This window comes from Bradyrhizobium sp. CSA112, from assembly GCF_029051645.1.
In the GTDB taxonomy this organism is placed as follows: Bacteria; Pseudomonadota; Alphaproteobacteria; order Rhizobiales; family Xanthobacteraceae; genus Bradyrhizobium.
The window spans coordinates 680,850-737,954 of sequence record NZ_JAACFS010000001.1 but is presented as its reverse complement, the minus strand read 5'-3'; the positions used below and the strand labels follow the sequence as shown (position 1 = coordinate 737,954).

52 protein-coding genes, 1 tRNA gene and 3 pseudogenes (1 of these 56 cut by a window edge) are annotated in these 57,105 nt (G+C 61.0%); 30 read left to right on the top strand and 26 right to left on the bottom strand.

Annotation, left to right across the window (positions count from 1 at the left end):
• A protein-coding gene (locus tag GWE18_RS03645; RefSeq protein WP_275184409.1) for an ABC transporter substrate-binding protein crosses the window boundary here: on the bottom strand, positions 1–1,179 show its 5' portion. 141 nt of this gene lie to the left of the window's left edge; the window shows 1,179 of its 1,320 coding nt (coding positions 1–1,179); its start codon is at positions 1,177–1,179; its stop codon lies off the left edge, out of view.
• 59 nt (positions 1,180–1,238) lie between these two features.
• On the bottom strand, positions 1,239–2,306 hold the full coding sequence (gene ugpC, locus GWE18_RS03640) for a sn-glycerol-3-phosphate ABC transporter ATP-binding protein UgpC (protein WP_057855233.1): 1,068 nt from the start codon (positions 2,304–2,306) through the stop codon (positions 1,239–1,241).
• Positions 2,307–2,499: 193 nt separating this feature from the next.
• On the opposite strand from ugpC, the gene GWE18_RS03635 reads away from it, so the two are divergent.
• The 8 genes from GWE18_RS03635 (at position 2,500) to GWE18_RS03600 (ending at position 9,475) form a co-directional block, all read left to right on the top strand.
• Positions 2,500–3,531: a LacI family DNA-binding transcriptional regulator gene (locus tag GWE18_RS03635; protein WP_275184408.1), complete on the top strand. Its 1,032-nt coding sequence runs from the start codon at positions 2,500–2,502 to the stop codon at positions 3,529–3,531.
• Positions 3,532–3,712: 181 nt separating this feature from the next.
• Entirely contained in the window at positions 3,713–5,533 is a 1,821-nt protein-coding gene (locus tag GWE18_RS03630) for an IlvD/Edd family dehydratase (protein ID WP_275184407.1), read from the top strand.
• Positions 5,534–5,657: 124 nt separating this feature from the next.
• Positions 5,658–6,392: an SDR family oxidoreductase gene (locus tag GWE18_RS03625; RefSeq protein ID WP_275184406.1), complete on the top strand. Its 735-nt coding sequence runs from the start codon at positions 5,658–5,660 to the stop codon at positions 6,390–6,392.
• Between the two features lie 207 nt (positions 6,393–6,599).
• The gene (locus tag GWE18_RS03620) at positions 6,600–7,346 is read left to right on the top strand and encodes an SDR family NAD(P)-dependent oxidoreductase (RefSeq protein ID WP_275184405.1); all 747 of its coding nucleotides are present in this window, start codon (positions 6,600–6,602) and stop codon (positions 7,344–7,346) included.
• 34 nt (positions 7,347–7,380) lie between these two features.
• Positions 7,381–7,770, top strand: coding sequence for a RidA family protein (locus GWE18_RS03615; RefSeq protein ID WP_275184404.1), 390 nt, complete (start codon positions 7,381–7,383; stop codon positions 7,768–7,770).
• Between the two features lie 46 nt (positions 7,771–7,816).
• A complete protein-coding gene (locus GWE18_RS03610) occupies positions 7,817–8,206 on the top strand; it encodes a GFA family protein (protein ID WP_275184403.1) in 390 nt (129 codons plus the stop codon).
• Between the two features lie 112 nt (positions 8,207–8,318).
• Positions 8,319–8,999, top strand: a complete 681-nt coding sequence (locus tag GWE18_RS03605) for a site-2 protease family protein (RefSeq protein ID WP_275184402.1) — start codon at positions 8,319–8,321, stop codon at positions 8,997–8,999.
• A gap of 62 nt (positions 9,000–9,061) precedes the next feature.
• Positions 9,062–9,475, top strand: coding sequence for a hypothetical protein (locus tag GWE18_RS03600; RefSeq protein ID WP_275184668.1), 414 nt, complete (start codon positions 9,062–9,064; stop codon positions 9,473–9,475).
• A gap of 46 nt (positions 9,476–9,521) precedes the next feature.
• Here GWE18_RS03600 and GWE18_RS03595 read toward each other — a convergent pair whose 3' ends face one another.
• Positions 9,522–10,433: a helix-turn-helix domain-containing protein gene (locus tag GWE18_RS03595; RefSeq protein WP_275184401.1), complete on the bottom strand. Its 912-nt coding sequence runs from the start codon at positions 10,431–10,433 to the stop codon at positions 9,522–9,524.
• 169 nt (positions 10,434–10,602) lie between these two features.
• On the opposite strand from GWE18_RS03595, the gene GWE18_RS03590 reads away from it, so the two are divergent.
• From GWE18_RS03590 to GWE18_RS03565, 6 genes and pseudogenes are all read left to right on the top strand, one after another.
• Entirely contained in the window at positions 10,603–11,829 is a 1,227-nt protein-coding gene (locus tag GWE18_RS03590) for an amino acid ABC transporter substrate-binding protein (protein WP_275184400.1), read from the top strand.
• Positions 11,830–11,856: 27 nt separating this feature from the next.
• On the top strand, positions 11,857–12,726 hold the full coding sequence (locus GWE18_RS03585; RefSeq protein WP_275184399.1) for a branched-chain amino acid ABC transporter permease: 870 nt from the start codon (positions 11,857–11,859) through the stop codon (positions 12,724–12,726).
• The gene (locus tag GWE18_RS03580) at positions 12,723–13,667 is read left to right on the top strand and encodes a branched-chain amino acid ABC transporter permease (protein ID WP_275184398.1); all 945 of its coding nucleotides are present in this window, start codon (positions 12,723–12,725) and stop codon (positions 13,665–13,667) included. The genes GWE18_RS03585 and GWE18_RS03580 overlap by 4 nt, the downstream gene beginning before the upstream one ends.
• The gene (locus GWE18_RS03575) at positions 13,664–14,413 is read left to right on the top strand and encodes an ABC transporter ATP-binding protein (RefSeq protein WP_275184397.1); all 750 of its coding nucleotides are present in this window, start codon (positions 13,664–13,666) and stop codon (positions 14,411–14,413) included. The genes GWE18_RS03580 and GWE18_RS03575 overlap by 4 nt, the downstream gene beginning before the upstream one ends.
• Positions 14,406–15,110: pseudogene (locus GWE18_RS03570) on the top strand (ABC transporter ATP-binding protein); the annotation flags it as partial. The gene GWE18_RS03575 and the pseudogene GWE18_RS03570, both read left to right, overlap by 8 nt.
• 49 nt (positions 15,111–15,159) lie before the next feature.
• Positions 15,160–16,611, top strand: coding sequence for an aldehyde dehydrogenase (locus tag GWE18_RS03565; RefSeq protein ID WP_275184396.1), 1,452 nt, complete (start codon positions 15,160–15,162; stop codon positions 16,609–16,611).
• Between the two features lie 139 nt (positions 16,612–16,750).
• On the opposite strand, the gene GWE18_RS03560 is transcribed toward GWE18_RS03565, so the two are convergent.
• From GWE18_RS03560 to GWE18_RS03545, 4 genes and pseudogenes are all read right to left on the bottom strand, one after another.
• Complete coding sequence (locus tag GWE18_RS03560) at positions 16,751–17,542, bottom strand: energy transducer TonB (RefSeq protein WP_275184395.1); 792 nt, start codon at positions 17,540–17,542, stop codon at positions 16,751–16,753.
• Positions 17,539–18,006 carry a TonB system transport protein ExbD gene (exbD, locus tag GWE18_RS03555; protein ID WP_275184394.1) on the bottom strand — a complete coding sequence of 156 codons (468 nt, stop codon included), beginning with the start codon at positions 18,004–18,006 and terminating at the stop codon, positions 17,539–17,541. Before exbD ends, GWE18_RS03560 begins: the two co-directional genes overlap by 4 nt.
• 3 nt (positions 18,007–18,009) lie before the next feature.
• A complete protein-coding gene (gene exbB / locus GWE18_RS03550) occupies positions 18,010–18,993 on the bottom strand; it encodes a tonB-system energizer ExbB (protein WP_275184393.1) in 984 nt (327 codons plus the stop codon).
• Positions 18,990–19,199: pseudogene (locus tag GWE18_RS03545) on the bottom strand (PKHD-type hydroxylase); the annotation flags it as partial. The gene exbB and the pseudogene GWE18_RS03545, both read right to left, overlap by 4 nt.
• A 505-nt stretch (positions 19,200–19,704) precedes the next feature.
• Between GWE18_RS03545 and GWE18_RS03540 the strand changes: the two are divergent.
• The 3 genes from GWE18_RS03540 to GWE18_RS03530 all read left to right on the top strand — a co-directional run bounded on the left by GWE18_RS03540 (position 19,705) and on the right by GWE18_RS03530 (position 24,650).
• On the top strand, positions 19,705–20,877 hold the full coding sequence (locus GWE18_RS03540; protein ID WP_275184392.1) for an efflux RND transporter periplasmic adaptor subunit: 1,173 nt from the start codon (positions 19,705–19,707) through the stop codon (positions 20,875–20,877).
• Entirely contained in the window at positions 20,874–24,020 is a 3,147-nt protein-coding gene (locus GWE18_RS03535) for a multidrug efflux RND transporter permease subunit (protein ID WP_275184391.1), read from the top strand. Before GWE18_RS03540 ends, GWE18_RS03535 begins: the two co-directional genes overlap by 4 nt.
• Before the next feature lie 99 nt (positions 24,021–24,119).
• Positions 24,120–24,650 carry an invasion associated locus B family protein gene (locus GWE18_RS03530; protein ID WP_275184667.1) on the top strand — a complete coding sequence of 177 codons (531 nt, stop codon included), beginning with the start codon at positions 24,120–24,122 and terminating at the stop codon, positions 24,648–24,650.
• A gap of 60 nt (positions 24,651–24,710) precedes the next feature.
• On the opposite strand, the gene GWE18_RS03525 is transcribed toward GWE18_RS03530, so the two are convergent.
• The gene (locus GWE18_RS03525) at positions 24,711–24,914 is read right to left on the bottom strand and encodes a hypothetical protein (protein ID WP_275184390.1); all 204 of its coding nucleotides are present in this window, start codon (positions 24,912–24,914) and stop codon (positions 24,711–24,713) included.
• 172 nt (positions 24,915–25,086) lie between these two features.
• Between GWE18_RS03525 and GWE18_RS03520 the strand changes: the two genes are divergently transcribed.
• Positions 25,087–25,160: transfer RNA gene (locus GWE18_RS03520), tRNA-Gln, on the top strand.
• Between the two features lie 448 nt (positions 25,161–25,608).
• Here GWE18_RS03520 and GWE18_RS03515 read toward each other — a convergent pair.
• Positions 25,609–27,495, bottom strand: coding sequence for a hypothetical protein (locus GWE18_RS03515; RefSeq protein ID WP_275184389.1), 1,887 nt, complete (start codon positions 27,493–27,495; stop codon positions 25,609–25,611).
• A gap of 551 nt (positions 27,496–28,046) precedes the next feature.
• Entirely contained in the window at positions 28,047–28,325 is a 279-nt protein-coding gene (locus GWE18_RS03510; protein ID WP_275184388.1) for a DUF2285 domain-containing protein, read from the bottom strand.
• A gap of 321 nt (positions 28,326–28,646) precedes the next feature.
• Here GWE18_RS03510 and GWE18_RS03505 point away from each other — a divergent pair, with 321 nt between their 5' ends.
• Entirely contained in the window at positions 28,647–29,990 is a 1,344-nt protein-coding gene (locus tag GWE18_RS03505) for an NAD(P)/FAD-dependent oxidoreductase (RefSeq protein WP_275184387.1), read from the top strand.
• Here the strand turns inward: GWE18_RS03505 and GWE18_RS03500 are convergent, their stop codons facing one another.
• On the bottom strand, positions 29,991–30,422 hold the full coding sequence (locus GWE18_RS03500; protein WP_275184386.1) for a helix-turn-helix domain-containing protein: 432 nt from the start codon (positions 30,420–30,422) through the stop codon (positions 29,991–29,993). It abuts the gene before it with no gap.
• 116 nt (positions 30,423–30,538) lie between these two features.
• Here GWE18_RS03500 and GWE18_RS03495 point away from each other — a divergent pair, with 116 nt between their 5' ends.
• The 3 genes from GWE18_RS03495 to GWE18_RS03485 are packed head-to-tail and all read left to right on the top strand — an operon-like array spanning position 30,539 to position 31,387.
• Complete coding sequence (locus GWE18_RS03495) at positions 30,539–30,856, top strand: mercuric transporter MerT family protein (RefSeq protein ID WP_275184385.1); 318 nt, start codon at positions 30,539–30,541, stop codon at positions 30,854–30,856.
• Between the two features lie 14 nt (positions 30,857–30,870).
• Entirely contained in the window at positions 30,871–31,155 is a 285-nt protein-coding gene (locus GWE18_RS03490) for a cation transporter (protein WP_275184384.1), read from the top strand.
• A 4-nt stretch (positions 31,156–31,159) separates the two neighbouring features.
• On the top strand, positions 31,160–31,387 hold the full coding sequence (locus GWE18_RS03485; RefSeq protein WP_275184383.1) for a GDCCVxC domain-containing (seleno)protein: 228 nt from the start codon (positions 31,160–31,162) through the stop codon (positions 31,385–31,387).
• A 127-nt stretch (positions 31,388–31,514) separates the two neighbouring features.
• Here the strand turns inward: GWE18_RS03485 and GWE18_RS03480 are convergent, their stop codons facing one another.
• Positions 31,515–31,772 carry a hypothetical protein gene (locus tag GWE18_RS03480; protein WP_275184382.1) on the bottom strand — a complete coding sequence of 86 codons (258 nt, stop codon included), beginning with the start codon at positions 31,770–31,772 and terminating at the stop codon, positions 31,515–31,517.
• 677 nt (positions 31,773–32,449) lie between these two features.
• On the opposite strand from GWE18_RS03480, the gene GWE18_RS03475 reads away from it, so the two are divergent.
• Both GWE18_RS03475 and GWE18_RS03470 read left to right on the top strand, forming a co-directional pair.
• The gene (locus tag GWE18_RS03475) at positions 32,450–33,484 is read left to right on the top strand and encodes an SIR2 family protein (RefSeq protein ID WP_275184381.1); all 1,035 of its coding nucleotides are present in this window, start codon (positions 32,450–32,452) and stop codon (positions 33,482–33,484) included.
• A 10-nt stretch (positions 33,485–33,494) separates the two neighbouring features.
• Positions 33,495–35,246 carry an ATP-binding protein gene (locus GWE18_RS03470; RefSeq protein WP_275184380.1) on the top strand — a complete coding sequence of 584 codons (1,752 nt, stop codon included), beginning with the start codon at positions 33,495–33,497 and terminating at the stop codon, positions 35,244–35,246.
• 352 nt (positions 35,247–35,598) lie between these two features.
• On the opposite strand, the gene ligD is transcribed toward GWE18_RS03470, so the two are convergent.
• The gene (gene ligD, locus GWE18_RS03465; RefSeq protein WP_342804218.1) at positions 35,599–36,492 is read right to left on the bottom strand and encodes a non-homologous end-joining DNA ligase; all 894 of its coding nucleotides are present in this window, start codon (positions 36,490–36,492) and stop codon (positions 35,599–35,601) included.
• 1,338 nt (positions 36,493–37,830) lie between these two features.
• Here ligD and GWE18_RS03460 point away from each other — a divergent pair.
• Positions 37,831–38,322, top strand: a complete 492-nt coding sequence (locus GWE18_RS03460; protein ID WP_275184379.1) for a hypothetical protein — start codon at positions 37,831–37,833, stop codon at positions 38,320–38,322.
• 860 nt (positions 38,323–39,182) lie between these two features.
• On the opposite strand, the gene GWE18_RS03455 is transcribed toward GWE18_RS03460, so the two are convergent.
• Complete coding sequence (locus tag GWE18_RS03455; protein ID WP_275184378.1) at positions 39,183–39,887, bottom strand: recombinase family protein; 705 nt, start codon at positions 39,885–39,887, stop codon at positions 39,183–39,185.
• Positions 39,888–40,022: 135 nt separating this feature from the next.
• Here GWE18_RS03455 and GWE18_RS03450 point away from each other — a divergent pair, with 135 nt between their 5' ends.
• The 4 genes from GWE18_RS03450 to GWE18_RS03435 all read left to right on the top strand — a co-directional run bounded on the left by GWE18_RS03450 (position 40,023) and on the right by GWE18_RS03435 (position 42,101).
• A complete protein-coding gene (locus GWE18_RS03450) occupies positions 40,023–40,532 on the top strand; it encodes a hypothetical protein (RefSeq protein ID WP_275184377.1) in 510 nt (169 codons plus the stop codon).
• Positions 40,529–41,026, top strand: coding sequence for a hypothetical protein (locus GWE18_RS03445; RefSeq protein ID WP_275184376.1), 498 nt, complete (start codon positions 40,529–40,531; stop codon positions 41,024–41,026). Before GWE18_RS03450 ends, GWE18_RS03445 begins: the two co-directional genes overlap by 4 nt.
• Positions 40,974–41,507, top strand: coding sequence for a hypothetical protein (locus GWE18_RS03440; RefSeq protein ID WP_275184375.1), 534 nt, complete (start codon positions 40,974–40,976; stop codon positions 41,505–41,507). The genes GWE18_RS03445 and GWE18_RS03440 overlap by 53 nt, the downstream gene beginning before the upstream one ends.
• 93 nt (positions 41,508–41,600) lie before the next feature.
• Positions 41,601–42,101, top strand: coding sequence for a hypothetical protein (locus GWE18_RS03435; RefSeq protein ID WP_275184374.1), 501 nt, complete (start codon positions 41,601–41,603; stop codon positions 42,099–42,101).
• Here GWE18_RS03435 and GWE18_RS03430 read toward each other — a convergent pair.
• The 10 genes from GWE18_RS03430 to GWE18_RS03385 all read right to left on the bottom strand — a co-directional run bounded on the left by GWE18_RS03430 (position 42,022) and on the right by GWE18_RS03385 (position 52,688).
• Positions 42,022–43,407 carry a DUF6538 domain-containing protein gene (locus GWE18_RS03430; protein WP_275184373.1) on the bottom strand — a complete coding sequence of 462 codons (1,386 nt, stop codon included), beginning with the start codon at positions 43,405–43,407 and terminating at the stop codon, positions 42,022–42,024. The genes GWE18_RS03435 and GWE18_RS03430 overlap by 80 nt on opposite strands.
• Positions 43,408–43,735: 328 nt before the next feature.
• Positions 43,736–44,953 carry a transporter substrate-binding domain-containing protein gene (locus GWE18_RS03425; RefSeq protein WP_275184372.1) on the bottom strand — a complete coding sequence of 406 codons (1,218 nt, stop codon included), beginning with the start codon at positions 44,951–44,953 and terminating at the stop codon, positions 43,736–43,738.
• A 298-nt stretch (positions 44,954–45,251) separates the two neighbouring features.
• Complete coding sequence (locus GWE18_RS03420) at positions 45,252–46,460, bottom strand: cytochrome P450 (protein WP_275184371.1); 1,209 nt, start codon at positions 46,458–46,460, stop codon at positions 45,252–45,254.
• Positions 46,461–46,552: 92 nt separating this feature from the next.
• Positions 46,553–47,503, bottom strand: a complete 951-nt coding sequence (locus GWE18_RS03415) for a catechol 2,3-dioxygenase (protein ID WP_275184370.1) — start codon at positions 47,501–47,503, stop codon at positions 46,553–46,555.
• A gap of 204 nt (positions 47,504–47,707) precedes the next feature.
• Complete coding sequence (locus tag GWE18_RS03410) at positions 47,708–48,550, bottom strand: hypothetical protein (RefSeq protein WP_275184665.1); 843 nt, start codon at positions 48,548–48,550, stop codon at positions 47,708–47,710.
• Positions 48,551–48,557: 7 nt separating this feature from the next.
• Positions 48,558–49,250, bottom strand: a complete 693-nt coding sequence (locus tag GWE18_RS03405) for a 4-carboxy-4-hydroxy-2-oxoadipate aldolase/oxaloacetate decarboxylase (protein WP_275184369.1) — start codon at positions 49,248–49,250, stop codon at positions 48,558–48,560.
• Positions 49,247–49,972 carry a PIG-L deacetylase family protein gene (locus GWE18_RS03400; RefSeq protein ID WP_275184368.1) on the bottom strand — a complete coding sequence of 242 codons (726 nt, stop codon included), beginning with the start codon at positions 49,970–49,972 and terminating at the stop codon, positions 49,247–49,249. Before GWE18_RS03400 ends, GWE18_RS03405 begins: the two co-directional genes overlap by 4 nt.
• 55 nt (positions 49,973–50,027) lie before the next feature.
• Positions 50,028–51,032: a tripartite tricarboxylate transporter substrate binding protein gene (locus GWE18_RS03395; protein ID WP_275184367.1), complete on the bottom strand. Its 1,005-nt coding sequence runs from the start codon at positions 51,030–51,032 to the stop codon at positions 50,028–50,030.
• Positions 51,033–51,045: 13 nt separating this feature from the next.
• Positions 51,046–51,915, bottom strand: coding sequence for an amidohydrolase family protein (locus GWE18_RS03390; protein WP_275184366.1), 870 nt, complete (start codon positions 51,913–51,915; stop codon positions 51,046–51,048).
• Between the two features lie 47 nt (positions 51,916–51,962).
• Entirely contained in the window at positions 51,963–52,688 is a 726-nt protein-coding gene (locus GWE18_RS03385; protein WP_275184365.1) for a TetR/AcrR family transcriptional regulator, read from the bottom strand.
• Between the two features lie 92 nt (positions 52,689–52,780).
• On the opposite strand from GWE18_RS03385, the gene GWE18_RS03380 reads away from it, so the two are divergent.
• Positions 52,781–53,758, top strand: a complete 978-nt coding sequence (locus GWE18_RS03380; protein WP_275184364.1) for a tripartite tricarboxylate transporter substrate binding protein — start codon at positions 52,781–52,783, stop codon at positions 53,756–53,758.
• 22 nt (positions 53,759–53,780) lie between these two features.
• Here the strand turns inward: GWE18_RS03380 and GWE18_RS03375 are convergent, their stop codons facing one another.
• Positions 53,781–55,040 carry an MFS transporter gene (locus GWE18_RS03375; RefSeq protein ID WP_275184363.1) on the bottom strand — a complete coding sequence of 420 codons (1,260 nt, stop codon included), beginning with the start codon at positions 55,038–55,040 and terminating at the stop codon, positions 53,781–53,783.
• Between the two features lie 84 nt (positions 55,041–55,124).
• Positions 55,125–56,834, bottom strand: a pseudogene (locus GWE18_RS03370) (EAL domain-containing protein); the annotation flags it as partial.
• Between the last annotated feature and the right edge of the window lie 271 nt (positions 56,835–57,105).

The following is a 57,105-nucleotide window of genomic DNA, read 5'->3' as shown; positions in this document are numbered from 1 at the left end:
GATGCCGGACGCGGGAAGCGCGCGCTTGCTCGCCTGGCTGAACACCTGGTTCTTCGGATCCGCAGTCCAGACCGGCGAGTTATCGTAGGCATTGAGCGTGTGGGTGAGATAGCCGCGCGCGCCCATCAGCCACTTGTCGTAGTTTTCCTTCTCCAGCATGAAGGCGATGAAGGCCTTCGCGGCGTTCGGATATTTGGTGAACTTGAACGCCAGGATCGGCACGCAGAGCTGCAGTTCGGTCGGCTTCCCGATGGGACCGACCGGCCACAGCGCATGATACGTATCTTCGGTGAGTTCCTTCTTGGTCGGATCGTCCTTCGCCGCGACATAGATTGAGATGCCGTTGGCGGTGCAATGCAGTTCGCCCGACAGAAACGCCTTGTTGTTCGACGAATCATTCCACGACGCGACGCCGGGAATAAAGGTGTCGGACAGCGCCTTGCAGTACTCGAGCGCCTTTACGGTCTCGGGTGAGTTGATGATGACCTTGTTGTCCTTGTCGACGGTGTAGGCCCCGTGACCCCAGAGGATCCAGTGCAGCCAGGCATTGGCGTCGCCCGAGGCGTGGCCCAGCGGGAAACCAGCCGGCGTGTTGTTCTTCTTCAGCGCCTTGCACATCTCAAGGAAACCCGGGAAGTCTTTCGGGAAATCCTTGAAACCGGCCTTTTCCACCGACGATTTGCGGTAGGTCATGTAGCCGCCGATGGTCGCGACCGGGATACCGAGCCAGTTGTTGCCCTGCTTGCAGGTCACCGCCGCAGCTTCGGTCCAGCCACCGTATTTCTTGCCGAGATAGTCGGCGACGTCGTTCAGCTGCAGCACTTGCGCCGGGAACAGCTGCGGCAGCGTGTGCAGGCCCCAGGCGAGGTCGAGGCCCGAGCCGGTGTTGGCGGCAACGGATGCCTTCGGCTGCACGTCCTCGAACGACTCCGAGAACACGTTCATCTCGGTGCCGGTCGCGGTCTTGAACGCGGCGACCATGGCATTGAAGGCCTCGTCTTCCGCCGGTACGAAGCGCTTCCAGCGCATCACGGTGAGCTTGGCGCCGGGCTCGGCCTTCCAGGGCGAGGCTTGCGCCCAGGCCTTGGCGAAATCGAGCAGTGCCGGTCCGGTCAAGGCGCCGGCCGCAGCCAGCGCCGTGCCACCCTGAAGCAGAGAGCGGCGGGTAAAGTCGTGCATGGTCCATCCTCCCTTTGAATATCTTTTTTGGTTATTGCTCAGCCACTTTAGTTTATTGCTCAGCCATTCAGTCGCTTTCCTGTCGTCTCGTCGAACAGATGCACGAGCGACGGATCCGGCTTGAGCCGGACCTTGTCGCCCGGACTGAATTGATGTCGCTCGCGGAACACGGCGACCACCTGCTCTCCGCCAAGCTTGGCGAAAACCTGGGTTTCCGAACCGGTCGGCTCGACCACGACGATCTCGGCTTCGGCGCCGTCATCGGCGATGGTGAAGTGTTCGGGCCGCACGCCGTAGACTGCCGGCTGACCTTCGGAATTGGCGGGCGCAGTTTTCAGCGGCAGCTTGACGCCGTTCGGACCTTCGAACCCGGCGCTGCCGTTCGACTTCACCTTGCCTTTAAGGAAGTTCATCGCCGGCGAACCGATGAAGCCCGCGACGAACTGATTGGCCGGAGTGTCGTAGAGCTCGAGTGGCGTGCCCATCTGCTCGACGATGCCGTCGTGCATCACCACGATCTTGTCGGCCATGGTCATGGCCTCGATCTGATCGTGGGTGACGTAGACGGTCGTTGTCTTCAGCCGCTGGTGCAACTCCTTGATTTCGGTGCGCATCGCGACGCGCAGCTTGGCATCGAGGTTGGAAAGCGGCTCGTCGAACAAAAACACTTGCGGGTCGCGCACGATGGCGCGGCCCATGGCGACGCGCTGGCGCTGGCCGCCCGACAATTGCCGGGGATAGCGCTCGAGCAGCGGCGTCAGGGCCAGGATTTCCGCGGCACGCTTGACGCCGTTCGAGATTTCGTCAGGCTTGGCGCCGCGCAGCTTGAGCGAAAAGCCCATATTGTCGGCGACCGTCATGTGCGGATAGAGCGCGTAGTTCTGGAACACCATGGCAATGTCCCGCTCTTTGGGCTGGACATTGTTGACCACGCGGTCGCCGATCGAAATCGTGCCTGAGGTGATGTTTTCGAGGCCGGCGAGCATCCGCAACAAGGTCGATTTGCCGCAACCGGAAGGGCCGACGAGCACGACGAACTCGCCATCCTCGATCGGAATCGACACGCCGTGCAAAACTTCAAAATTGCCGAACGACTTTCGCACGTCGCGAATCTGTACCGACGACATCGAACTCTCTCCCCTCATCTTCTGTTTTGTGGCGCCACGGGTGGGCGGCGACGCCCTGCTGTCTTTTCGACTTTAATGCCGGAAGCCGAATTCAACCGTCATCATCATCCGCAGTTTGGCGGCTTTTAGCAATCCGATGGTAGCGCTGTCAATAATTGTTCAAACGTCTAATCTGTTGTGATATGAGCGCAAGATGGGACGAAAACAGACAAAGTCTGGCAAAATCCGCCTCACCGAGGTCGCCAAGCTCGCCGGCGTCAGCCCAATCACGGCATCGCGTTTTTTCAGGAATCCCGAAGCACTGTCGTTGAGCAAGCGGGAACGCGTCGATAGCGCGGTGAAGGAATTAGGTTACGTCCCCAATCTCGCCGCGCGCGCCCTCGCCTCGCACCGCACCGAAGTCATCGGCGTCGTGATCCCTTCCCTCACCAATAACGTATTCGCCGATGTATTGCGCGGCGTCTACGACTCTTCCGAAGGCAGCCGCTACAGCATCCAGCTTGCCAATACCCGCTACAGTATATTGCAGGAAGAGAAACTCCTGCGTCTGTTCCGGGCGCAGAAGCCGGCGGGATTGATCGTAACCGGCATCAACCAGACTGCGGAATCGCGCGCAATTCTGGAGTCCATGAATTGTCCGGTCACGCAGATCATGGAAATCGGCGACAGTCCTGTGGACATGATGGTCGGTTTCTCGCACTACGATGCAGGTTTTGCGGCCATCTCACACATTCTCGAGCAAGGATGCCAGCGTATCGGATTTCTCGGTGCACGAATGGATCCCCGCGTCCAGCGGCGGTTCGAAGGGTATCGTGATGCCATGAAAGCCGCCTCCCTGTTCGATCCGAACCTCGTTGTCACCACCTCCATACCAACCACTGTCACGCTAGGCGGGACACTGTTCGCCGATCTTCTTGCCCAGGCGCCCGACATCGACGCGGTCTTCTGCGTCAACGACGACCTTGCGCTCGGCGTGCTGTTTGAATGCCAGCGCCGCCAGATATCGGTTCCCGGTGACCTCAAGATTGTCGGCTTCAACGATCTGGAATTCATGGCTTCCGCCGTTCCGTCACTCACCAGCGTGCGCACCAATCGCTATGAAATGGGTCGGCACGCCGTCACGATGGTGATCGACGCGATCGAAGGCCGCCGCCCGAAGGAACCGGTTCTCGACCTTGGCTTTCAATTGATCGTCCGCGAGAGTTCGACGCCGCAAAGTATTTGATGGCAATTTCCGGCCAGGGATGGCATGCGGCCAGAAAATGGTAGCGCTATCTTTTGGGCCGAACTAAGATCGGATCGCTCAGACGGGAAAGGCAAGCGCGTTGCGGCGGATGAAATTTTCAGCATGGTGCATCACCGCCGTGATTTAAGCCGTCCACGAGTTTGCAGTGCGGGAGGAACCAATGAAAAATAATGACGACAAGACTGCCACCAATGGCAAAGGCCGAAGGCTGCGTTCCCTCGAATGGTTTGATAACCCGCATAATCCGGGAATGACCGCGCTCTATCTTGAGCGCTACCTGAACTACGGCTTGACGCGCGAGGAATTGCAGTCCGGCAAGCCGATCATCGGCATCGCGCAAACCGGCAACGACCTGTCGCCGTGCAACCGGCACCATCTCGAACTGGCGCACCGGGTGCGCGAGGGCATCCGCGCGGCCGGCGGCATCGCGATGGAATTCCCGACACATCCGATCCAGGAAACCGGAAAGCGCCCGACCGCGGCGCTCGACCGCAATCTCGCCTATCTCGGGCTGGTCGAAATCCTGTTCGGCTATCCGCTCGACGGCGTGGTGCTGACTACCGGCTGCGACAAGACCACGCCGGCCTGCCTGATGGCCGCGGCGACCGTCAATCTTCCCGCGATCGTGCTCTCGGGCGGCCCGATGCTGAACGGCTGGCACAACGGCGAGCGCACCGGTTCGGGCACCATCGTCTGGAAAGCCCGCGAGATGCTGGCCGCCGGCGAGATCGACTACAACAAGTTCATCGAGCTCGTGGCCTCCTCGGCCCCGTCGGTCGGCCATTGCAACACCATGGGCACCGCCTCCACCATGAACTCGCTCGCGGAAGCCCTCGGCATGTCGCTGCCGGGCTGTGCGGCGATTCCCGCGCCGCATCGCGAGCGCGGCCAGATCGCCTACGAGACTGGAAAACGGATCGTCGAGATGGTCTGGGAGGATCTCAAACCCTCCGACATCCTGACCCGCAAGGCGTTCGAGAACTGCATCGTGGTGAATTCGGCGATCGGAGGCTCGACCAACGCGCCGATCCACATCAACGCGCTGGCGCGGCACATCGGTGTCGAGCTCTCGATCGACGATTGGCAGAAACACGGCCATGACATCCCGCTGCTGGTGAACATGCAGCCGGCCGGCTTCTATCTCGGCGAGGAATATCATCGCGCCGGCGGCGTGCCGGCGGTGGTGCGCGAATTGATGGCGCACAAGCGCATTCACGAGGACGCTGTCACTGTCAACGGCCGCACCATGGGCGAGAACTGCCGCGAGGCGCCCAAGCCCGACGGCGACGTGATCTGGAGCTACGACAAGCCGCTGGTGAAGGACGCCGGCTTCCTGGTGCTGCGCGGCAACCTGTTCGATTCCGCGATCATGAAGACCAGCGTGATCTCGAAGGAATTCCGCGACCGCTACCTGATCAATCCCAAAGACCCGAATGCGTTCGAAGGCCGCGCTATCGTGTTCGAAGGCCCTGAGGATTATCACGACCGCATCGACGATCCCTCGCTCGACATCGACGAGCACTGCGTGCTGTTCATCCGCGGCGCCGGGCCGATCGGCTATCCCGGCGGCGCCGAGGTCGTCAATATGCAGCCCCCGGCGGCGCTGATCAAACGCGGTATTCTCTCGCTGCCCTGCATCGGCGACGGAAGGCAGTCCGGCACGTCGGGTTCGCCGTCGATCCTCAACGCCTCGCCGGAGGCCGCCGCCGACGGAGGGCTTGCGATCTTAAGGACCGGCGACAAGGTTCGCATCGACCTCAACAAGGGCGACGCCAACATCCTGATCACGAGCGACGAACTGAAGAAGCGTCGCGCCGAGCTGAAGGACAAGGGCGGCTTCCCCTACCCGGCCAATCAGACGCCGTGGCAGGAGGTCTATCGCTCGACCGTCGGCCAGCAGGCCACCGGCGCCTGCATGGAGCTCGCAACGCGCTATCAAAATATTGCCGGCATGGTCGGCGTGGCGCGGGATAATCATTAGGCAACAAGACCGTCATTGCCGGGCTTGACCCGGCAATCCATCCTTTTGCGAAGAAGATGGATACGCGGGTCAAGCCCGCGTATGACGTCGAGAAACAATACTCAATCGCTCAAGGAAGAAGAAAATGTCAGACCGCCTGAAAGGCAAGCGCGCATTCGTCACCGCTGCCGCCGTCGGAATTGGCCGCGCCTGCGCGGTCGCCTTTGCGCGCGAAGGGGCGACCGTGTTTGCGACCGACATCGACGAGACCAAGCTCGCCGCGCTCAAGGGCGAAGGCATTGCCGAAGTGGCGAAGCTCGACGTGCGGGACAGCGCGGCCGTCGCCGCCATGGCCAAGCGCGCCGGCAAGACCGACATCCTGCTCAATGCCGCAGGCTTTGTGCATCACGGCACCGTGCTCGATTGCTCCGACGAGGACTGGGATTTTTCGTTCGACCTCAACGTCAAATCGATGCACCGCACGATCTGCGCGTTCCTGCCAGGCATGCTGGAAAATGGCCGCGGCGCGATCGTGAACATCTCGTCCGCCGCCGGCGTGTTCAAGGCCGCGCCGAACCGTTACGTCTATGGCGCGACCAAGGCCGCCGTGGCAGCGCTGACGCGCTCGGTGGCTACCGACTTCATCGCCAAGGGTATCAGATGCAACTGCATCTGCCCCGGCACCATCGAAACCCCCTCGATGCTGGAGCGCGCCGCCGCCGCCGGTCCGAACGGACGCGAGATGTTTATCTCGCGGCAGCCGATGGGACGGCTCGGCACCGCCGAGGAGATCGCATCGCTCGCCGTCTATCTCGCCAGCGACGAAAGTGCGTTCACCACCGGTGTCGCGCATGTCATCGACGGCGGCTGGACGTTGTAGTCTAACCTCTCCCCGCTCTTCTGCGGGGAGAGGTCGGAAATTTGGCGAAGCCAAGTTTCCGGGTGAGGGGCAAGGCAGGATATTTCCGCGCACATGTTGCCTACCGAATTCACGGAGGCAGCCCCTCACCCCAACCCTCTCCCCGCGAAAGAGCGGGGCGAGGGAGCGGACCGCAGATGCGGCTAGATTGAAGTGGAGGGTTTTCGGATGAACAAGATCGACCTGAACGGCCGTTGCGCCGTCGTCACCGGCGGGGCGCAGGGTTTTGGCCGCGCCATTGCCGAGCGCTTCGCCGCATCTGGCGCGAAGGTCGCGATCTGGGATCATGACCTGCCGTTTGCGGAAAAGACCGCCAAGGAAATCGGCGCTGACGTCTCCGCCTTCAAGGTCGACGTCTCCGATCTTGCCGCCGTCGAGAAGACCCGCGACGAAACGCTAAAGGCGTTCGGCAAGATCGACATCCTCGTCAACAACGCCGGCATCGCCGGCATCAACAAGACGGTGTGGGAAACCGACCTAGACGAATGGCGCAAGGTGCTGCGCATCAACCTCGACGGTCCCTTCATCTGCTGCAAGGCGGTGGTGCCTGTGATGTTGCAGCAGAAATACGGCCGCATCGTCAACATCGCCTCCATCGCCGGCAAGGAAGGCAACCCCAACGCCGCGCATTATTCGGCCTCGAAGGCCGGCCTGATCGCGCTGACCAAGTCGCTCGGCAAAGAGCTCGCGCAGCACGACATCCTCGTCAACGCGGTGACACCAGCGGCGGCGAAAACCGCTATCTTCGACCAGCTCACACAGCAGCACATCGATTTCATGCTGTCGAAAATTCCGAAAGGACGTTTCGTCCTCGTCGAAGAACTCGCGGCGATGGTCGCGTGGCTGGCATCGGAAGACTGCGCCTTCTCAACCGGCGCGGTATTCGACATTTCCGGCGGCCGGGCGACGTACTAATCCGTAGAAGCTCAGCGCCGAGACGAGACCTCTGATGCCCGTTCAACTTCGATCGATAGACGCCAAATCAGCACCTGAGGCCGTTGGTGGTTATTCTCAAGCTTTGGAAACAACGAACGGGACCCGGCGGCTTTATATCAGCGGCCAAATTCCCGTGACTCGCGATGGCACGGTGCCGGAGAGCTTTAGTGCACAGGCGAAACTTGCATGGATCAATGTCCTTGCGCAGCTCGAAGCTGCGGACATGACCATCAGCAACCTCGTCAAGGTCACCATCTTCCTGTCCGATCGAAAATTCGCTCTCGAAAACCGTCAAGCGCGACAGGATGCCTTGGGAGACCATGCTCCCGCGCTCACAGTCATCATTGCAGGCATTTTCGAGGAGGCCTGGCTATTGGAAATCGAAGCGATCGCCGAAGCATGACAGGCAACTGGTGGCTCAAAATGTCGAATCCAGTCGCGAGGATCCAATGATGAAGGAAGGCGGTTGTCTTTGCGGCGCGGTCCGGTTCAAAGCCGAGGGTGAGCCGGTCAATGTCCGCATCTGCCACTGCCGCAACTGTCAGAAGGCGATGGGTTCGCCGTTCTTTGCCCGTGCGCTGTTCGACCAGCGGTCGCTCTCGGTCGAGGGCGACACCGCGCGCTATCCGTCATCGGAGGCGCTCGACCGGGTGTTCTGCAAGGTTTGCGGTACCAGGCTGTTTTCCCGGCGGACCAACGGCACCGTGGTCGGCGTTGCACTGGCCGCCTTCGACGACCGCAACGCCTTCGCGCCGACCGAACACATCTGGGTGTCGGAAAAGATGGCCTGGGTGCGGCTTGACGACGGCCTGCCGCAATATCAGGAAACGGTTCCGTAGCCCGTATGGAGCGCCAGCGTAATCCGGGATTATTTCGTACGCGGATGGACCGCTCCCGGATTGCGCTTCGCTCCATCCAGGCTACGATGCCGCGCAAACTGGGGCAGACCGCTTGAACATCTCACTCTATGCCATCTCGGTCTGGGTGCTCCCCCTCCTGATCGCGATCACGTTCCACGAGGCCGCGCACGCGTTTGTGGCATACAAGCTCGGCGACAATACCGCCTGGCAGCTCGGCCGGGTCAGCTTCAACCCTTTCAAGCATATCGATCCGTTCGGGACCGTGATTCTTCCGGGCCTGCTGTTGCTGGCGCATTCCCCGTTCCTGTTCGGCTACGCCAAGCCGGTCCCGGTGAATTTCCGGAACCTTAACCATCCGCGGCTCGACATGGTCTGGGTGGCGCTCGCCGGGCCCGCCACTAACATCATTCTGGCGATCGTCGTGGCGTTTGCCTTCCACGCCCTGCCCCTGGTGCCGGCAGAGGCCGCCAAATGGACCGCGGACAACCTCAAAAACGCTTTCCTGATCAATATCGTGCTGGCGATCTTCAACATGATGCCAATCCCGCCGCTGGATGGCGGCCGGGTCGCCGTCGGGCTGTTGCCGCAGGTGCTGGCTTACCCGCTGTCGCGCCTGGAACCCTACGGGATGCTGATCCTGATCGGTCTTCTGATCCTGCTTCCTGTCATCGGCGCGCAACTCGGCCTAAATCTTGATGTTATTTCGGCGATACTGCGGACACTGACCGGTTATGTGATCAGCGCGCTTCTCTTCATCACCGGCAACGCTTAAGCTTCAGATAGAAACAACGCAGGGAAGAACCGACCGGGGCCATGGCGACAAAAGCTGCCGATATGTTGATTGCACGACGCGCCGATACCCGTGCGAGGGCAGATTTTGCAACCTGGCTAATGATGGCCAAGCTCAACGGCTTTTCTGCCCTGCCCACCGAGGCGCAGAGCTTTCTTGAAGGCTACCGGCAGTTGCTGGCGACGATGACCGAGGCGGACGCATCGGAGGCCACCATCCAGCTCATGTACAAGAGCTACTATGCCGAGATGGGCGGCTCCGGAACGCCACCCGAGATTCCTTCGCGCGCGAGCGAGCCGGCCACCGATGCCGGCAACGTCACCGCCTTCCGCCGGCCGGCCCCCCGGCCAAAACAACAGGCCGTATCCGGCCAGGCGACAAAACCGCGGCTGCCGGTGGCGCTGATTTTCATCTGCCTCGCCATCGTCTACGTCAGCATTCGCTATTTTTGGCGCTGAAGCGGACGCATTCCCGCACCGGTTGAAAGTCCGCGATACAACCGCTTCATGGCCACGCCGCATAGGAGGGGCCGCTGCGCGCGTGCTCCAAGCGTATCTGCCGGCGATAGTTGCCCGGTGATGCCCCCCGATACTTGCGGAAGAAACGATTGAAATAGGCCGGATCGCGGAAACCCAGACCGTATCCGATCTGCTCGACGGGAAGATCGAGTTGCTGCAGCCGTGTGCAGGCTTCACGCACCAGGCGCTCGTGGATGATCGCGCGCGGGCCGCAGTTCTTCTCGCGCTGGCAATGGGCGTGCAGCTTGTCCGACGTGACGCCAAGCGCGTCCGCATAGCGCGCCACCGGCCAGCCGTCGCGATAATGCAGCTCGACCATCTGCAGGAAATTGCCGACCAGGGCCGGACCACCGCCCCGCGCAGCCATCTCGTCACGCTCATCGTGCGAGGCGCTGAGCCGCCAGAGCTGCAAACACAGCAACAGCAAATGCGAGGAGATCAGCGTCGCACCGCCAAAGCCCGGCGTGCGAAGCTCCGCCACGATGGCGCGGCATGACTCAGCGATCGTGTCGAGAAATGGCGGAAGCGCTTCGCCTGCGATCAACGCGACACGCTCGGTGGTCCTGCGCAGATGCAGCGCCTCGGCATTGCCGGCGACGATCTTGATTAGAAAATCGTCCTCTACCGACAACAAAAACCCGTGCGCGCCCGGGCCAACTCCTACCGTCGCATCGATGCTGCCCGGCAGCCAAAGCAAAGCCGGCGCTTCAAGCGCAACGCCGGTCCCGTGCCAAGAGGCGCGGCCGCGATCCGATTGCAGTAGCAACAGATGCGCCCGGCGCTCGGACTTCTGGCGGACCGCCCACGATCGTGCCGCCAACGATGCCGAAAATGCCTCCGCACGCACCGCCAGCGCAATGCCGACCGGCAGTCCGTTCAGCGCCGGTGATACCGACATGACCCCGCCTCCTGAGACAATCCGCCGCCAGTAAACCGGGGCCTTTGCCAGAAAAGTACAATCTTTCCCCGGTTTCGTCCAATTCCAAGCCTCCCGGGACCTCCCCTAACGTCAGGGCGATCACGAGCGCCAGCCAATGGCGCCACCGAAGCATCCCCGGGAGGAGAACATGACGACATTTCTGACGCGGCGCGCCGCCCTGTTCGCGGCCGCCACCTGCGCCGCCACCCTCGGCCTGACCGCCATCGCCGAAGCGCAGACCTCGATCAAGATCGGCTATGCGATTTCGCGCACCGGGCCCAATACCGGCGGCGCCGCTGTCACCACGATCCCCAACTATGAATTGTGGGTGAAGGAAGTGAACGCCGCTGGTGGCATCAAGCTCGGCGACAAGCGCGTCCCGATCGAGGTCGTGCAATATGACGACCGCTCCAACGCCGAAGAGGCCGTGCGCGCGCTCGAGCGGCTGATCAACCAGGACAAGGTCGATTTCATCCTGCCGCCATGGGGCACCGGTCTCAATCTCGCGGTTGGCCCGACGCTCAACCGCGAAGGCTATCCGCATATCGCCGCGACTGCCGTAACCGACCGCGCGCCCGAACTCGCCAAACGCTGGCCCAACAGTTTCTGGATGCTCGGCACCAGCGGGGATGCCGCCAAAACACTCGTCGACCTGCTTTCCAAACTGCGCGACGAAAAGAAGATCGGCGACACCGTGGCCATGGTCAGCATTGCCGACGGCTTTGGCATCGACCTGTCGACCGCGGCGCGGCCGGCGCTCACCAACGCAAAATTCAAGCTCGCCTACGACAAGAGCTATCCGATCGGCACCCAGGATCTCGCCCCCATTATCAACGAGGTGAAGGCGCTCAATCCGGATGTCTTCATTGCCTTCAGCTATCCGCCGGATACGCTGGCGCTGACCGAGCAATCGCGTATCGCCGGGCTCAATCCGAAGGTGTTTTATACCGGCGTCGGCACCGCCTTCCCGCTCTATCGCCAGAAGTTCGGCAAGAACACCGAAGGCGTCATGGGCATCGGCGGCTGGAGCGGCGACAGCCCGGCGATCAAGGACTATCTCGCCCGCCACAAGGCCTCCGCCGCCAACGGCGCCGAGCCAGACCGCTGGGCGAGCGCGGTCACCTATGCCAGCCTGCAGATGCTGCAGCAGGCAATCGAACGCGTCGGCAAGATCGACCGTGCCGCCGTGATCAAGGATCTGCAGACGGGCACGTTCGAAACCGTGATCGGCAAGGTCAAGCTCGAGAACAACATGCCGACGCGCTACTGGTGGGTCGGCCAGTGGCAGGATGGCGAGTTCTACGGCATCGCTCCGGCAAAGAACGAAGGTGCGCGCGCCGCGATCGTGCCGAAGCCGGCGTGGGTGGCTCCCTAACCTCGAACCAACACGGCCGGTCCAGTCATGACGATCGCCATTCTGACCGGCCTGATGCTGGGCGGCATGTATGCGCTCATCGCCATGGGACTCACGCTCCAGTACGGCGTTGCGCGCATCATGAACCTCTCCTACGGCGAGTTTCTGATCGCCGCCGCCTTTGCATCGCATTGGTTGTTCACGGGCTGGGCGATCAGTCCGTTTGTCGGACTGGCGGTGGTCGTCCCCCTCGCCTTCGTGCTGAACTTTGCGATCTATAAATTGCTGCTGACGCCGCTGGTGCGCCGCGCGCCGAACCGCGACGCGCTCGAGGTCGACAGCATTCTCGCGACCTTCGGGCTCACCTTCGTCATTCAGGGCTCGATGCTCGCGCTGTTCGGCGGAGCCTATTACAGCTATTCGTTCCTCGCCTTCCCGGTGCAGTTTGTCGGCGAGACCGTCGCAGCCAACCGCCTCGCCGCGCTCGGGACCACTATCCTGCTAGGCCTCGCGCTCTATCTGGCGCTGACACGTACCCGAGCCGGCACCGCGGTGCGCGCCGTCGCGGTCGATCCGTTTGCGGCTCAGCTCGTTGCCATCAACGTGCCGCAAGCTTCCGCACTGACCTTTGCATTGGGCGGCGCGCTGGCGGCCGCGGCAGGTGTGCTGGTCAGCACATTCCTGACCTTCAGCGCATCATCCGGCGTGGTCTTCACGATGAAGGCATTAATCGTCGTCGTGATGGGCGGCGTCGGCAACATGCTGGGCTGCCTGGTCGCAGGGCTGGCGCTTGGTCTCAGCGAGGCACTGGTTGCCTCCTATGTCGATCCCGGCCTCACCCTTGCCGTCAACTTCGCCCTGTTCCTCGCCGTGCTGCTGGTGAAGCCGGCCGGCCTGTTTGGCAGGGCGACGCGATGAGCGCGCGTGTCGCCGGCTTCGGTTTCCTTGCGCTGGCCGCAATCGCGCTGCTGGCCCTCGTTCCGCGCCTTGGCAACGCCTACTACCTCGCGCTTGCCATCAGCCTTCTGCAATATACCGTGCTCGCGACGGCCTGGGGCATGTTCTCTGGGCCTACGCGCTACGTCTCGTTGGCAACGACGGCGTTCTTCGGCGTCGGCGCCTATACCGTCGCTGTGCTCGGCGAGATATTGCCCTGGCCGCTCGTGCTGCTGATCGCAGCGGCGCTCGGCGCCGTCGTGGCTGCCATTGTCGGGCTCTCGACGTTGCGCCTGAGCGGCGTCTATTTCGTCATCTTCACGTTCGGGCTGACCGAATTGATCCGCCAGCTCGTGGTGTGGTTCGAGGTCAACAAGTCGCGCGTGCTTGGGCGCTATGTCTTCGTCGACATCACCCAGGCCGATATTTACTGGCAATTGCTGGGGCTCGCGGCCGCGGTGTTCCTGCTGGGCTGGCTGATCGCGCGCTCCCGCCTCGGCTTTGCGCTGCGGGTGATCGGCGAGGACGAGACCGTCGCCAAGCATTGCGGGATCAATACCACCTTCGCCAAGGTCGCGCTGTTCACGATCAGCGCCACGGTCATGACGCTGGTCGGCGCGATCATGGCGCCACGCTGGACCTACATCGAGCCATCGATTGCCTTCAATTCGATGATCTCGTTTCAAGTGCTGATCATGGCGCTGCTCGGCGGCGCGCACCGGCTGTGGGGACCGGTGCTCGGCGCCGTGCCGCTGACCCTGCTGTTCGAACTCCTGAGCGCGCGTTTTCCGAACACGTTCACGATCATCCTCGGCTGCATCTTCCTGTTGATCGTCTACATGCTGCCGCGGGGCGTCGCTGGATTGTTCGAGAAGCGGTCGACGACGCCGGGCGGCAAAACCACGCAGCGGGTGGCCGCATGAGCCAGGACACCGCAACGCGAGTTCTCGAAGTCGAAGGCCTGCGGCGCGCCTTCGGTGGGCTGGTCGCGGTCAATGATCTCGGCTTTGCCGTCGGGCAAGGCGAGATCATGGGCCTGCTCGGCCCCAACGGGTCGGGCAAGACGACGGCGCTCAATCTGATATCGGGCGTGCTGCACCCAGATGCCGGCGCCATCCGCCTGATGGGCCGGAACATCGCGGGCCTCGCCTCGTACCGGATCGCCCGGCTTGGACTGGCGCGGACATTCCAGCTCGTGCGCGTGCTCGACGGCATGGATTGCCGCGAGAACATCAAGGCGGGGCTGGCGTTCCAGAAGCCGCATCTGCCTGCCGCCGAGGCCGAGGACCGGATCGACGCCCTCCTCGACCGCGTCGGCCTTGCCGGGCACGACCGGCGGCCGGCAGCCGACCTCACCTATATCGACCGCAAGCGCCTGGAGCTTGCCCGCGCCCTTGCCGCGAAGCCACAGTTGCTGCTGCTCGACGAGTGGCTCGCCGGGCTCAATCCATCCGAGCTTACGATCGGCATCGAGCTGATCCGATCGTTGAAGGCGGACGGGATCACCATCGTGCTGGTCGAGCATGTGATGAGCGCCGTTCGCGCGCTTTGCGACCGCTGCATCGTCATGAGCAGCGGCCGCAAGATCGCCGAAGGCGCGACCGCGGACGTGCTGAGCGATGCGGCGGTCGTCAAGGCCTATCTCGGCGGAGTGGCCGCCGATGCTTGAGGTCGCCAATCTCAGCCTGGCCTACGGCCTCCACCGTGCGCTCGACGGTGTCGCCCTCAACGTCGGGCGCGGCGAGATCGTAACCATCCTCGGCGCCAATGGTGCCGGCAAGACCTCGCTGCTAAAGGCCATCGCCGGCGTCGTGCGGACGCTTCCGGGCAAGCAGGTGCGCCTCGGCGGCCGCGATATCTCAGCGCTTGCCGCACACGACATCGTCGAAAGCGGGCTGGCTCTGGTGCCCGAGGGCCGCGGCATCTTCGGCGACCTCTCGGTGAAGGAAAACCTCCTGCTCGGCGCCAATCCGAAGCGCGCCCGCGTGGGCGAAACTGCCCGGCGCGAACAGGTGCTCGAATTGTTTCCGCGCCTGCGCGAACGCGCCGCCCAGATCGCCCGCACCATGAGCGGCGGCGAACAGCAGATGCTGGCCATCGGCCGCGCGCTGATGTCCAATCCAGACATTCTGCTGCTCGACGAGCCGTCGCTCGGGCTCTCGCCTGCCATGGTGCAGGAGTTGTTCGCCACGCTGCGGCGGGTGCGCGAAGCAGGTGTCGGATTGCTGCTGGTCGAGCAGAACGCGCAAGAGAGCCTGCGGATCGCCGATCGCGGCTATGTGCTCGAAAACGGCGTCATCGTCGGCCACGGCACCGCCGATCATCTGAAGTCCGATCCCGCCGTCCAGCGCGCCTATCTCGGCGGCGCACCGCCGGCCGCTGCACCAACCTCGTACCACATCGAAGGAGATAACCATGTACGAAATCTCGCTGCTGCTCGAGAGCAAGGATGTCCCGGCGTCGAACGGCGAAACGTTCGATCGCCTCAACCCGGTCACGGGCGATGTCGCAAGCCGCGCCGCGGCAGCCCAGATCGCGGATGCGAAGCGCGCGGCCGACACTGCCGCCGCCGCCTTCCCCGCATGGTCCGCCACCGGCCCGAATGCCCGGCGTGCGATCCTGCTAAAGGCCGCCGATCTTCTGGCGTCGAAGGCGGCCCAATTCGTCGAGCTGATGGCGGCGGAGACCGGGGCGACCGCGGGCTGGGCCGGCTTCAACGTCCACCTCGCCGCCGGCATGCTGCGCGAGGCGGCCGCCATGACCACGCAGATTTCCGGCGAGGTCATCCCCTCGGACAAGCCCGGCTGCATCGCGATGGCGGTGCGCCAGCCCGCAGGGGTGGTCCTGAGCATGGCGCCGTGGAACGCGCCGGTCATCCTCGGCGTGCGCGCCATCGCGCTGCCGCTGGCCTGCGGCAACACCGTCGTGCTGAAGGCTTCCGAAATCTGCCCGGGCACGCACCGGCTGATCGCCGAATGCCTGCGCGACGCCGGCCTGCCGCCGGGGGTTCTCAACGTCATCACCAACGCGCCGGAAGATGCGCCGGCGCTGATCGAGATGCTGATCGGCCATCCCGCCGTGCGCCGGGTCAATTTCACCGGCTCGACGCGGGTCGGTCGCATCATTGCGCAGGTCGCGGCCAAATATCTCAAGCCGACGCTGCTCGAACTCGGCGGCAAGGCACCGATGATCGTGCTCGACGATGCCGATATCGACGCCGCGGTGGCCGCTGCGGCGTTCGGCGCCTTCATGAACCAGGGCCAGATCTGCATGTCGACCGAGCGCCTCGTCGTCGACGAAAAGATCGCCGACGCATTCGTGACCAAGCTCGCGGCGAAAGCGGGATCGCTGGTCGCCGGTGATCCCCGCAAGGGCAATGCGCCGCTGGGATCGCTGATCGGCACCGATGCCGCGGCGCGCATCCAGGCCCTGATCAACGATGCCGTCAGCAAGGGCGCCAAGGTGGTTGCGGGCGGACGCAGCGAAGGCACGCTGATGTCGGCGACCGTGATCGACGGCGTCAATTCGTCGATGCGCATTTACTCGGAGGAGTCGTTCGGTCCGGTGGTCTGCGTCGTGCGCGTCAACGGCGCGGACGAAGCCGTTCGCGTCGCCAATGACACCGAGTACGGACTATCCGCGGCCGTGTTTGGCCGCGATATTGCCCGCGCTTTCGAGGTCGCCAAGCGCATCGATTCCGGCATTTGCCATGTCAACGGCCCCACCGTTCACGACGAGGCGCAGATGCCGTTCGGCGGCGTCAAGGCGTCGGGCTATGGCCGCTTCGGCGGCAAGGCCGGCATTGCCGAATTCACGGAATTGCGCTGGATTACGATCGAGACCGGGCCGCAGCATTATCCGATCTAGAGCTTCGTTTCTGACTGCGTCAGAACCGAAGCTCCAGATTCTTGTTTTGACGCGTTTTCTTCACGCTTACCGGCGTCCACCCCGGATCAAGTCCGGGGCAGGCTTTCGCTCGAAAACGCTATAGCGTGAATGCGAGGCGTCAGCTCTTGGTCTTGACGCGGAAGATCACCGGCAGAGTGAAAGTCAGGCCTTCGTCGGCGATGACAGGTGGCGGCATCGGCACCGGATCGGAGCGCCGCACCATCGCCAGCGCCGCCTCGTCGAAGGCCGGATCGCCCGAGCCCTTTTCGATATCGGTCGAGAGCACGTGGCCCATGCGGTCGAGCGTAAAGCGAATCTGGATCTCGGCGGATTTTTGCTGCCGCTCCTTCGGGTAGCGCTTGTGCTTGTCGAGATGCGCGACCAGTTCCTTCTGCCAGGTCGCGCGCACGCGTCGTGCGCTCTCGCCGGTGCCGATCACCGGTGCGACGGAACGCTGTCCTTCCGGGATGTCCTCCGAACTCGGCGTCGCGGTCGCCTCCGAGGCGACCGACTCGGGGGACGCCTGCGTCTGCACCGCCGCGATCTTCGGGTCGTCCTCTTTCGGTTTCTTGGACTCGGTCTCCGTCACCACCCGATCGGCCTCTTCGGGCTCGGTCGGCTTGTCCTGCGGCAGCTCGGTTTCCTTCGCCTCCGCATTCTGCTCAGGAAGCGGCGGCGAGTGCGCGGAAGCATCGGTGTCCGGCCCCGGTGGAAGGTCGGTCACCTCCCGACGCACGGAGGCCATTTCGAGCCCAATCTCGATCGCCGTTGCGCCGAGGGCGTCGTCGGCTTCCTCGGTCTGCAAATGCGCAATCGCCAGCGCTGCCCCGCCGATGTGAAGCGCGAGCGCAATCACCGCGGCCGAAATCCAGAGCCGCCGGGATGGCTTTTGCTCGTCGAGACCGGTCAAGGCTTTGCCGGCGCCGCCGCTTGCGGCGCCGCTCCATCAGGAACGCCTTCGAGCGCAACCAGCTTGAGCTTGGAATAGCCGCCGGCGCGCAGGATTTCGAGCACGCTCATCAACTCGCCATAGGGTACGGCGCGATCGGCACGCAAGAAGATGTAACGCTCCTTGCTGGCGTCCGGCATCGCATCGAGCGAGCGTACCAGATCGACGCGCTTGACCATGTCCTCCCCGATCGCAACCGAGAGATCCGGCTTGATGCTCACGTAAGTGGGCTTGTCCGGCTTCTTCTGCGGGGTTGCGGTCGACGTCGGCAAATCGATCGGCAGGTCGACGGTCGACAACGGCGCCGCGACCATGAAGATGATCAGGAGAACGAGAATGACGTCAATGAACGGCGTGACGTTGATCTCGTGCGATTCCGCAAAATCGCTATCGTCATCGTCGTGTTCTGCGATCGACGCGCCCATCGCCTACTCCGCCGCCGCGCGCGAATGCGGGCCGCCGTGTGAAATAACATGGGTACGGTCGAGGTCGCGCGACAAGAGCCGCCCTGCGGCGCCCGAGGCACGGCTGACCAGCTCCAGATAGCCCTTGGTCACGCGCGCGAAGTGATTGTAGATGATGACGGCGGGGATCGCCGCGACGAGACCGATAGCGGTCGCGAGCAGCGCCTCGGCGATACCGGGCGCTACCACCGCGAGATTCGTGGTCTGCGATTTCGAAATGCCGATGAAGCTGTTCATGATGCCCCAGACCGTGCCGAACAGTCCGACGAAGGGCGACGTCGCGCCGATGGTTGCCAACAGGCCCATGCCGAGCCGGATCCGCCGCGCCTCGGCGCGCACGATTTCCGAAAAGCTCGACGCGGCGCGCTCCTTGATGCCGGCGTCGCTCGATATGCCCGCCGACAGCCGCGCTTCGCGCATCGCCGCCGCAAGGAAGGACGCCAGCACGCTGCCCTTGGCGCCCAGCGCGAATTGCGCTTCTGCCAGCGACCGCGCGTCGGCGATCTTGGCCAGCGCCGAGCGCACCTTGCGCTGAACCACGGACAGTTCAATCATCTTGGCGATGAAGATGGTCCAGGTCACCAGCGAAGCAAAGGCAAGGCCGACCATGACTGCCTTGACCACCACGTCGGCTGACTTGAACATAGTCCACGGCGACAATTCCTTGAGCTCGGCGGCCGCGGCCTTCAGCAATTTGCCCTCGCGCTCGGCCGGCGTCGCCGCCGCATCGGAAGGCGCGGCCGGCGCAGCAGTCGCCGTCGGCTGGGCCGGCTGCGTCGCCTGGGCCGGCGTGGCTGGGGTTTGCGAAACGGCGGGCGCCTGCTGGGCCACGGGCGGTGCTGCGGGAGCCGCGCCCTGCTGGGCCGACAACGGCGCGGCCGGCGACAGCATCGCCAGCGCGGAGATCACCGCGAATGTCATCGCGCGAGAAAGAGGCATGTTCTTCATACTTTGGCCCAGTAGCGGATCAGGTTATAGATACCGGTCAATTTGACCGTTTCAGGGTCACCTCGCCCAAGCCGCTCCATCGGGGCTTGGATCAAGGCATCGAGATCGAAGATCAGGCTGCGGGCGTATCCAACCCCTATCATGCTCTGCAGCCAGAAAAAAGACGCCACCCGAACACCTCGCATAACCGGCGTGACCAGATGCAGGCGAGGTACCCGGCCGAGAGCTTGATTTCCTGGGAACCATAGGTCCTCGATGACCCACAGCCCCCCGGGCGCGAACGAGGTTACCGACAAGTCGGTCCGTATCCGCGATCGTGTCGCCGTCACCGACATGCGGCGAGTGTCCCGCGCTGTTGGTACCGAGTGAAAATTTTGCGGTCAACGCGGTTGGGGCAGCGCTTCGTTTGAATCCATCAAGATCAAAGCGATTCTAATCCGTCGTTTTGAAATCGTTCTAAACAGGCTTCGCTGCTTCGCCAAAGTCCGCGAGGAATCGCACCGGATCGGACAATCGCGAGCGGCGTGCGGCCATTACCGCACCTCTGTCATGCACTCCCTCAGACCTTTCCAATTGTTTAGGATTCTCAAGCCTTAGTGTTTGTACACCTCAAACGCGGGCACTTTATATCTGCCCTGATGGGAAATATCTGCCCTGATGGGAACTCTTCATGAGCACCATTGGTCTTGTTCCTGAACCCGTGAGTCAGGCATGTCGAGGTCACACACCGTCCGTTGGGTCTTGTTGCTCGCAGCGATCGCCGCGCTGGGTTATTTGGGCTGGCAGCGATTCCACGGCGAGAACCACGCCGTACAGGCTAATGCCCAACCGCGCGCCCCGGCCCGCGTCGCCGTTCCCGTCAAGATCGCCCCGGTCGAAAAGGCCGATTTCCCGGTCTATCTGACCGGCCTCGGTACCGTTCAAGGCTTCAACACGGTGCTGGTCCGTACCCGGGTCGACGGCCAGATCAACAGGATCGCATTCCAGGAAGGCCAGCTCGTCAAGGAAGGCGACACGCTGGTCGAGATCGATTCGCGGCCGTTCCAGGCTGCGCTCGATCAGGCCAAGGCCAAGAAGGCGCAGGACCAAGCCAATCTCGCCAATGCCAACCTCGACCTGCAGCGCTCCACTCGGCTCGGTGAGTTCGCGACCCGCCAGCAAACGGATACCCAGCGTGCTTTGGTCGCGCAACTGACGGCGCAGGTGGCCGGCGACGATGCAGCAATCGCCAATGCGCAGACGCAACTCGATTACGCTACCGTCAAGGCGCCGTTCTCGGGCATTGCCGGCATTCGCCAGGTCGATGTCGGCAACATCGTCAACGCTGCCACGCAGACCGGTATTGTGACCATCGCCCAGATCGAGCCGATTGCGGTGATCTTTACCGCGCCGGAAGACCAGTTGCCGGATATCAAGGCCGCGCTGGCCGCCGGTTCTCCCAAGACGATCGCGCTCTCCACCGACGGCAAGCGGGTACTTTCCACCGGCAAGCTTTCGCTGATCAACAACCAGGTCGACACGTCGAGCGGCACCGTCAGGCTCAAGGCCGTGTTCGACAACAAGGACCACACGCTGTGGCCTGGCCAGTCGGTTTCAACCCGGCTGCTCGTCGCGACGCTGAAGGACGCCACCGTTGTTCCCGATGACGCCGTCCAGCATGGTCCCGATGGTCTCTACGCCTACACGGTCAACAAGGAGAACAAGGCTGAACTTCGCAAAATCAAGGTGACGCGCTCGATCGACGGCCGCTCGGTGGTCGATGAAGGGCTTGCGCCCGGCGAGCAGGTGGTCTCGGCAGGCCAGTTCAAGGTTCAGCCGGGCACCCTGGTGACGACGTCGGCCGCCAGCTCGGATCAGGCGCAGGCCAAGGTGACCGGCGAATGAGCGCGGGAATCTCCGCCCCCTTCATTCGCTATCCGATCGGCACCTCGCTGATGATGGCGGGGATCATGTTTGTCGGCCTCGTCGCCTATCCCTTGCTGCCGGTTGCGCCCCTGCCGCAAGTCGACTTTCCGACCATTCAGGTTTCCGCCTCGCTGCCCGGTGGCAGTCCGGAAACCATGGCATCGTCGGTCGCCCAGCCGCTGGAGCGTCAATTCGCTCAGATTCCCGGCGTCGCGCAGATGACCTCCACCAGCTACCTCGGAACCGCGGCGATCAATATCCAGTTCGACCTCAACCGCTCGATCGACGCCGCCGCCAACGACGTGCAGGCCGCGATCAATGCCGCCGGCGGCCAATTGCCGAAAAACCTGCCCTCGCCGCCGATCTATCGCAAGGTCAACCCGGCAGACTCCCCTATCCTGATCCTGTCAGCGACATCGGACACGCTGCCGCTGACATCGGTCAGCGACGCCGTGGATGCCCAGCTTGCCCAGCAAATCAGCCAGATCTCCGGCGTCGCCCAGGTGATCATCGGCGGGCAGCAGAAGCCGGCCATCCGCATTCAGATCGACCCGGCCAAGCTCGTGGCCAAGGGGCTGTCGCTGGAGGACGTTCGCAGCCAGATCGCGATCACGACCGTTGACAGCCCGAAGGGCAATATCGACGGCGAGCGCCGCGCCTACACCATCTACGCCAACGACCAGTTGCCGAACTCCAAGGACTGGAACGACGTCATCATTGCCTACCGCAATGGCGCCCCCCTGCGAATCCGCGATGTCGGCCAGGCCGTCACCGGCCCGGAAGACGCCAAGCAGGCGGCCTGGGCCAACGGCAAGCGCGGTGTGTTCCTGGTCGTATTCAAGCAGCCCGGCGCAAACGTCATCGAGACCGTGGATCGGATCAAGGCAACGATGCCGCGGCTAACCGCCGCGATCCCGCCGACGGTCAAGGTCGAGGTGATGAGTGATCGCACCACGACGATCCGCGCCGCGGTCGAAGACGTGCAGTTCACCATGCTGCTGACTATCGCGCTGGTCGTGATGGTCATCTTCATCTTCCTGCGCAGCTTCTGGGCAACGGTGATCCCGGCCGTGACAGTGCCGCTGGCGCTGCTCGGCGCCTGCGCGCTGATGTGGGCAGTCGGCTATACGCTCGACAATCTCTCGCTGATGGCGCTCACCATCGCGGTGGGCTTCGTAGTCGACGACGCCATCGTGATGCTGGAGAACATCACGCGCTATATCGAACAAGGTGAAAAGCCGATGGCCGCCGCCTTCAGGGGCGCCCGCGAAATCGGCTTTACCATCGTGTCGATCAGCGTCTCGCTCATCGCGGTGTTGATTCCGCTACTGCTGATGGGCGGCATCATCGGGCGGCTGTTCCGCGAATTTGCCGTCGTGCTGGCGATGACCATTTTCGTATCGATGGTGGTGTCGCTGACGCTGACGCCGATGATGGCCTCGCGCTTCCTGCGCGCCCATGGCGAGGTCAGGCATGGCCGGTTCTACCAATGGAGCGAGCGCGGCTTCGACGCGATGCTGCGCACATATGAACGTGGTCTCGACCTCGCGCTGCGCTGGAAGCTCGCCACCCTGATGATCTTCTTCGCGACGCTGGGACTGTCGGTCTATCTGTTCGTCATCATCCCGAAGGGGTTCTTTCCGCAGCAGGACAATGGCCTGATCACGGCAACTTCGGAGGCCGGTCAGGATATCTCCTTCGCCGAGATGAAGCGGCGTCAGGAAGAACTCGGCAAGATCGTGCAGGCCGACCCCGACGTGGCAACGGTCGCGATGGTGATCGGCGGCAGCGGCCGCGCCGGCAACAACGGCAATCTCTACATCACGCTGAAGCCGCGCGACGAGCGCAAGGCGTCTGCCCAGCAGATCATCGCCCGCCTGCGGCCCCAGCTCGAGAAGGTCGAAGGCGCCCGTCTCTATATGCAGGCGGCGCAGGACGTGCGGCTCGGCGGCCGGCCGACACGAACCCAGTTCGAGTTCACGCTGCAAGACGCCGACCTCGCCGAGCTGAACGAATGGGCGCCGAAGATCCTGACGAAGATGCAGACGCTGCCCGAGCTTCGCGACGTCGCCACCGACCAGCAGACCAACGGCACCACGCTGGAGCTCAAGATCAACCGCGATACCGCCGCGCGCTATGGCATCCAGCCGCAACTGATCGACGACACGCTCTATGACGCGTTCGGCCAGCGCCAGGTGACGCAGTATTTTACCCAGCTCAACACCTACAAGGTGGTGCTCGAGGTGCTGCCGGAACTGCAGGGCAGCCTCGATACCCTGAACAAGATCTACGTGAAATCGCCCGCAACCGGCGAGCAGGTACCGCTGTCGACCTTTGCCACCTGGACCAGTGTGCCGGTGCGGCCGCTGTCGATCAGCCATCAGGGCCAGTTTCCGGCGATCACGATCAGCTTCAACCTCGCCCAGGGCGTGGCGTTGGGACAGGCGACCGACGCGGTGCAGAAGGCGATGGTCGAACTCGGCGCGCCTGCGACGCTGAATTCGAGCTTCCAGGGCACCGCGCAGGCATTTCAGCAGTCGCTCGGCACCGTGCCGCTGTTAATCCTCGCCGCCCTCGTCGTGGTGTATCTGATCCTCGGCATTCTCTACGAAAGCTACATCCACCCGATCACGATCCTGTCCACGCTGCCGTCCGCCGGCGTCGGAGCGCTCGCCATCCTGATGCTGTTCGGGTTCGATTTCAGCCTGATTGCGCTGATCGGCATTGTGCTTCTGATCGGCATCGTGAAGAAGAACGGCATCATGATGGTCGATTTCGCCATCGCCGCCGAGCGCGACGAGCAGCTCGAACCTGAAGCTGCGATACGCAAAGCGGCGCTGCTGCGCTTCCGCCCGATCATGATGACGACGATGGCGGCACTACTCGGTGGCGTGCCGCTGATGCTCGGTACCGGCACGGGATCGGAAATCCGCCAGCCGCTGGGCTATGCCATGGTCGGCGGCCTGTTCGTTAGTCAGGCGCTGACGCTGTTCACGACGCCGGTGGTCTATCTCTATCTTGACCGGCTTTCGAACGCGTTTGCGCGATGGGGGCGTTCGTCCGATCCCAACCATGACGAGCATCTGGACACTCGTGGCTCGGTCAAGCAAGCGGCCGAATGACTTGACTTTGCGCGGGAACCGACACATCCGAAGGTAGTGTTTTACTTCGGAGCCGGTTCAGTGAAAATTTCAGTAATATTTGTATTCGCTGTCGCGACGATATTCGGTCTGTGCGGCCATGGCTACGCCCAGGCGCCAAAGTCCAAAAATGCCCCATCCGCCGCGGCGCAGACAACGCCGGCTCCTACCGCCGCTGCGGCCGAGGGCGCGAATTCGTCCGCGCCTCCCGGCTGGGTTGCACGGTGTAGCAGCGCAAGCCGCGGCGCACCGCTCGAATGCGCCATCGAACAGACCGCCATTCTGACCAAGACCGGCCAGTTGATCGTGCTGATCAATATCCGTGTATCAGCCGAAACCCGCGCCCCGGTCGCCCTCGTGCAGTTGCCGCTCGGGCTCAACCTGCCGGCCGGCGCGAAGCTTCAGGTCGACGACGGCAAGCCGTCCGACCTGCAGATCCAGACCTGCGAGGCGCGCGGCTGCTACGCCAACGTCCCGATTTCGCCCGACATGTTGACGGCGTTGAAATCCGGCAAACAGTTGAAGGTCTCGTTCCAGAATATGGCCAAGGAAACCATCACGATTCCGATGCCGCTGGCCGATTTCGCCGCGGCGTATGAGAAGATCAAGTAAGCGCTGGCAGGGTTCGTCGGTTGCGAAGAGCAGCGTGACGGCGTCGCCGCACACAAGGTGTCATTCCCCGCCACCGGGTCGGCGCGAAGCGCCGCCGGATGACAGGCTCCGGCGGGGAATCCAGTACGGGCGATCACAGCTAGGATTGGCGGCTACTGCCGCGCCATCTCCGCCGAAACCTACGCCGTCGCCATCCAGCTTCTGGTCGGCATGCACGTCGACCGTCACCTTCAGCAACCGCCCGGTGAATTCGAACGGCAGCAAGTGCCGCCCGCGGCACCCTGCAATTCGTTGGGAAACGCCCCTCCTTCCACGCTTGCCAAGGCCCGGACCGAGCGAGTAGAACGACGCACAGCGAAAGCGGCGATTTGCAAGATCCCGCTCCAGCCGATTGCCCGGACATCCATGTAAGGTATTGATGTCATTGAGCAATTCTTGGGGAATGGTGTAACGGTAGCACAACAGACTCTGACTCTGTTTGTCTAGGTTCGAATCCTAGTTCCCCAGCCAACCACCTAGTAAGCCAGATTTAACAACCAAATCAGGAGCTTACCTAACGGCACGAAGAGCCGACCCACCTAGGTCAGCCACCTCGGTTCCACTAGCGACAAGCACCAACTTGCGGACCTCGCCGCCCTCCTCGGCTGATGCAATCAGCAAGCAGGATAAGCCAAGAGCTTGACGCGATAGCGAACCAAGTCGGCGGTTCGCTGGAGAAGATTGCAGAGCGGTTTGGCGTGCCATTCTTCGAGGTTCACAACTCCTACGTAGAGCAAATCAACAAGGGCCGTCCGAAGGCAAGGAGGCAGCACGCGCTCGTAAGTGCCGCGCGACCTCGTAGCGTCTCTATTCGCGAAACAAGGGCAGCGCGCTCATCCGTGCTGTCTACGCTCCGCGTGAAAAATACCGATGCAGAGTCCTTTCGGAACTGCACCGGCAAGTCTGATCCTTCCAGCCTCTATGCGGGCTGTTGCTTCACTAGGAAGCTCTTAGCGCCTCTCCCCCTGCCATCAACCCTGTACGCAACGCCGATTGCTTTCAGGGCCTCTGAGAGCCCGCTCGAAGGCTTGCTAAGTTGCTCTCTGACCTTCTCTCGCTTCCCCTTATCGAGGCTGAGGTCTGACGCAACCTTCGACATGGAAACTGCTCCCGGCAAGCGCTGCTCCATGTAGGCAATCAGCGCCTCACGTGGCGAACCTTTGCGCGGCTTCCGAACCTTGGGGCCGTCCATAGAGAAATCCCAATCAGCCAGCTTGAGTCCGGGAAGGTCCGTTAGGATATCTTGCAGGACTTCATCACCCTCTTGGCTCTTCGGAAGGACAATGAAGACATCCGCAGGCGGACACTTGCCGTTCTCATCCACCACGCGCCGCAGGCGGATGCGACCGATGGCTTGAATGATGGACACCGATAGCTGCCGTTGCCTCATCACGCGGCGAACGTCCCCATAGTGCTTCCACTGCGGTTCGTTGAACCATCCGTCTTCTTGGAAGCCCTGTAGGGCGAAGAATGTGTCGTTTGACCACACTTGATCCCGGTACGGCAGACCGAAGATGACAGCCGTGTCGAAATCCTTCCAAGCGTTGCTGCCGTCAACCTTGCCCCAATGGCCGATAGAGAACTGTGCGAACTGAGGGGCGTAGTCGAGGGCGAGCGGTCGATTGTCCTTGTGCAAACACACGAAGATAGACCGATCAGGTGAAAGGCGACCTTCGAGGTCGGCTAGCAATCGAGGGAAGCGCGTACTGAAGTTCTCTCTCATGTTGCGCTTACCCACGCCGGAGGCACGCGCGACATGTAGGGTAACGTTGCTATAGTCCCGCACATGGCTAGGCGTAGGGATACGCAAGGCCCTATCCTCGAAGAGGTCCCATAGAAAATCTGCGCGTGCTGTTGCGTCCAGCACCACCGGACCAGGAGCATCCCAAGGCACGGCCAGCGCTGAAGAGTGCATGGCGTGCTCGTCTCCCGATTTGGCGTAGTAGGCCCAATTATCGAACAGGGCCTGAGCGTGCTCTAGGGTCTCGTCAACCTTCCTGCCAATCCGCACCCGAGTGTTGGTGTCCTCCATCATCGCCCCGAGCTTGTCGAAGGCGATGCCCTTGAGCGCTCGCCTTAGCGGATGGAAGTTCACGAGAGAGGGCTTGATTTCATTGACCCCTTCTGACCACACCCCACGAGTGAAGCCGTGCCCCGTTTCCGACGCCTCTGCATATCGATCCACGAGCTTCCTCAGTATTTGTAAAGCAACGCACTCAGTCCAAAACTGCTTCTGTAGGTCAGCGCTAATGTAGCTTTGAACCCGGGTTATATCGCAGGAGGTCACTTTCGCGCTCTCGACCACGTTGGCTAGAGCTTCGTCCACAATGGTCAGAAGGCGCATACCGCCTCTCCAACTGGTCAGGCGTTCCCAACGGTCACCGTGCGTGGCAGATGCGTTGAGGTATGCCTGATGGGTGATGACAAGAGTGTCATGCTGGGCCAGAGCATCCGCCGACTTTGGATTGGCTGAATGGTGAGCTATCGCGACGGCACGGCCAGCTTGCTCATTGATCGTAGCAGCAAGGCCGTCTGCATCTTCGATAAGGCGGGTGACGACGATGCTACCCACCGGCTGTAGAACGCAATCGGAAGCTCTATTGCGCTCCGCCTGCATGGCAGCGAACAGGCAAGCTCCAGTGGTCTTTCCAGACCCCGTAGGAGGCTGAAGGATACGCCAGTTGGCCCTCACGTCATTGGCAGCGTCTACAATGGCGCTGTTGAAAGTCTCAGCCATGATAGTCCATAGCCGCTCTAAGGGCTTGGAGGAGCACAGCCCGTGCTTGGTGGTCCAGTGATCCTTCATCTGCAGGGAGAACTCTTGAGGTGGCACGAGCGCATAGCGATGCCCGTGCAGACCGATGGGGGTTTGCATTGTTTGGCCTTTGAAGTTGATGTTGAAGTTGCCGTATTGGGGCGTCAGAACGCCTTGGGCGGGCGTGACTACGGCTTGAGAAACACCCCCCGGTAATCCCCTAAAGAGAAGAATAGAAAGTCTTCTTAGGGGGTTTATGAGGGGGTATTAATTGATGGTGTCGGATAGGCTTTGAGGCCGTGAAGCGGCAGGAACGGCCCTAAAGAGCTGGTTTCGATGTGGCCATTCCAGAGTCACGCCAACGGCTTAGGCACCATTGGTGCATTGTTGGTGCCCAAGGGCCGCTTTGAAAGTGCTTGTTAGACCTCAGCCGGAAAGGGCTCTGAGAGCCCGTAGGGAATCCATAGAGAGACTTTGCGCCGTACCGCGCACAAAGAGCGGCTAAGTGCTCACTCACGTGCTAAATAAGCGACTTGCCAAGCAGGCCTCTGGGTGTGCGTCGTGCTCTTTTTATGGCACTGTGGCGAATTGGCAGCGTCGCTTTAAGCCGACGCGCCACCACGTAGCAGGTGAAGATAACCGTGCTCCGTCATCCATTTTGCGCGCAATAAATGGCTGTCGAACGCCTTCTGGACCCGATCACAATCATGTTCCGGATCAAGATGCAGCACCACTCGTGCGACTTCGCGCCAGTCCGCACCTTCCGCATTCGCGTCGAGCAGGCGCAGATACGTGACGAGATGCTCCTTGTCGTAAGAGGTCAACACGATACCGGAGGGCGCAATATCCGCGATATTGGGATTATCCGGTGGCGTCTGCATGGGCATTCTCGCAACAGGTGTTGATTGATCAACTTTGCTTTTGGGACCTTGGCATATTGATGACCCGTACCGGCGAAGTCCGCTTTGCACTCATGAAGGGGCGCTTCCAGTTCGATCCGTCAGTTCAGAAAAGTGTCAACATCGGACTTGTGCCTCCAAACCTTCCGCTTATTGGGGTCTCGTCTGACCGGCCCAAAATTTGGTGCAGAACGTCGATTTTGAGCAAGAAAACGCAATCCGAGCAGGAAAAGGCAAATCAGACATTGCTCCTTTAGTTGCTACAGGGTGTAGCGTTTCCCTTCTGGGCGGCCGGAGGTCGGAATGAAAACGTATGACTTAGTGGTGATTGGATCGGGCACCGCCGCCCAGGTCGCGAGCGCGCGGGTTCGACGAGCGGGTCTGACAGTGGCCGTGGTGGATCATCGTCCATTCGGAGGAACCTGTGCACTGCGCGGATGTGATCCCAAAAAAATGCTCATAAGCGGTGCCGAGGCCATTGATGCCGTACACCGTATGCAGGGACGCGGGGTCACGGGCGAGCCTCAGATCAGTTGGCCCGAACTCATCGCCTTCAAACGCGCCTTTACCGATCCTGTGCCGCAAAAGCAGGAGGCCCGTTATGCCGCACAAGGCGTTGATGCTTTTCACGGGCTCGCGCGGTTCACTGGCCCCGATGCTATCACCGTGGCAGGACAAGAGGTAAAAGCGCGTCACATCCTTGTAGCTACCGGCGCGCGCCCTGTGCCTCTCCAAATCCCGGGCGCCGACCAGATTATTACCAGCGACCGCTTTCTTGAACTGGAGAGCCTGCCGAGGCGGATCGTGCTCATAGGCGGCGGTTACATCGCAGCCGAGTTTTCGCACATTGCCGCTCGCGCAGGAGCGAAGGTAACGGTGCTCCAACGTGCCGACCGTATGTTACCGCGTTTCGACCCGGACCTCGTAAGTTGGCTGATGGAAAAGTTTGCCGAACTCGACATCGACGTGCGGACGCAAGCAACGGTTACACGCATCGAGCAAACAGCGAATGGCTATCGGGTGCATGCTGATGGGGTTCGCGGGAAGGAATCGGTGGCGGCCGATCTGGTTGTCCATGCGGCGGGTCGCGAGCCTGATTTGGAGGAATTGGATTTAGCGGCGGGGCATCTCGCGATCAGCAAAAACCGCCTCGAACTGAATGAATATCTCCAGAGCGTATCTAATCCTCTGGTCTATGCTGCCGGCGATGCCGCAGGCATGGGGCCGCCCTTAACGCCTGTGTCGAGCCACGATGGCAAGGTCGTCGCTGCCAACATTCTGGAGGGTAACCTTCACAAGCCAGATTATCGAGGGGTGCCGAGTGTAGCCTTCACGGTGCCGCCGATCGCCTCCGTCGGCTTGAACGAGAGCCAGGCGCAGGCCCAAGGATTGAAGTACAAAGTGAAGTCCGAGAACACTCCCAATTGGTTTACCGCCCGCCGTCTTGCGGAGCGCGTGTACGGCTACAAGACGCTCGTCGAAGAGGGGACGGATAACATTCTCGGCGCCCATATCGTTGGCCCCCAAGCCGACGAGGTGATCAATCTCTTTGCCCTCGCGATCCGGCATAATCTGACCGCGAAGGATTTGCGAACAACAATGTTTGCCTATCCGACCGGTGCGTCAGACATCGGGTATATGGTCTAGTCAGCCCCGCCGGCCGGCATCCAGAATATCGAGCACCGGACAGTCCGGGGCAGCGCCGTCGGAACATCGGGCGACCGTTTCCGCCAGGATGGCCTCCAGCTTGACGAGGTCTGAGAGTTTACTGCGAACATTCGTCAGATGCGCGCTCGCAATTTTGTGCACGTCGGCACATGAGGCGCGCTCTGGCCCCCCTAGGGCGAGCAATGCGCGAATCTCCTCTAGTGTGAACCCGAGGTCGCGGGAACGCCGGATGAAGGCCAATATCCGCGCTTCGGCCGGCCCGTAGACTCGCCGCCCGTTGGCCGAACGTCCTGGCGCCGGCAGCATTTTGATGCGCTCGTAATAGCGGATGGTCTCAATGTTCACGCCGACATGCTTGGAGAGTTCCCCGATAGAGAAACTTTCCGCTCGCGAGGGTGTGATGGCGGGCATGAAATCGTCCTTGATCCTGTAGGGACTACAGGATGCATGGTATAGCCCATGAAAATCAATCAGACCGATTACATTGCTGACGACCGAGGCGGCAAGGCCTGATAGCGGCAGGTGGCGTGCTGGCCGCGCTTGCGGCGTCGTCGTGTTGCATCCTTCCCCTCGCGATGTTTGCCCTCGGGATTAGCGGAGCCTGGATAGGGAATTTCACCCGGCTTGCTCCCTACCAGCCCTACTTCATTACGGCGGCTCTTCTGTTCGTGGGATACGGCTATTGGTCGGTCTACCGATCAGGTAAGCGCGCCTGCACCGAGCGCGAGGCCTGTGCGCGCCCGCTACCGAATCGCATCATCAAGGTAAGCCTCATCCTCGCAACTATCCTGGTCGCTGCTGCGGTCGGCCTCGACCTTATCGCTCCCCTACTCCTCAACTCATGATCGGAAACTTCCCCATGAACAAGGTTCTCGCCTTCGCCGCCTTCGTCGTCACCATTTTCGCCGCGCCAACGGCCATGGCTGGCGAGAAAACGATCACATTGGCTGTGAAAAACATGTACTGCGCGTCATGCCCCTCCATCGTCAAAGGAAGCCTGGAAGCGGTTCCGGGTGTGGCCAAGGTTGCGGTGTCCTACAAGGACAAGACGGCAACGATCGTCTATGACGATGCCACGGCCGATGTAAACCAACTGACCTCGGCCACCACCCAGGCCGGTTATCCGTCCGCACCCAAGAGCTGATCCGATGCTTCTTCAATCGACCATCACCTGTCCGCACTGCTCTGTCGCGAAAACGGAGACCATGCCGACCGATGCCTGTCAGTTCTTCTATGAATGCACCGGCTGCGGCACAAAGCTAAAGCCCAAGTCGGGTGATTGTTGCGTGTTCTGCTCCTATGGCTCGGTACCGTGTCCGCCGATCCAGGCCGAGCGTTCCGGTGAAGCGGGCGAGGCTTCCTGCTGCGGGCGCTAGAGGAACTATGATGCCCATCAACACTCCCCCAAGGACACCGATTTGTGCGGCGTGTGGATGCTCACTTGTGAGGTTGGACATCGGCAAGGATAAGGTTCTCGCGCATCGCTACAACGGGCGGGAGTATCTATTCTGTTGCCAGGGTTGCGTCGATGTGTTTGCCGCCGACTCCAGAAGGCTGTTGCAGGAGTACGAACGCAGAGTCGATCAAATTGCGATTTGCCCCGCGTGCCTTGGCGAAATACCGCTCGCATCCACAGTCGAGCTTGAATACAAAGGTCAAGTTTTCAGTTTTTGCCGATGTCCGCACTGCAAGCAGTCGTTCGAGCAGGACCCAGAGCGCCTCTTGAATCGCCTGTTGTGGTGACAAGGACGGCGCCAGCACTACTCGCGCCAATCTCTTGGCGCATGTCGGAAACGAGTCAACAACTTAAGGCCAACGGCGCATTCGTGATTTCCGCTGATTGCCTAACAGCGGACATTCCATATTCGCCCAGTTCCGGCCGGCTGCCTTAACTTGTCAGCTTTCGGTAGGACCAACAGCAACGGCAGCAGACATTCGGTGCGCTTCAACGCGGCCTCGGTGACACGGCAGCGCGGGAGTTTTCAAGAAGCGACCTACGAAGCAGTCACGTGTTAGTCACTGCGGTGAGGTGCCTTGGTCTCATGGCCCGCGGGACTTACCGGCGCAGCCGACGGCAAGCTCGTCTCAGTCCATCCGGCCTTGAGCACGCTTTAGAGCTTTTGAAGCTCGTGGGCGCCGCCGTCACAGGCGCGAAGATGGTGAGTAGTCGTGAGGGTGGATAGGTTTCTGCTCGCTTCCCATTCGGAGTATAGGAGCACGGTTACAGGCTTTACCCGCTGCTGTGCCCTACCCAAAAAACCAAAAAGCCCCCTCTTGGTGTAGAGGCGTCAGTTCAGCAGCCTAAGTCGCTGCTTCTGTTCCCCAAAATGCCTGCAACGGCCTTTAGCCAAAACCACTAGCTTTTGACGCGGAGGCAATCAATTTTGCCTCGAATCATTAGACGTGCGGTAATGGTTAGACACAACCGGGGTTGAACAGTGGAAATAACGACCGCAGCGGAAATGGTAGCGAGGTTGGCCCAAAAATGCTTTGCCAGCAATCCGGTTGTTATTTTGGGCAGTGGCGCGTCCCTCCCTCACGGTCTGCCGGGCATGTCCGAACTTCAGGCTGCTCTGGTCGCAAGCATTCATACTACCAACCCGGAAGAGGATAGCGCCTGGCAGGCAGTGCAGGATGCTCTCAAGGCTGGCGATCATCTCGAAAAAGCGCTGACGCACACGACCTTGCCAGCCTCGCTCGTCACAAAGATTATCCAGGCTACATGGAAATGTATCAACCTCAAGGATCGAGAAGTTTACCTTCGTGCATTGGTCGGCACTGAAATTTTTCCAGTTAGCAAGCTCTTCCAAAGGCTATTTCAGAGCAGCCAGACAACAATTAGCGTCGTCACGACCAACTATGATCGTGTCGCCGAATACGCAAGCGACAGCGCCGGTTTGGCTCACTCAACGGGGTTTGTGCCGGGATATATACAGACGAGGGAAGGGACTGACCGTGTAACGGTCTATCGGGGTGCTAAGATTGCCCGGACTGTGCGCATATGGAAGGTACACGGATCGTTGGACTGGTTCGAACGAAAAGACGGGACAACAGTTTCCGCGCCTCTGTTTGAAGTGCCCCCGCCGACGCTGATACCCCTGATTGTCTCACCCGGCGTTAGCAAATTTCAGCGCACGCATGATGAGCCGTTCCGATCAGCAATCCAGGGTGCCGACCGCGTCTTGGAACATGCGGAAGGATATGTATGCGTGGGATTTGGGTTCAGAGATACTCATATCGAACCCAAGCTTGTGGAGCGCTGTCGTCAGACGAATGTCCCTATCACCGTGTTGGCACGGGTTCTGACGGACGAAGCAAAGGCGTTTTTGAAGTCGAAGGCTGGCACGAGCTATCTGGCTTTCGAAGAAGCTGCGGAAGGGACGCGAGCTTACACCCACGAGCATCCCTCAGGTCTCGAAATAGCTTACAAAAATTATTGGTCGCTAGATGGCTTCATGACGCTCGTGACCTAGAGGATTGGCTATGTCCCTATTTGAATACAAGGATAATGAAGCGCTTGGTTGTGTTATTTCGGTGGACACTGCCACTGTAACCATACGAGTGGACGATATCGAGCGTCTCCGTCGCATTCAGGTCAATCGACTAACTGTCTTGCAAAGCAGTAAGGCTGGACAACACTTGATCGGCGTTGTTACGAGAATCACAAGGCGGGCCGACGAGCGTACCATCGTGGAAAACGAAGATCCGTTGCCGGAGCAGCCGCTGCCTGAAAATAATCTCGTAAAGATTACAATGATAGGAACTCTACTGGACAAGGTCGGGCTGACCGACAATGTTTTCCGCAGGACCCTTGAGACCGTTCCTGAGATTGATGCCAACTGCTTTTCACTCGAAGGAGAGCGCCTTACCAAGTTCATGCAGGTCATCTCTAACGTTTCAGGCGATGGCTCGCGCTTATCACTCGGGACTTTTACGCTTGATGACGAAGCTGAAGCATTTCTCAATGGAAACAAACTCTTTCAGCGTCATGCCGTTATTGTCGGAAGCACTGGCTCAGGCAAGTCGTGGACCACCGCGCGCCTGCTCGATCAGATAGCGCAGCTACCGCAGGCGAATGTCGTTTTGTTCGACATACACGGCGAGTACAAGCCGTTGGATGGTGATGAGTTTTGCCATATCCGCATCGCGGGGCCTGTAGACATAGAGAAAAAATCGGGGATGGACGATGGGGTCCTGCACCTTCCATACTGGTTGCTTGGATATGAGGCGCTTGTTTCGCTGTTTGTGGATCGTAGCGAAGAGAACGCGCCGAATCAGACAATGATGATGACGCGGCATATCACAGCCGCGAAGCGCGCCGCTTTGGCCGACCCGAAATACGCGGATATATTGGCGAACTTCACAATTGACAGCCCCGTTCCGTTTGACCTCAACGCTGTATTTACCGCGCTTGAAAACGTAAATTCAGAAATGGTGCCAGGAGCGAAAACTGGCACGGAAAAGCAGGGACCGTATTTCGACAAGCTTAGTCGATTGATTGCTCGTCTTGAGTCAAAGCGCCAGGATCGGCGACTTGGATTTCTGTTTCAGCCTCCGGCCGAGTGTATGGAGATGGAATGGCTACCGACGATGGTCCACAAGCTCATAGGAGGACGCGGATCGCAGAAAGGTAAGTGCGGCGGGATCAAGATCATCGACTTTTCGGAAGTGCCATCGGATGTGCTGCCGCTGATGGTGAGCTTATTGGCCCGCTTAATCTTCACGACGAACCAATGGACTCAGGCCGACAAGCGGCATCCGATCGCCCTCCTATGTGACGAGGCGCATTTGTATATTCCTGAACGCGCTGCCGCCGATAGCGGCGATGCAGTTTCGGTTCAGATTTTTGAGCGTATCGCGAAGGAGGGTCGCAAATACGGAGTGGGATTGGTTGTAATCAGTCAACGTCCCGCTGAAGTGAATCGGACGGTGTTGAGCCAGTGCAACAACGTTATCGCCATGCGGCTTACTAATGGCGACGATCAATCCGTGATAACGCGGCTCTTGCCTGACAGCCTTGGAAGTTTCGGTGATTTGCTGCCAATATTGGATATCGGTGAAGCACTGGTGGTTGGCGATGCTAGTCTACTTCCGACTCGGGTTCGGGTTGCCGAGCCCAAGAAGAAGCCCAACAGCCAAACGATAGCGTTTTGGGACCGATGGAGCGAGGCAGAACCAAAATCGGACACGGAGAACGCTGTTAAGGCGTGGCGTCGGCAGAGCCTGCAAATCTAATCGCCTAATTGAACCAATGTTTCCGTTGCTAGGCCAACGCGCCAACGGGCGTCATAGCCCCAAGATGCAGCGGCCACTGCGTCCATAGGCAGCAAGGTCCGGCGTGAGGGCATCCCGCTCAGGCCAACCAACCGCTCCCCCCTACAATCGTCGTAAGGCCAGGCGCTAATGCACTACGGCTTAACCTCGTCGAGGACTTGGCTCACGTCAGGTTGTTCAAGACTCTTGGCCCGCTGGCACTCGCAAGGCATTCCGGCACCGCACTGGCAGCCCAACTCCTCGTCCCACGCGCGGTTGGGGTGGTTTTCACAAACCCACCCTATGCCGGAGCAGACGGGGCATTTGGGATCAGTCATTTGCGCGAGAGGCCCTTGAATGAGCTTGCCCGGAGCAAGCCTTCGGAAGTGATATCTCGGTACTCAACATCTGCGAAAAACTTCGGTTCGACCCAGGTGGCCTTGGGCTTGCGGGTAGGTTTGGTGAGCTTCGACTTCGGGCTCACCACAGTATCGAGCTGCCGGCGGATTTGGCTGGAGACGGTCCGGGACCAGCCGGTGCCGACCTTCCCCATGTAAACCAACTCCTTGCCTTCCTGCTTGCCGAGATAAAGGGCGGCTACTCCGGTGGGATCTTTCACGAAGCCAACCACGGGGAATTTCTCGCGCTGGACCGTTTTCACTTTCAGCCAGGCTTCTGTCCTCTCCGACCGATACGGAGCGCTCGCGTTCTTCGAGATGACGCCTTCCCAGTTCAACTTTGCGGCGTGCTCAAACACCTTCTGCCCGTCCCCGGTGAGATGCTCCGAATAGAGAACCGGCGACTCAATGTCGTTTTCGCCAAGAAGGTCCAACAGCGCTTGCTTGCGCCCGATTTGCGGAAGGCGGCGCATATCGCCGTCACGCCAGAGAAGGTCAAAGGCGTAGAAGACCAATCTGTCCTGCCTCCCCGCGGCCAGCTCTGCTTGCAGTTTCGAGAAATTGGTGCGGCCTTCATGTACGACCACCACTTCGCCGTCGATGATAGCTTGCCCAGGAATATCGAGAGCGCCGGCAATCGTCGAGAAGCGCTTGGTCCAGTCCAGTCCGTTACGGGTGTAGACCTTCTTCCTGCCGCCGTTGACATGGACTTGGATGCGGTAGCCGTCGTACTTGATTTCATGAAGCCACTGGTCGCCCTTCGGCGCCTTCGACTTCAACGTTGCAAGCTGGGGCTTAATGAACCCCGGCATCTGAATACGCTTTGGCAATAACTCAACTCACAAAGCCGCCTGTAGGCACGCGGGCATCTTTGCGCATTTCTCAAGAATCTCGAACAATCAGGGGACGTGATCCATCCTGCCAACCACCAATGCTGTACGGCTTGTTGAGGAGTATGCCGCAAAGCGGTCCCACGGCATCTACGCATTGGCCTCCCGTTTCTTCATAAGCCAATAGGGCTCCCGAGCATCATATAGTCGCTCTGATGCGATTTGAATGGTGCGCTGATAGGCATACTCCTTTGGCTTGATGGTGGTGCCGTATCGGCCCCCTCTGAAGCCTTCAGCGAGGTCAGTGAGTGCCGCCGCGCTCCATCCGTTTCGGAAGGCGCTGCCAAGCACCATGCGTTCGGATAAGTCGCGGCACACGGAGCGAAGATACTGGAACGAAGTCCGTAGGTCGGGTTGATGGGTCATTGGTGATTTTGTGTTTGAGTTATTTGATACGCGATGCGTGCAGAGAGACCGGCCGTTGCTCGCGTTCCTTTAGGAAGCCACGGGCGAAGAAATCTCGTGACAGCGCTGAGTTGATGGCGGCCATGAGCTTCCGTTTGCTCAGGCCGATGAAGGGTGTGCCGAAATGCCAGCGGGCGAAGTCGGCTAAGTCGTCTTCGGTCCATCCGGCTTTGAGGACGCTATGGAGCTTGTGAAGCTCGCTGGCGCTTGTGCAGGCTCGGAGGAAGGCGTTGAAGTGCTTGGAAGAAAAATGTCGGTCCTTGTGGTGCGAGGCGCGCGGCGAGTGAGTGAGCCTCTTGTGTATAGGTACGTGCTGGATTGCTTAACGCTCTGAGTTTGGATTAAAAAGTCTTCTTGCGCCCCTCTCCGCTGACTAAGCGCGCGCATATTCCTGACCCACGTTGAGGTGGTGCATGTGACGCCCTTCCCCAATAGTGGTCGAGTAATCGCTTAACTAACTGTTCCTCCACAACTAAGACCTGTTTTTCCCTCATTCGTAGGTGCAGCCTCTTGCGTGCCCTTAGGGGTTGCGGAATAGTTTTGCTCGCTGGGGAGCATGACATGTCACACGGCTGGTACTACGCGGAAGCAGGCAATTCAGTTGGGCCAATTGGGCTTGATGAGCTTCACAAGGCTCTCAGAGCACGAAGGGACGCTTCTCGTATTCTCGTATGGCAACGTGGCTTCCAAGATTGGGTGGAGGCCGGATCGGTGCCAGAGCTTGCCGCAGCAGTCAGTGGGCCTCCTCCGCTCCCGCAAAGGCCTGTTGTTCCGCCAGCGACTGCACGGCGACATGTGCCGCCGCTATCACCTGAGTATCGGCAAGGTGTGCAGACTGAGGACAAGCAACGCGGTTGGACGGGCACAATAGGAGTGGTCGGTATCGCGGTGTTTAGCGTAGTGATGGCCAAGTCGCTCGGTGGCGTCTACTGGATGCCGGTCCTACTTATGGCTTTGTCAGTCTGGGCTCTGACAAAGGCGAAAATGCGGGACTACATTGCGTGGATGCTTGGCGTGCTCGTCGGGCAGACGCTTTGGATGGCCATCGGGCACGTGACACTCTTTACCACAGACAAGCCGGACCCAGAGCTTTTTACGTTCCTCTTCGATCTGTGTATCGTTATTGGTTTGACAGTGTGGGGGATGCGTGCGCAGTCCGTTGCGGTATGCGTATGCGTGTTGCTGTATCAAACCATCGCGCTTGGCGCCAATGTCGTGCTCTTCGATGAGTTCGCGAAGGCCAGCGCGGCTGCAGCTGGAATGCACATTGTACTCCGAGCGCTCGGCATTGGATTGGCCATCTACGCCATTGTGAAAGCAAGTCGGCACAAGCGAAAGGAAGAAGCCGCACCTCTCGTTGTCTGACGTGCGCGACGCGGTATCCAGACCGCCTCCTGTGTAAAGGTAGTCGAGTTTCCGCTTAACCCACTGGCGTCACTTCCGAAGTGCCTTCCGTGCCGCCACAATCTGACCTGCTCTGCCACAATTCCCCAAAAGTACCCCCGGCCCTCGGGCGGTTTTCTCATCGCTGTTCGATCTAACAACAACGCCGGATTTAGACCGACTTTTTGAAATCGATTTGAGCAAACGTTTTTCAAATCGCCTGAGCCGGGAGGACCCTAGAGGTCCCTTCACGAACTTCAGAGCCTGCCTCGCCAGCGACAAAGGCGTCTCGCCTCCCGGCCACCGCATCCTGATCGGAGCAAGAATACGTCACCGCATTTCAGGCGCTCGTTGCCAGACATTCGCTTGGTGCCATTCCGTCTAGCGCACGTGCCTCTTGTGTAAAGGCAGGCGATCAGACGCAAAGTGTTTGATCCCGGATGTAGATGCGGCGCTTTCGACCATTTCTGGCGTTGGTCAAATGTAGGCCGAGCCCATCTCCCAGACATTCCGTTCAATCACGGTAGACTGGATAGACCCCGAATACCATTAGGGCCTGTGTATTTGAGAAGTCTGCAGGCACAGGTGAGATGGTCAGATAACATTCGAGATGCGAAGCAGCGATTTCTACTGTGCAATTCGGCCATAGACACAGCGCGGCCTCACGGATATCCGCGACGCGCTGGCACTCATGCGCTGAGAGCTTCAGGACCATCATGAGATGTAGAACGCGGCGATGAGCGCAACTACACTCATAAGCCCCATACGGTTGTCGGCCAAGAGCACTGAGACGATGAGCGCGACGGTAGATGCCTGGATCAACATGGTTATGTCACTCTCTGCTAAGCTGTCTGTGGCAGGCGATTTAGGAGACGTGCTACGGCTGTTGGATGCCAAGCTCCACCACGAGGCGAGAGCACCCCCTGCCGGTTTAGCTCCTCAGCGATGGCACGCACGCTCGTGATGCCTCCGCGCTTGATGTCCTCTATGATGCCTTGAAGGCCCATTGCGCGCTGTGCGGCCTTCTCCTTGATCTTGGTGACAGCCTCAGCGTTGCCGGCCTGCTTTCCACGAAGGGCACGAGCACCGTTGGGGTTGCCCAGCTTCACACCGCGCGCCTTGGCGGCTGCCAGAGCCTTCTTGGTGCGCTCGCCGATCAGGCCAGCTTCCAACTCCGCCACGGCGGCCATCTGGGTAAGCAGGAACTTGCCCATAGGGCCGGGAGGCACGCTCGGGAGGTCGCAGAATACAAGGTCAACATCGCTGGCGACGAGGGCGCGTAGGAGGTCCACGTTGCGGGTGAGGCGGTCCAGCTTGGCAAAGACCAACTTTGCGCCGATGGCTTTGGCGTGGGAGAGCGCAGCGGCCAGTTTGGGGCGATCAGCGCGCTTTCCGCTCTCGGTCTCAACGTACTCAGCCACGAGGGTCCACCGACCGCCGTTGAGGTAGCTCGTAACGGCCTCGCGCTGCGCTTCGATCCCAAGGCCACTCCGACCCTGCTTATCGGTCGAGACGCGGAGGTAGGAGATGAATTTTCCCTGCGCCATGCCCGAAAGACTCCTTTACACATTTCGATGTAACGGACGTTAGATCATTTTGTGTACAGGTGGCAACGAGCAATTGAGAATCGCAGGGATTCCGTTTTGCATGGCTCGCGGCCCGAATCGACCTTGAGAGCAAAAATGAAAGCCTCAGTTACGTTCACCAAGAACAACGCAACGGAGTACGGCAAACGACTTATGGCGCTTGCCCTGTACCGACGTGGCAAGAGCTTCATCGGAGCAGCGGTCTTGCTAGGGCAACAGCCAGGCGCTGACAGGTACGTTGTGCTCCACCTTCTCTGCCAAGGCGTCGAAATAATCCTGAAAGCCCTGTTGCTTCTCTTGGACTATGAAAAGTACATCAAGCAACAGCGACGACACGGGCATGACCTAAATCGCGTGGTGGCGATAGCTCTTGAGGCATTTGGGCTGCACCCGATGCGCCCAAAGCTCGCTCAAGAGGTGCAAGCTTTAAACAACTTCTATTCTCAACATCTCCTGCGCTACGATGGTCTCCATGACATCCTTATTGATCCTGCCAGCATCGAGAGCAACCGAATGTTCCGAAGGATAGCTGCCGTCCTCCGGGTCACTGAGCGTGAAATTGCTAAGAGCGCTGGATCAAGCCGACCGCAAGGCTCACAGCCGTGACACTCACTCCCGAGGAGCCATACAGCGTAGCGAAGGGCTACGTTCAATCGGCCTATGCGATGATGGCTAATCCGTACCGTCTGCAACTGCCGGATGACACCACGTTCTTTATGGCGTTTCACATGCTCTGCGGGTTCGCCGTCGAACTTTATTTGAAAGCGTACCTCGTTCACAGGGGCTTCAGTGAGCGCCATTTGAAGGACTTAGGGCACCACCTGCTCAAGATTCGCGAGCTTTGCGTATCGGAGGGACTGCATGACAGCGGAGCGGACATGCTGGTCGGTCTGTTAGCTAGGCATCACAAAGGCCTGAACTATCGCTACATGAAACGCGAGACGTCCTACCAGACCGAAAGCCTTCGCACGATTTTCTCAGCGTTTTCGTCTCTCGACCGCACCGTGGATGGTGCCATCGGAGCCAGCGCCGCAAGAGGAAAAGCAGTTGGCGGTCGCTGGGATTTTCCGCTCGATGGGTCATGGCGGTTTCCGGAATAAGGCCCAATTCCACATCGAAATCGAGTGCGCAATGGAAGACTTTGAACGCTACCTCATCGAAATCGTTGAGCCAACCGTGGACGATTTCCGCCTAAAGCCCTCAAGCGTGAGGGTTGGCTTCCTAGCTTGCGTGGCAATCGATCACTCCGTTGACTATTTGGCGTTTCCGAGAAACCGCGTGCATTGGGACGGAAAAGAACATCACCGCAGGCGCGCGGGGCTCCGAAAGCAGTTCAAGGAAGAAAACGAGCAATTCCGTTTGGCGAGCGAGGCTGCCAACGCCTTCAAGCACGTCAAAACCACCAGCGTGAGAGGGCTCGAAGCAGCCGAAGTCTACGAGCGCCCGCCCGCAATGGCAGGCAGAGCGATGGCAGGCATTACGATGGCGGGAGATATGACAGGGGCAGTCGTGGTGGACGGTCACAACCTTCTCCGCGTCGTCACCGAAGCCCTGCGCTTCTTGCGCTCGAAGGTACGATAAATCCCCCCGCAAGAAATCCTGCCGACTAACTACAATAACCGACATTAGGCAGGCCCTCCTCACTGTGCCACACATTTGGCTGTGGAGGAGCCGATGGCTGACAAGAAATACCAGTACGTCACGTTCGTTACTGAGGTCATGGCCGCGCGCGCGCCGAAACTGTCGGAGCCGGACACGATGGGCGAATACGCGGACGGAAAGTACAAAACCGAAGCGACTGCCTCAGAGGCTTACACTCAGAAGCTCCAAGGAGACATTCTAGCTGTCGCTCAACAGTACTTCGGCAGGAAGAAGAACCTCCGTCTGCCGTGGAAGGAGACGAAGGAAGGCGCCATCGCGTTCAACTTCAAATCCCCAAGGAAGAAACCGGAGCTTACGGACAGCAAAGGCAAGCCCCTAAAAGCTGGAACACGCATCCGTGGAGGCTCCCTCATCCGTATCGTTGGCGTCATTGCAGCGTGGGAAAAGGGTGCCATGTGCGGTGTGTCGCTGTGGCCGGACGCTGTGCGCGTTGTCAAGCTGGCTGAGGGCTTCGACGCCTCTGCGGCGTTCGGCGCTGCTGAGGACGGCTTCGACGCTGATGGTCCAACTTGATAGCCCCCATGACCTTTGGCCCGTATTCCAGCATTTCCATAGCCTCGCGAAGGTCCACACGCTCTCCCTGCGAGTAGTGACCGTATGTCATACTGCCGCGCTCATGGCCCACGAGTAGCTTGACGGTGCTCTCCGCGACCTTCAGGCCCTCCATGTAGCTTATGAACGTGTTCCGCAGAGCGTGGAAATCTCGCCCCTTCCCTTTCACGTCCACCTCCTTGCCGTTGCGGAAGCGCCCATACGCCTTGCTGACATACCACGAGCGCTTGTCATCCGGGCCGCCCGGCACCAGTCCCTTGAACAAGAACGCGTCTTTGTCCTTTAGCCGCCGCTCGATGATCGGTACCGCGAGAGGATGAGCCGGTATCTCCCGAACTGCCGCATTGGTCTTGCCGCTGGTGATCTCCAGCCAATAGCCATCGGCGCGCTTGTGGACTTCAGAACGCTTCATGGCGCAAAGCTCATCCAGACGACCTCCTTGCAGCAAGGCGAGGCGAAGCATGTCGTGAAGCACCTGAGCGTAACGGTCGGTACTGTAACGCCCTTCGAGAAGCCTCAGCAGCGCGTCTTCCTCTAGGGCTTTCCGATACCTGGGTTTGCCCTTAGCCTGCTTACCGAGCTTGTGGCGGAGCCACGGGTTGCTGTCAGGCTTCGCATGCGCCTTGCTCTCCAGCCATTGCCAGAGTGACGATAGCGATGACAGATGGCGCTTGATGGTGCGCCGAGCGAGGCCCGACTTCGCGATAAGCTCGCTGACGTACTCACCCGCCTTCTTGCGGTCTGTCTCCTCAATCGTCACAAACTCGCCAGCCCACGCGATGTACCGCCGCGTCGTACTACCGTGCTGAGACTTCGTTTGGCCAGTCTCTGTGCTTTCCGCTATCCAAGTCGGGTAGAGGTCCTTCAGCAGCGTCCCCTCGCCCGTGGCGGTCTGGTGGAACGCATCAGCCAGCGCCTCATCCTTCTCGGCTAATTGGCGTGACAGTTCCTTCACCTTATCGAGGAGTTCGCCGTAGATCGAAGCGCCGTATTCATCCTCAGCCTTGCTGGCCGTTTCCAGTTCCGCCCGCCATTCCTTTGCATCCTTCAGCACTTCGGCTTTAGGGTCGAAGGACCTCGCCAGAGCATCGATGCGGCGCATGAATTCGGCCACGTAGCTGTGCTTTAGGCGGTTGGCCTCAGCTAGATTGCCGGTCCTGAGGGACACCTTGAAGCGTTTCTGGCCTGCCTTGGCTTGGAGACGTTTTGGTATCTCCACCACAACAGAATACGTGTTGTACTGCCTGACGAGATATCGCGTGTCCACAGATCAAATCCACCTAGGAAAACCACCTAGACTTATCCTCAGGAATGGCTATAAACAAGCAGTTATTGGGCTTTTTGGTTTGATTGACGGGGGTCCTAGTTCCCCAGCCACACTCGGCAATTCCACCAACGATTAGATCCGAACGGGCTTTTCGCCGCAGACGATGGACCGTCGAGTTGATCGTGGACCCCATTCGTGGACCACGCTCGCCTATCTCGCCGGTGAGGCAGCCTCAACGACCCTTCATGCGTGCGACTGTTCCGGTCGGATAAAGCCCCCGCGGAAGTTGAGAGACCACAAAAAGCCGATGGGGTCGCAACTGGACACCTTAGGGAGATCGCGCATTTCCAAGGGTTTGGAATAGCGTCTGTCGCCACCAATCGCTTTCGATCTGATCGAGCACGGCGAGATCGAGCATGGGCCGCAATGTGCTGCCTTTCGGCAGCACGATCGCATAGCTCTCGCTGCTGAAGCTGGTGTCAACAATACGAACCGAGGCCGAGAAGTCTTTCCGCGCGACCCAGGTCAGAAGCGGCTTGTCATGGACGAAGGCATCGACCGTGCCACGGCTCAATGCAGATAGGCCGCTTTGAAGGTCTGGAAACGCTCGAAAGGAAAGCTGCTGACGAGTGAGGTAGTCGGTCGTCGCAGAGTTGGCGACGGCGCCGACGCGCACGGATCGCAGGTCGTTGAAACCGTGAACGGCGCCTTCGAGCCCTCGGCGCGTGAGCGTGGAGGTGATGCCTGCGGTGAACACGGCTATGGCGATAACGGAAGCGATCATCCACCCGGTTGCGACGATCCGCCCTGGAAGCGTTGCTGGCGCATTCTGGGCGGCGCCTGCCTGTGTCATGGCAATGGTCGACCACCAAAAGCTGGAGCCGAGCCCCTTGGCTCCCCCGCCGAAATGTTCCGTTTTCCGGCGTTCCAACAGCCAAATAAGGAAGCCGACCGCCATCGCAAAACAAAGCAGTACCGTGACGGCCTGGAAGAACCCGAAGGAAAGAAGCGCCCTCCCGATCGACACCCAGGCACTTTCATGGATCGGCACCGCAATCCCGAGTCCGGTGTTGTAGAAGGGTTGGGTAAAATCGACGCTGCGTGCGCGCGCAGCGGTCACAGTTACCGCTGCGACACCAGCGTCGAGGGTGCCCTTCGCGATTTCATCCAGCAGATCCTGCACGTTCTGGGTCTCGACCAGGCGAAAGCGTAGCTGCGTTCCAGCAGCGATCCTTCTCCAGAGTTCGATGCTGATACCGCTCCAATTCCCGTCCGGCTGCTTCATCGCGAAGGGCGGCGCTTCCTTGGTCGCCACTACCAACTCTCTGTCAGGGGTTGTGCCTTGGGCTCGAACCGCGCCGCAGCCGAGTGCAAGCACCGCCAGCAACAGAAGGCATAGCAGGACCGGTCGAAGTGACGAGATCGCTGGCTCGCCTTGCGAGGCCCGATCTCGCCGCTCAAAACGTCTAACGGATTCTTGAGCGATATCCAGCCGGTCAGATGCATCGCAGTGCGAGACTGCAGGAGATTCCTCGAACGAACTCATAGCGGACCTCAATTATCGAGATCGAGCGACGAAAGCATTGCTATTTGGCGGCATTTCGTCTGCCGGCGGGCGCCGACCAGCTAGCCCATTGCGGAACCTTCCCCTTGGCGTCCTTCCCCGCGATCACCTGCTGGCATCTACCATGCGCAGCCATGCTGGAAGTTCGCGATGACTTAGACGCGCCGTCTGGACCGCATGCCTGAGGCAAGCGGATGACCTACCTTCAGTAACGAGTCGGTGCGCATGTGACGGGAGCAGATTTTCCGATCTCGAACCGCAGTGCTCGACGGCGCGCGCATCACCCGCCCGCCACCACCGGCAACTCCGCAATCATGCGAATGCCGGGCCGTCTCCGCCAATGAATTTGTGACGGCTCAACCGCCAGCTTCAGCCGCGGCCAGCGCGTGAACAGGGCCTGCAGTGCGCAAATTCCTTCGATCCGCGCGAGCTGATGGCCGAGGCAGAAATGAATTCCCGTCCCGAACGCCAGATGCCGGTTCGGCCGCCGCTCGAGATCGAGGCGTTCGGGACACTCGTTAGCCTGCGGGTCCAGATTGGCGGCGACAATCATCGCCATGACCCGATCGCCCTTCTTCAGTTTCACGCCCTCGAGATCGACATCCTGGCGCACGTAGCGCGGCTTTGAGAATTGCACCGGCGAGACGAAGCGCAGGAATTCTTCGACCGCCAGCCCTGCGCGGCCCCAGTCCGCCATGAGCCAATCGCGGCGATCCGGATCCTTCAGCAATTCGAAAACCGATCCGCTGATCAGATGCGTCGTGGTCTCCGAGCCGGCGCCGAGCAGCAGAAACACCATCGACACCATCTCGTCCGCCGTGATGCGCCCGCCTTCCTTCTCGACGCGCACCAGTTCGGCGATCAATCCTTCGCCGCCCTGTTCGCGGGTCAGCCGCAAGCGCTCTTTCAGATAGCGCCGCATCTTGATGAGGCCGCCGATCAGCCACAGAAAGCCGAGTGCATTGGTGAGGTGCGCCATCGAATTGGCCCAGGCCATAAACTTCGGCCGATCCGCCGGCGGCAGGCCCAGCAACTCGCAAATTACCGCAAGCGGCAGCATCCGCGCGTAAAGCTGCACCAGGTCGGCAGGGCTGCCATCGGCGAACAATTCATCGGCGAGGCGATCGGCGATGGCGCGGATGTGCGGCTCCATGTCGAGCACCGCGCGGCGGCGAAACGCCTCATCGACGATATTGCGCAGCCGGGTGTGGTCCGGTTCGTCCATCGTCAGCATGTTGTTGGCCAGCGTCCCGATCAGTCTCGGCATCCACCACGGCACGCTGCCGAGCGCCCCGCCCTCCTTGCGCAGCGTGAACACCGTGCTGTCCTTCAGCACGCGCGCGGCCGCCTCAAAGGTCGTGGTGACCCAGACCCGGCCGATAATCGGAAACTTCGTCGCGACGACAGGCCCGGATGACCGCAGCAGGGCCACGCCCGCCCTGGGATCGCGAAAAAAGGCCTCGCTGGTGAAATCCACAAGCTCTGCCATAACTTACCCTACGATGTCATGCGCGCGTTCGCATCAAGATGGTGCGCAACAGCGGCGACGCAAGGGCCATGGAGCGCCAGAGCGACGTGCCCCTACACCGGCGGCGTGCCGTGGGTGTGAAACGACTCGATCGTCTTCAGCCCCCAGGCCTGGCCTTTCTTGCGCTCTTCCTCGGTCCAGACGATCGGTTTCCAATCGGGCGCGAGGATCAGGCGGGCGCCGGCGTTCGCGACCTCGACACGGTTGCCGCCGGGCTCCCATACATAAAGGAAGAAGGTCTGCTGGATCGCGTGCTTGTGCGGGCCGGTCTCGATGTAGACGCCGTTTTCGAGAAAGATATCGGCGGCGCGCAGGATTTCCTCGCGGCTGTCGAGCGCGTAGGTGACGTGGTGGAAGCGGCCCGCCTTGCCGTAATGATCGCGGGTATAGGCGAAGTCGTAGCTCTTGTTCGACATCGTCATCCACATCGCAGCTTCCGTGCCGTCGTTGAGCATGATCTGCTCGGTGGTGCGCAGGCCGAGATAGTTCTCGAAGAAGAGACGGTTCGCCTTGATGTCGACCGCGAGGCAATTGAGATGATCGAGCCGGCGGACATTGACGCCGCGCGCCGGAAATCGCTGCGCCTGGTTCTTCAGTGCGGGCTTCAATTCCGGCGGTGGCTGATACCACTCGGTCTCGTAATAGAGCTCAACGATGTGACCATCGGGATCGCGACAGCGGAACGCCGGCCCCTGCCCCATGTCGCCGTCGACCCAGCCTATGTCGAAGCCGGAGCCCTTCAGCGCGGCAACGCGGCGCTCCAGCGCCTGCGGGCTGCGGGCGCGTAACGCCATGTGCTCCATGCCTGAGGTCTTCGAGGCCGTCAGCTTGAGCGAATAGCGCTCGTAATCGTCCCAGCCGCGCAGATAGACCGACTCGCCTTTTTGTCCGCTGACGGTCATGCCCATGACGTCGACGAAGAATTTCAGGCTTTCGTCCGGCTTCGGCGTCAGCAATTCCATGTGGCCGAGATGGGCGAGATCGAAGATCGGCTCGGGGGTCATGATATTACTCCTGATAACTAAACATCCTCGGATCGTCATACCCCGCCACCGGGTCTCGCCTTTGGCGAGCCCGATGACAGGCTCCAGCGGGGTATCCAGTACGCCGAAGGCTCTTCGGTCCAACCTCGCCTTCTCGGCGTACTGGATCATCCGCCCCAGTGCGCAATTGCGCACAAGGCGGATGATGACACCTTGCGGGGGCTATCAGAGTGCCCGCGTTACATCGTCGAACAATTCCTCCACCGCATAGGCGCCCGGAATGAGTTTTTGTTGCGCGGAATAGTTGATGATCAGCTCCAGCGATCGCCGCATTTGGTCCGGGCTAAAACGCGGCGCAGCGGATGAAGCCGCGGCAGATTCGGCGAGCAGCCGATGAACCTCGCGCACGACGTCCGGGTGCTGGTCGGACAAGGTCCGGCTCACCACAACCATGTGGTTGATCGGCACCACCCCGTGCTTTTCGAACCAGGCTTTCTCTTCGGCGGCGACATCGGCAAACAGCGGCTTCAAATCCGGATGATCCGATTTTTCGCCGAGCACTGCGTCGAGTTCTCCGTCGATCAGCATCTGGATGATCTGCTTGCCCGGGGGCGCCCGCTTGGTCGTATCCGTGAATTCGGCGACATGGGCGTCCTCGAACGTCACCCAGTCGATCGAATCGAGATCGACGCCGTAATCATTGGAAAGGATGCCGCGCAGCCATGCGCCGGTCGTGGTGGTGAAGGAGCGGATGCCGACGCGCTTGCCGTTGAGGTCGCGCGGGGCGAGCTTTGCCGCCTTCGCATTGTAGAGCGCGTGCCCATGCTGAAACCGCGCCAGCACGACATCCGGCAACAGGACCATCGGCTTCGCAAAAGACTTCGCCATCAGATATGTGACGATCGCCATCTCCGAGACGTCGAACGCCCCTTCGCGGACCATCGGCTTGAAGCCTTTGTTGGTCGGCGAATACTGCGCAAAATCGAACTCGATCAGATCCGACCTGATCGACCCATTCTTCAGCGCAGTCGTGCCGGGATGGTCGCCGAGCAACGTGCGCAGGCGCATCGCCACCTCAGTCCTCCTCCAACTCGTCGACATAGACGAGGCCGGCCTTCGCCAGCGGCTCGCGCATGTTGTACATATCGAGCCCGAGCACGCCCGAGGCCAGTTGCCGCCGCTTGCCGTCCTCATCGGCGACGCGCTTCTCGCCTTTGGTGACCACGTCGGCGGCGTCCTTGCGTCCGATCACCACGACGCCATCGTCATCCGCCACTACGGCATCCCCCGGCACGACATTGATGCCGGCGCAGACTACGGGCACGTTGACCGCGCCCAGCGTCGCCTTGACCGTGCCCTTGGCCGAGATCGCCTTCGACCACACCGGAAAGCCCATTTCGCGAAGCGATTTGGCGTCGCGAACGCCGGCGTCGATGACGAGGCCCTTGACGCCGCGCGCCATCAGCGAGGTCGCGAGCAGGTCGCCGAACATGCCGTCGGTATTGTCAGTGGTGCAACCGACCACCAGGATATCGCCGGGCTGACACTGCTCGACCGCGACATGGATCATCCAGTTGTCGCCGGGCTGCGCCAGCACGGTCACAGCGGTGCCGGCGGCTTCAGCTCCGCTCCAGACCGGACGCAGATAGGGCTTCATCAGCCCAAAACGGCCATAGGCCTCGTGCGCGGTGGCGACGCCGAGCGCGCCTAGCCGTTTCACCAGCTCAGCATCGGTTCGCTTGATGTTGCGGACGACGACCGTCTTCATGCCAATTCCTCCATCGCCATCGGGAACAGCCGCTGATACGCCTCGCCATAGGTCATGGGCTTGCCAGTATTGCGGCCGCCCTGCACGCCCCGCTGCAGCGCGACCCGCTCATAGTAGGCCCACAGATGCTTCTGGGCGGCGAGAATCTCGAACGTCTTGCGTTTGATCTCCCAGACCTCGTCGATGTTGAGGATCACCTGCGGCTTGAAATTGCACATCTCGGGCTGGTGCGGCTCGAACAGGAACACCGGCGGCGCCGAATAGGTGTATTTGGCGCCGGGCTTGTGGCCCATCGCCTGCGCGACCACGCGGGTTTCCTGGGCGAAATGCGCGGCGTTCGGATGATCGAAATTATAGGGATCCTCCAGCGCATGGGTCAGCACAAAGGACGGATTGAGCTCGCGGTAGATATCGACCATGCGGTCGAAATGCGCTTCCGTCAGCCGCAGCGGATAATCGCCGGCATCGAAGAACTCGATCTCTGCGCCCAGCATCTCCGCCGCGCGCTGCGCCTCGTCGCGTCGTCCGGCCTTGACCTTCTCCATCGTCGCGCCCGCTTCTTTCCAGGCGAACTGGCTTTCGCCGCGCTCGCCGAACGACAGGCACGCGACCTTCATGCGATAGCCCTTCCTGGCGTGCAGCGCGATCGCGCCGCCCGCGCGCCAGACGAAATCACCGGGATGCGCCGTGACCACCAGGCCCGTTTTGCCAGCACTGCTCATGATCGGGATTTCCTCCTTCGATTGTTGCACGTTGCCGGCTGCACCGGCCACGTGACTACTGTTTGGCAATTCCTGCCCGCTCGATCACCTTGGCCCATTTGTCGATATCGGCCTTCAGCCGTTCCTGGATTTCTTCGGGCGAACTGGCCTTGGCCTCGATGCCGAGATCCAGCGCGCGCTTCTTCAGCTCCGGCATGTCGAGCACCTCGCGCAGCGCGGCGTTGAGCGTCTTGATCACCTCTGGCGGTGTACCCTTGGGTGCAAAAATCGCGTTCCAGGACCGCGCCTCGAAATCGCCGCCCCCCGCTTCGTTCACTGTCGGTACATCAGGCAGGAACGTTGTGCGGATGGTGCCCGAAGACGACACGGCAATAGCCGCCTTGTCGGCGACATGCGACTGCACCGCGGTGTAGTTCTCGATCGCCATCTGGATGTCGCCGCGCAGCAGCGCGATCATCACATCGGGCGAGCTGCGAAACGGCACGATGGTAACATCGACGCCCGCGGTCGATTTGAACAATTGCGCTGCGAGGTTTTGTGTCGACCCGACATTGATGGTGCCGACATTGAGCGCGCGGGGTTTTTCCTTGGCCGCCTTGATGAATTCAGCCAGCGTCGGATATGGCGAGCCGGCTTGCGTCACGAAGATGAAGTCGAAATAGCCCATGCTCGAGACCGGAACGAAGTCGGTGACCGGATTGAACGCCAGGTTCTTGAACAGCGACATGGAAATCGCGGTCCCATTGCTGAGCAGCGCCAGCGTATAGCCGTCGGCGGGTGCGGACAGCACGGCGCGCGCGGCATTGATGCCGCCGGCGCCCGGCATGTTCTCGATGACGAAGCGCTGGCCGAGCTTTTCGCCGAGCTTTTCGGTGACCAGCCGCGCCGTGACGTCGGCAACGCCGCCGGGACCGAACGGCAAGATCAGCCGCACCGGCCGGTTCGGATAGTTTTGCGCGTGGGCGATTTGCGGAAGCAACAACGCCGCCAGCACGGCAGCCACCCTGCCGAATGACACGCCGCGTCGGCTCAGAGTATTTCGCTCGCGTTTGTCCACCATCGCATGCGCTCCTTCAAAACTCGAACAGCCGCGCCGGATTGTCGACCAGGATCTTCTGCTGCAACTCGGGTTCCGGTGCAAACAGCGGAATGAGGTCGACCAGATCGCCGTCGTTGGGCATCACCTTCACATTGGGGTGCGGCCAGTCGGTTCCCCAGATCACGCGGTCCGGCGCGGTCTCGACGATACGGCGCGCGAACGGCACCGCGTCATGGAACGGTGGTCCGGCGGATGACACCCGCTCGCAGCCGCACACCTTGACCCAGCATTTCTCGTCGCGCGCCATCAGGTCAATCAGCGTCCGGAACGGAAGCTGGTCGAGGCCATCAGATGCCTTGACGCGCCCCATGTGATCGATGGTGTAGCGAACCGGCAATTTTGCCAGCATCTCGGCATATTCAGGCAGATCGATCGCATCGAAATGCAGATCGATATGCCAGCCGAGCGGCGCCACCATCGCGACGATGCGATGGAACGCCCTCATATCGGGCACGCCGCCAAGATGACGCACGAAGTTGAAGCGGCACCCGCGGAAACCGCCGTCGTGCAATTCGCGAAGGCCGCGCTCGGTAATGGTATCGTCGATATTGGCGACCGCGCGAAACGTTCCGTTGCTCACGGCGATGGCATCCAGCGCCACCCGGTTGTCGGTGCCATGCACGCTGGCATTGACGATGACGGCGCGGCCGATCCCGAGCTTCTTGTGCAGCGCCCGAAAATCCTCGAGCGGCGCATCGGGCGGCGTATAGGGCCGTCCCGGTGCGTAAGGGTATTTGTCACCGGGGCCGAAGATGTGGGTATGCGCGTCACACGCCAGCGCCGGCAGCTTGAATTGCGGCGTTCGCGTATCGGGATCGGGTCCGGGAATCGTGGGCTTGTGCATGGTGCCTTCTGCAGTGTTTGGTTCGCGCTTGATGATTTCCGCGATACCTAATCGGTCGGACTTTCCTTCCGCTTTCGAACGGCGGCCACGGCGCGTGGCTGAGCAGGCTTGGCCCGGCGTGACGCGCTGTCGATGTGATCGACGTCGGGCGCCTGCAACGAAGCGACCGTTGCCGAGACGAGCTGCTCGATCGCTTCCGCCATATCGGCGCCGTCGGCTTCGCCGCGGGAGAGCCTCGTGACTCGCTCCGGATTGACGAGGGTATAGTAGAGTGCGCCGAGCAGGAATTGCGACCGCCACACGATCGTCGTTCGCGGCAGATCCGGCAGGCTTTCCCCGATTGCCTCGATAAACGCGTTGGTGGTGTCGTCGAAGATTTCCGCGATGATGCGCCCCACCACGGCGTTGCCTTCGGCTGACATCACGGCGCGCAGCCGCGTGAACCGCGCTCCGCCGCCGGCGAGGTCGCTGCTGGATGAAAACGCCGGCTGCACATAGGCGCGCACGATCGCCTCCAGCCGGTCCTGAACGTCACGCACGCGCCTTGCCGCCACCAGCAGCTCTATGCGGCGCTTGTTCATCGGCCCGCAATGACGCTTGTAGATTTCGAGCAGCAAGCCGTCCTTGCTCTTGAAATGATAGGTGATGCTGCCCGGATTGGCGCCGGCTTCCAGCGCGATGTCGCGGATCGACACGGCGTTGAAGCCGCGCGTCGAGAACAACAGCTCGGCCGCGCTCAGGATGGCTTCCCGCATGTTGGGATTTCGCGTCATGGGATTTGCTTTCCGTTCTCGACTTTTGTACGTTTGTACAAATGATAAGGTCTAGTCAACAAAAAAACCGATTCCAGAGGAAGGCGCCCCGCATGTCCGTTTTCAACAAGATCCTGCGCACCGTATTCGCAGCCGCCACGCTTTCGCTGGCGGCCACACACGCCTACTCGGAGCAGTTCCCGACCCGGCCGGTGCGCATCCTGGTGCCCTACGCCGCCGGCGGCGCCGTCGACGTGCTGGCGCGCACGCTCGGGCAGTCGCTGTCGAAGACCTGGGGCCAGCAGCCGGTCATCGAAAATCGTCCGGGCGCCGGCGGGATCATCGCATCGCAGGCGCTCACGCAATCGGCGCCGGACGGCTACACCCTGATCCTCGTCGCAAGCGGCCATCCGCTGAACCAGTTCTTCTATCCAAAACTGCCCTACGACACCTTCAAGGACTTCACCGCCATCAGCGAGGTCGCCTATTCGCCGCTCGCGATCGTGGTGTCCAAGAGCAGTTCAGTGAAGAATTTGCAGGAGTTGCTGGCGACCGCGCGCGAAAAGCCTGAGTCATTATCGTACGGCATGTCCGGCAACGGCACCTCGGCCCATCTCGCCGGCGAACTTCTCAACTACATGGCCAAGGTCAAAATCCAGGCGATCCCCTACAAGGGCGGCGCCCCTGCCCTCACGGCCGTCATCGCCGGCGAGATTCCCATGAGCGTCAATCCGCTGCCCGAAGTTGTCGGCCAGCTAGGGGGCAACGCGGTGCGCGCCCTTGCGGTAACAACGGCCCAGCGCTCAAAGACATTGCCCGATGTTCTCACGGTCGCGGAAGCCGGCCTGCCCGGCTACGACGCCTCGGTCTGGTGGGGTTTTCTCGGCCCCGCCGGCATGGCGCCTGAGCTGGTCGCGAAAATCCACAACGATTTGGCCGCGGCGCTGAAGGATCCGGTCGTTGTCACGGCGTTGGATAAGATGGGTGCGACGCCGGTCGGCAGTTCGCCCAGGGATTTCGATGCCTTCATGCGCGCCGAAGCCGCGAAGTGGGAGCCGGTTCTCAAGGAGGCGAATATCAAGGTGCAGTGAGGCCGCCGGCTGCCTGGTCAACTCACCGCGCATTCGCCGGCGCGTGCACGTGCCACAGATCGGCGCGCCAGTGCAGCGCGATCGCCAGCATCAGCGCGAGGCCGGCCGCCGCATAGAGCGTTCCGGTCGCCGCAAATCCGATCTCGTCGATCAGGCTGCCGGCGGCCAAGAGGCCGATCGGCAGCCCGTAGATCACCATCATACGCACGCCCATGACCCGGCCGCGGAAATTCTCGCTCGCAGTCCGCATCAGGATGACGGCGATCGAGATCATGGCGAGGCTTTGCGAAAAGCCCGCCACCACCAGGCACATGATCGCGGTCGGCACCGTCTGCATCTGCACGAAGATCAGCAAGGTCGCGTACCAGACGACGGTGGCGCCGATCATCAGCCGCGCCACCCGGAGATCGCGGATCAGGCTCAACACGATCGAGCCCGCCAGCGAGCCGATCGCAAAGCTCGCCGACAGATAGCCAAGCCCGGTCTGGTTGGTGCCGTAGATCGCCTTGGCGATATAGGGCAGCAGTCCGTTGGAGAGCGGATACGCTGTCAGGTTGGCCAGGAACGCCACCCAGAGCGCGGCCTGCATCCGCGGCGTAGTCCAGACATAGGCCACACCTTCCTTGAGGTCACGCAACGGCGAGCGCTGCAACACCTCGCTGGCCGCCTCGCCCGCGAGTTGCGGCTTTGCCGGCGCCACGATGCACAGCGTCAGCGCGGTCGCGGTAATGTAAAGGCAGACGATCGCCACATAGGCCGGGCCCATGCCGAGCGCGGCAAACAATCCGGCGCCGCTCAGCGCGCCGGCGATGCGCGCGGTATCCATCGTCGTACGCGAGATGCTGATCGCCCCGATCAACTGGCCATGCGGCATGATGGTCGCAACCAGCGCGCCGCGCACACCGAGATCGGATGGCCGGACGATACCCATGACGGCCGCGATAATGAATACATAGAGCGGCGCGAGGTGGCCCGACAGCGCCAGCGTCATCAGCACGGCGGCCAGCACCGCGTAGGTCGCGCGCATCATCGCCAGCAGATCGCGGTGACCGATCCGGTCGCCGACAACGCCGAACATCGGCGCTACCAGCGTGCCGATATAGCCGAGCGAGGCGAACAGAGTGAGCAGCAGGACAGACCCGGTCTCGACCAGCACGTACCAGCCGAGAATGAGCATCTCCATCTCGAACGCCCACGAGGTGAGCAGATCGGCGGGCCATTGAAAGCGGTAGTTCCTGATCTGGAATGGTGCGAGCGCGGAACGTCGCGCCGGATCGCTCAAGATGCGTTGTCGCGATTCATCGCGGTCCACCCTGCCCTGTTCTTATTTTTGCCTCACCGTCGATAGCAAGCCGCGCCCGGCGTTTCAAGCCGCCGACATGGCCCTGGCACGGTGCGAGAGCAACAGCCGCCTCCCGTCAGCGGCCGATATCGCGGGGCTGAACAGATAGCCCTGCATCTCGGTGCAGCCGAGGATGTACAGCAGGTTCCTTTGCTGCTCGGTTTCGACGCCCTCCGCCGTCGTCATCATGTCGCTGGCGGCCGCGATGTTCACCACCGCCTGGACGATGGACGAGGATGCGCCCGGACCTGCGATATCCTTGATGAAGGAGCGATCGATCTTGATCTTGTCGAACGGGAAACGCTGCAGGTAGCTGAGCGACGAATAGCCGGTGCCGAAATCGTCCAGCGCGATCCGGACACCCAGCTTGCGCAACTGATGCAGCGCGTCCAGCGCCGCGTCGTCGCGAATGAGCACGGCCTCCGTGATCTCGAGTTCGAGCCTGCTGGCAGGCAGGCCAGAGGCTGCCAGCGCCGCCGCCACGTTCAACGCCAGCGATTGGCTCCTGAACTGTACCGGCGAGACGTTGACCGCGACGCGAACATGAGCCGGCCAGTTGACGGCCTCTGCGCAGGTCGCGTTGAGTACCCATTGGCCGAGTTCATTGATGAGCCCGGAATCTTCCGCGATCGGGATGAATTCCGCCGGCGAGATCATGCCGCGCTCGCGGTGCCGCCACCGCAACAGTGCTTCGCACGAACTGATCCTGCCGTCCTCGATATTGAGCACCGGCTGATAATAGGTCTCGAGGCTGCCGTCGCTGATCGCCTGGCGCAGCTCGAGTTCCAGGCTTCGCCGCGCCTTGGCGCGCTGATCCATGCCGGCCTCGAAGAAGCGGTAGGTCCGCCGTCCGTCGGCCTTGGCGCCGTAGAGGGCGAGGTCCGCATTCCTCAACAACTGGTCGAGGTCCACCCCGTCGCCGGGCGCAAGCGCTATGCCGATGCTGGCATCGGTGGTGATCAGGTGCCCCATGCATTCCAAGGGCTGCCTGATCGCCGAATGAATTTCATCAACGAGCCGAGTGGCTTCCGACCGATCCTTGATAGCCATTTGAATGACGGCGAACTCGTCGCCACCGAGGCGAGCCGCCACGTCGGCGTCTCCGAGACAACCGCGCAGGCGCTCCGCGACGCCCTTGAGCAGCTCATCGCCGGCCGAATGGCCCAGGGCATCGTTGACGGCTTTGAACTCGTCGATGTCGATATAGAGCACAGCCAGTTGCTCGCCGGGCCGAAGCGCTTCGCGCGCCTGTTCGAGCCGCGCGCGGAACAGAATCCGGTTCGGCAGGTCGGTCAATCCGTCGAAATGCGCCAGATGCGCAATCTTCTCGTCGGCGCGCGTGCGCTCCGTGATGTCTTCGATCGTGGCCACCCAGCCGCCGCCCTTCAGCGGCCGGTTGATGATCTCGATCGCCCGGCCGCCCGGAGCCTGCGTGAGTTGACGCGTCGCCTTACCGAGCGATACCTTTTGTATGATCGCGTTGCAGAATTCATCGACATCGCCGTCGAATGATCCAGTTTCCTTCCGATGGGCGATCAGCCGCTGTATCGTGCAGCCGGGCCTGGCCACGTCAGGCGATAGTCCGAACATCTCGAGATAGGGTTGGTTGCAAATGATGATCCGCGCGGATGCATCATAGAGAACAAGACCCTGCGGGATATTGTTCACGGCAATCGAAAGCTGGCGCCGCTCGGCTGCCAGCCGCTGATCGGTCAACCGGTGACGCCGCAGCAACAACCCGGCGATCACGGCCAGAACGGCGACGAACGCAAGCAGCACGCGTTCGCGAAGACTCCATGCCGACGTCGCCGCGTCGGCCGCAACCATCACCGCGAGCAGCACGCCGCACACCGCAAGCAGTGTGACCGATCCGCCCCCTTGCGCAGAACCGGCCGAACCGCTCGATATTTGATGACCACCCTCGTTGCTCACCCGAAATGCCCTGGAATGATGCGACAGGCGCCCGTATGAATGGAACTCAGACAGCTAATCATGCGCCCCGCGG

Bases quoted from the DNA above. Each gene is read 5' to 3' on its own strand.
- ugpC (WP_057855233.1), bottom strand. From the start codon at position 2,306: ATGTCGTCGGTACAGATTCGCGACGTGCGAAAGTCGTTCGGCAATTTT.
- GWE18_RS03635 (WP_275184408.1), top strand. From the start codon at position 2,500: ATGGGACGAAAACAGACAAAGTCTGGCAAAATCCGCCTCACCGAGGTC.
- GWE18_RS03630 (WP_275184407.1), top strand. From the start codon at position 3,713: ATGAAAAATAATGACGACAAGACTGCCACCAATGGCAAAGGCCGAAGG.
- GWE18_RS03625 (WP_275184406.1), top strand. From the start codon at position 5,658: ATGTCAGACCGCCTGAAAGGCAAGCGCGCATTCGTCACCGCTGCCGCC.
- GWE18_RS03620 (WP_275184405.1), top strand. From the start codon at position 6,600: ATGAACAAGATCGACCTGAACGGCCGTTGCGCCGTCGTCACCGGCGGG.
- GWE18_RS03615 (WP_275184404.1), top strand. From the start codon at position 7,381: ATGCCCGTTCAACTTCGATCGATAGACGCCAAATCAGCACCTGAGGCC.
- GWE18_RS03610 (WP_275184403.1), top strand. From the start codon at position 7,817: ATGATGAAGGAAGGCGGTTGTCTTTGCGGCGCGGTCCGGTTCAAAGCC.
- GWE18_RS03600 (WP_275184668.1), top strand. From the start codon at position 9,062: ATGTTGATTGCACGACGCGCCGATACCCGTGCGAGGGCAGATTTTGCA.
- GWE18_RS03595 (WP_275184401.1), bottom strand. From the start codon at position 10,433: ATGTCGGTATCACCGGCGCTGAACGGACTGCCGGTCGGCATTGCGCTG.
- GWE18_RS03590 (WP_275184400.1), top strand. From the start codon at position 10,603: ATGACGACATTTCTGACGCGGCGCGCCGCCCTGTTCGCGGCCGCCACC.
- GWE18_RS03585 (WP_275184399.1), top strand. From the start codon at position 11,857: ATGACGATCGCCATTCTGACCGGCCTGATGCTGGGCGGCATGTATGCG.
- GWE18_RS03580 (WP_275184398.1), top strand. From the start codon at position 12,723: ATGAGCGCGCGTGTCGCCGGCTTCGGTTTCCTTGCGCTGGCCGCAATC.
- GWE18_RS03575 (WP_275184397.1), top strand. From the start codon at position 13,664: ATGAGCCAGGACACCGCAACGCGAGTTCTCGAAGTCGAAGGCCTGCGG.
- GWE18_RS03565 (WP_275184396.1), top strand. From the start codon at position 15,160: ATGTACGAAATCTCGCTGCTGCTCGAGAGCAAGGATGTCCCGGCGTCG.
- exbD (WP_275184394.1), bottom strand. From the start codon at position 18,006: ATGGGCGCGTCGATCGCAGAACACGACGATGACGATAGCGATTTTGCG.
- exbB (WP_275184393.1), bottom strand. From the start codon at position 18,993: ATGAAGAACATGCCTCTTTCTCGCGCGATGACATTCGCGGTGATCTCC.
- GWE18_RS03540 (WP_275184392.1), top strand. From the start codon at position 19,705: ATGTCGAGGTCACACACCGTCCGTTGGGTCTTGTTGCTCGCAGCGATC.
- GWE18_RS03535 (WP_275184391.1), top strand. From the start codon at position 20,874: ATGAGCGCGGGAATCTCCGCCCCCTTCATTCGCTATCCGATCGGCACC.
- GWE18_RS03515 (WP_275184389.1), bottom strand. From the start codon at position 27,495: ATGAAGGATCACTGGACCACCAAGCACGGGCTGTGCTCCTCCAAGCCC.
- GWE18_RS03510 (WP_275184388.1), bottom strand. From the start codon at position 28,325: ATGCAGACGCCACCGGATAATCCCAATATCGCGGATATTGCGCCCTCC.
- GWE18_RS03505 (WP_275184387.1), top strand. From the start codon at position 28,647: ATGAAAACGTATGACTTAGTGGTGATTGGATCGGGCACCGCCGCCCAG.
- GWE18_RS03500 (WP_275184386.1), bottom strand. From the start codon at position 30,422: ATGCCCGCCATCACACCCTCGCGAGCGGAAAGTTTCTCTATCGGGGAA.
- GWE18_RS03490 (WP_275184384.1), top strand. From the start codon at position 30,871: ATGAACAAGGTTCTCGCCTTCGCCGCCTTCGTCGTCACCATTTTCGCC.
- GWE18_RS03485 (WP_275184383.1), top strand. From the start codon at position 31,160: ATGCTTCTTCAATCGACCATCACCTGTCCGCACTGCTCTGTCGCGAAA.
- GWE18_RS03470 (WP_275184380.1), top strand. From the start codon at position 33,495: ATGTCCCTATTTGAATACAAGGATAATGAAGCGCTTGGTTGTGTTATT.
- GWE18_RS03455 (WP_275184378.1), bottom strand. From the start codon at position 39,887: ATGGCGCAGGGAAAATTCATCTCCTACCTCCGCGTCTCGACCGATAAG.
- GWE18_RS03450 (WP_275184377.1), top strand. From the start codon at position 40,023: ATGAAAGCCTCAGTTACGTTCACCAAGAACAACGCAACGGAGTACGGC.
- GWE18_RS03435 (WP_275184374.1), top strand. From the start codon at position 41,601: ATGGCTGACAAGAAATACCAGTACGTCACGTTCGTTACTGAGGTCATG.
- GWE18_RS03425 (WP_275184372.1), bottom strand. From the start codon at position 44,953: ATGAGTTCGTTCGAGGAATCTCCTGCAGTCTCGCACTGCGATGCATCT.
- GWE18_RS03420 (WP_275184371.1), bottom strand. From the start codon at position 46,460: ATGGCAGAGCTTGTGGATTTCACCAGCGAGGCCTTTTTTCGCGATCCC.
- GWE18_RS03415 (WP_275184370.1), bottom strand. From the start codon at position 47,503: ATGACCCCCGAGCCGATCTTCGATCTCGCCCATCTCGGCCACATGGAA.
- GWE18_RS03410 (WP_275184665.1), bottom strand. From the start codon at position 48,550: ATGCGCCTGCGCACGTTGCTCGGCGACCATCCCGGCACGACTGCGCTG.
- GWE18_RS03405 (WP_275184369.1), bottom strand. From the start codon at position 49,250: ATGAAGACGGTCGTCGTCCGCAACATCAAGCGAACCGATGCTGAGCTG.
- GWE18_RS03400 (WP_275184368.1), bottom strand. From the start codon at position 49,972: ATGAGCAGTGCTGGCAAAACGGGCCTGGTGGTCACGGCGCATCCCGGT.
- GWE18_RS03395 (WP_275184367.1), bottom strand. From the start codon at position 51,032: ATGGTGGACAAACGCGAGCGAAATACTCTGAGCCGACGCGGCGTGTCA.
- GWE18_RS03390 (WP_275184366.1), bottom strand. From the start codon at position 51,915: ATGCACAAGCCCACGATTCCCGGACCCGATCCCGATACGCGAACGCCG.
- GWE18_RS03385 (WP_275184365.1), bottom strand. From the start codon at position 52,688: ATGACGCGAAATCCCAACATGCGGGAAGCCATCCTGAGCGCGGCCGAG.
- GWE18_RS03380 (WP_275184364.1), top strand. From the start codon at position 52,781: ATGTCCGTTTTCAACAAGATCCTGCGCACCGTATTCGCAGCCGCCACG.